This is a genomic window from Pseudomonas sp. v388 (assembly GCF_003935425.1).
GTDB lineage: Bacteria > Pseudomonadota > Gammaproteobacteria > Pseudomonadales > Pseudomonadaceae > Aquipseudomonas.
In genome coordinates, this window is record NZ_RHQN01000002.1 from 686018 (window position 1) to 743034 (window position 57017).

At 62.8% G+C, this 57017-nt stretch carries 51 protein-coding genes (2 of these 51 running past the window's edge); 13 read left to right on the top strand and 38 right to left on the bottom strand.

Features of this window, described 5'->3' with window-relative positions:
• From purD to pbpC, 11 genes are all read right to left on the bottom strand, one after another.
• A protein-coding gene (gene purD, locus EGJ27_RS07225; protein WP_125830040.1) for a phosphoribosylamine--glycine ligase crosses the window boundary here: on the bottom strand, positions 1-1148 show its 5' portion. 148 nt of this gene lie to the left of the window's left edge; only the first 1148 of its 1296 coding nucleotides appear in the window; its start codon is at positions 1146-1148; the stop codon falls past the left edge of the window.
• A gap of 201 nt (positions 1149-1349) precedes the next feature.
• A complete protein-coding gene (purH, locus tag EGJ27_RS07230; protein WP_125830041.1) occupies positions 1350-2954 on the bottom strand; it encodes a bifunctional phosphoribosylaminoimidazolecarboxamide formyltransferase/IMP cyclohydrolase in 1605 nt (534 codons plus the stop codon).
• A gap of 83 nt (positions 2955-3037) precedes the next feature.
• Positions 3038-3358, bottom strand: coding sequence for a DNA-binding transcriptional regulator Fis (fis, locus tag EGJ27_RS07235; protein WP_002555375.1), 321 nt, complete (start codon positions 3356-3358; stop codon positions 3038-3040).
• Complete coding sequence (gene dusB, locus EGJ27_RS07240) at positions 3355-4368, bottom strand: tRNA dihydrouridine synthase DusB (RefSeq protein ID WP_125830042.1); 1014 nt, start codon at positions 4366-4368, stop codon at positions 3355-3357. The genes fis and dusB overlap by 4 nt, the downstream gene beginning before the upstream one ends.
• 317 nt (positions 4369-4685) lie before the next feature.
• Complete coding sequence (locus tag EGJ27_RS07245) at positions 4686-6005, bottom strand: DUF3426 domain-containing protein (RefSeq protein WP_125830043.1); 1320 nt, start codon at positions 6003-6005, stop codon at positions 4686-4688.
• A 24-nt stretch (positions 6006-6029) separates the two neighbouring features.
• Complete coding sequence (gene prmA, locus EGJ27_RS07250) at positions 6030-6908, bottom strand: 50S ribosomal protein L11 methyltransferase (RefSeq protein ID WP_125830044.1); 879 nt, start codon at positions 6906-6908, stop codon at positions 6030-6032.
• 125 nt (positions 6909-7033) lie between these two features.
• A complete protein-coding gene (gene accC / locus EGJ27_RS07255; RefSeq protein WP_125830045.1) occupies positions 7034-8377 on the bottom strand; it encodes an acetyl-CoA carboxylase biotin carboxylase subunit in 1344 nt (447 codons plus the stop codon).
• A gap of 17 nt (positions 8378-8394) precedes the next feature.
• On the bottom strand, positions 8395-8850 hold the full coding sequence (accB, locus tag EGJ27_RS07260) for an acetyl-CoA carboxylase biotin carboxyl carrier protein (RefSeq protein WP_125830046.1): 456 nt from the start codon (positions 8848-8850) through the stop codon (positions 8395-8397).
• An 85-nt stretch (positions 8851-8935) separates the two neighbouring features.
• Positions 8936-9388: a type II 3-dehydroquinate dehydratase gene (aroQ, locus tag EGJ27_RS07265; RefSeq protein ID WP_125830047.1), complete on the bottom strand. Its 453-nt coding sequence runs from the start codon at positions 9386-9388 to the stop codon at positions 8936-8938.
• A 128-nt stretch (positions 9389-9516) separates the two neighbouring features.
• Positions 9517-11301 carry a protein-disulfide reductase DsbD gene (locus EGJ27_RS07270; protein ID WP_256672694.1) on the bottom strand — a complete coding sequence of 595 codons (1785 nt, stop codon included), beginning with the start codon at positions 11299-11301 and terminating at the stop codon, positions 9517-9519.
• Between the two features lie 527 nt (positions 11302-11828).
• Positions 11829-14198 (bottom strand): peptidoglycan glycosyltransferase PbpC, encoded by a 2370-nt coding sequence (gene pbpC, locus EGJ27_RS07275; RefSeq protein WP_125830049.1) that lies wholly within the window; start codon positions 14196-14198, stop codon positions 11829-11831.
• Between the two features lie 113 nt (positions 14199-14311).
• On the opposite strand from pbpC, the gene EGJ27_RS07280 reads away from it, so the two are divergent.
• Entirely contained in the window at positions 14312-14605 is a 294-nt protein-coding gene (locus tag EGJ27_RS07280) for a hypothetical protein (RefSeq protein ID WP_125830050.1), read from the top strand.
• 118 nt (positions 14606-14723) lie between these two features.
• Here EGJ27_RS07280 and EGJ27_RS07285 read toward each other — a convergent pair whose 3' ends face one another.
• Positions 14724-19673: an alpha-2-macroglobulin gene (locus tag EGJ27_RS07285; protein ID WP_125830051.1), complete on the bottom strand. Its 4950-nt coding sequence runs from the start codon at positions 19671-19673 to the stop codon at positions 14724-14726.
• A 191-nt stretch (positions 19674-19864) separates the two neighbouring features.
• On the opposite strand from EGJ27_RS07285, the gene EGJ27_RS07290 reads away from it, so the two are divergent.
• Complete coding sequence (locus EGJ27_RS07290; protein WP_125830052.1) at positions 19865-21205, top strand: MATE family efflux transporter; 1341 nt, start codon at positions 19865-19867, stop codon at positions 21203-21205.
• Here EGJ27_RS07290 and EGJ27_RS07295 read toward each other — a convergent pair.
• The 8 genes from EGJ27_RS07295 to EGJ27_RS07330 form a co-directional block, all read right to left on the bottom strand.
• Positions 21107-22585 carry a contractile injection system protein, VgrG/Pvc8 family gene (locus EGJ27_RS07295; protein WP_125830053.1) on the bottom strand — a complete coding sequence of 493 codons (1479 nt, stop codon included), beginning with the start codon at positions 22583-22585 and terminating at the stop codon, positions 21107-21109. The two genes, EGJ27_RS07290 and EGJ27_RS07295, sit on opposite strands and share 99 nt — an antisense overlap.
• Before the next feature lie 151 nt (positions 22586-22736).
• On the bottom strand, positions 22737-24650 hold the full coding sequence (speA, locus tag EGJ27_RS07300; RefSeq protein ID WP_125830054.1) for an arginine decarboxylase: 1914 nt from the start codon (positions 24648-24650) through the stop codon (positions 22737-22739).
• Positions 24651-24754: 104 nt separating this feature from the next.
• Positions 24755-25126 (bottom strand): translation initiation factor Sui1, encoded by a 372-nt coding sequence (locus EGJ27_RS07305; protein ID WP_125830055.1) that lies wholly within the window; start codon positions 25124-25126, stop codon positions 24755-24757.
• Between the two features lie 174 nt (positions 25127-25300).
• Entirely contained in the window at positions 25301-25846 is a 546-nt protein-coding gene (locus EGJ27_RS07310) for an NUDIX hydrolase (protein ID WP_125830056.1), read from the bottom strand.
• Positions 25846-26925, bottom strand: coding sequence for a DUF2333 family protein (locus EGJ27_RS07315; RefSeq protein ID WP_125830057.1), 1080 nt, complete (start codon positions 26923-26925; stop codon positions 25846-25848). The genes EGJ27_RS07310 and EGJ27_RS07315 overlap by 1 nt, the downstream gene beginning before the upstream one ends.
• 150 nt (positions 26926-27075) lie before the next feature.
• A complete protein-coding gene (locus EGJ27_RS07320; protein ID WP_125830058.1) occupies positions 27076-27573 on the bottom strand; it encodes a hypothetical protein in 498 nt (165 codons plus the stop codon).
• A gap of 2 nt (positions 27574-27575) precedes the next feature.
• Complete coding sequence (locus EGJ27_RS07325; RefSeq protein ID WP_125830059.1) at positions 27576-28076, bottom strand: Hcp family type VI secretion system effector; 501 nt, start codon at positions 28074-28076, stop codon at positions 27576-27578.
• Between the two features lie 412 nt (positions 28077-28488).
• The gene (locus EGJ27_RS07330; RefSeq protein WP_125830060.1) at positions 28489-28737 is read right to left on the bottom strand and encodes a hypothetical protein; all 249 of its coding nucleotides are present in this window, start codon (positions 28735-28737) and stop codon (positions 28489-28491) included.
• Positions 28738-29058: 321 nt separating this feature from the next.
• Here EGJ27_RS07330 and EGJ27_RS07335 point away from each other — a divergent pair, with 321 nt between their 5' ends.
• Positions 29059-30681, top strand: coding sequence for a PleD family two-component system response regulator (locus EGJ27_RS07335; protein ID WP_125830061.1), 1623 nt, complete (start codon positions 29059-29061; stop codon positions 30679-30681).
• 97 nt (positions 30682-30778) lie between these two features.
• Here EGJ27_RS07335 and EGJ27_RS07340 read toward each other — a convergent pair whose 3' ends face one another.
• The 6 genes from EGJ27_RS07340 to EGJ27_RS07365 all read right to left on the bottom strand — a co-directional run bounded on the left by EGJ27_RS07340 (position 30779) and on the right by EGJ27_RS07365 (position 35405).
• On the bottom strand, positions 30779-31342 hold the full coding sequence (locus EGJ27_RS07340; protein ID WP_125830062.1) for a DUF4136 domain-containing protein: 564 nt from the start codon (positions 31340-31342) through the stop codon (positions 30779-30781).
• An 18-nt stretch (positions 31343-31360) separates the two neighbouring features.
• Positions 31361-31999, bottom strand: a complete 639-nt coding sequence (locus tag EGJ27_RS07345; RefSeq protein ID WP_125830063.1) for a DUF4136 domain-containing protein — start codon at positions 31997-31999, stop codon at positions 31361-31363.
• Between the two features lie 30 nt (positions 32000-32029).
• Positions 32030-32779, bottom strand: a complete 750-nt coding sequence (locus EGJ27_RS07350) for a methyltransferase domain-containing protein (protein WP_125830064.1) — start codon at positions 32777-32779, stop codon at positions 32030-32032.
• Positions 32776-33081 (bottom strand): MazG-like family protein, encoded by a 306-nt coding sequence (locus tag EGJ27_RS07355; RefSeq protein ID WP_125830065.1) that lies wholly within the window; start codon positions 33079-33081, stop codon positions 32776-32778. The genes EGJ27_RS07350 and EGJ27_RS07355 overlap by 4 nt, the downstream gene beginning before the upstream one ends.
• A gap of 82 nt (positions 33082-33163) precedes the next feature.
• Positions 33164-34021, bottom strand: a complete 858-nt coding sequence (locus EGJ27_RS07360; protein ID WP_177522964.1) for a MaoC/PaaZ C-terminal domain-containing protein — start codon at positions 34019-34021, stop codon at positions 33164-33166.
• Between the two features lie 28 nt (positions 34022-34049).
• Positions 34050-35405 (bottom strand): 3-oxoacyl-ACP reductase, encoded by a 1356-nt coding sequence (locus EGJ27_RS07365; RefSeq protein ID WP_125830067.1) that lies wholly within the window; start codon positions 35403-35405, stop codon positions 34050-34052.
• Positions 35406-35514: 109 nt separating this feature from the next.
• Here EGJ27_RS07365 and EGJ27_RS07370 point away from each other — a divergent pair, with 109 nt between their 5' ends.
• The 3 genes from EGJ27_RS07370 (at position 35515) to EGJ27_RS07380 (ending at position 38659) form a co-directional block, all read left to right on the top strand.
• Positions 35515-36807, top strand: a complete 1293-nt coding sequence (locus tag EGJ27_RS07370) for an acetyl-CoA C-acetyltransferase (protein ID WP_125830068.1) — start codon at positions 35515-35517, stop codon at positions 36805-36807.
• A 92-nt stretch (positions 36808-36899) separates the two neighbouring features.
• Entirely contained in the window at positions 36900-37178 is a 279-nt protein-coding gene (locus EGJ27_RS07375; protein WP_125830069.1) for a hypothetical protein, read from the top strand.
• Positions 37179-37210: 32 nt separating this feature from the next.
• A complete protein-coding gene (locus EGJ27_RS07380; protein ID WP_125830070.1) occupies positions 37211-38659 on the top strand; it encodes a DUF726 domain-containing protein in 1449 nt (482 codons plus the stop codon).
• 7 nt (positions 38660-38666) lie between these two features.
• Here EGJ27_RS07380 and EGJ27_RS07385 read toward each other — a convergent pair whose 3' ends face one another.
• Entirely contained in the window at positions 38667-39695 is a 1029-nt protein-coding gene (locus EGJ27_RS07385; protein ID WP_125830071.1) for a bile acid:sodium symporter family protein, read from the bottom strand.
• A gap of 86 nt (positions 39696-39781) precedes the next feature.
• Between EGJ27_RS07385 and EGJ27_RS07390 the strand changes: the two genes are divergently transcribed.
• Positions 39782-40585 carry a helix-turn-helix transcriptional regulator gene (locus EGJ27_RS07390; protein ID WP_125830072.1) on the top strand — a complete coding sequence of 268 codons (804 nt, stop codon included), beginning with the start codon at positions 39782-39784 and terminating at the stop codon, positions 40583-40585.
• A gap of 179 nt (positions 40586-40764) precedes the next feature.
• Positions 40765-41661: a PA4780 family RIO1-like protein kinase gene (locus tag EGJ27_RS07395; protein WP_125830073.1), complete on the top strand. Its 897-nt coding sequence runs from the start codon at positions 40765-40767 to the stop codon at positions 41659-41661.
• An 84-nt stretch (positions 41662-41745) separates the two neighbouring features.
• On the opposite strand, the gene cueR is transcribed toward EGJ27_RS07395, so the two are convergent.
• The 3 genes from cueR to EGJ27_RS07410 all read right to left on the bottom strand — a co-directional run bounded on the left by cueR (position 41746) and on the right by EGJ27_RS07410 (position 44787).
• Positions 41746-42141 (bottom strand): Cu(I)-responsive transcriptional regulator, encoded by a 396-nt coding sequence (gene cueR / locus EGJ27_RS07400; protein WP_125830074.1) that lies wholly within the window; start codon positions 42139-42141, stop codon positions 41746-41748.
• Positions 42138-44336 carry a cation-translocating P-type ATPase gene (locus tag EGJ27_RS07405; protein WP_125830075.1) on the bottom strand — a complete coding sequence of 733 codons (2199 nt, stop codon included), beginning with the start codon at positions 44334-44336 and terminating at the stop codon, positions 42138-42140. Before EGJ27_RS07405 ends, cueR begins: the two co-directional genes overlap by 4 nt.
• A 70-nt stretch (positions 44337-44406) precedes the next feature.
• Positions 44407-44787, bottom strand: coding sequence for a hypothetical protein (locus EGJ27_RS07410; RefSeq protein ID WP_125830076.1), 381 nt, complete (start codon positions 44785-44787; stop codon positions 44407-44409).
• A gap of 158 nt (positions 44788-44945) precedes the next feature.
• Here EGJ27_RS07410 and EGJ27_RS07415 point away from each other — a divergent pair, with 158 nt between their 5' ends.
• Positions 44946-45143, top strand: a complete 198-nt coding sequence (locus tag EGJ27_RS07415; protein ID WP_125830077.1) for a heavy-metal-associated domain-containing protein — start codon at positions 44946-44948, stop codon at positions 45141-45143.
• Between the two features lie 102 nt (positions 45144-45245).
• Complete coding sequence (locus EGJ27_RS07420; RefSeq protein WP_125830078.1) at positions 45246-46439, top strand: multidrug effflux MFS transporter; 1194 nt, start codon at positions 45246-45248, stop codon at positions 46437-46439.
• A gap of 52 nt (positions 46440-46491) precedes the next feature.
• Here EGJ27_RS07420 and EGJ27_RS07425 read toward each other — a convergent pair whose 3' ends face one another.
• Positions 46492-47511: a zinc-binding alcohol dehydrogenase family protein gene (locus EGJ27_RS07425; protein ID WP_125830079.1), complete on the bottom strand. Its 1020-nt coding sequence runs from the start codon at positions 47509-47511 to the stop codon at positions 46492-46494.
• 116 nt (positions 47512-47627) lie between these two features.
• On the opposite strand from EGJ27_RS07425, the gene EGJ27_RS07430 reads away from it, so the two are divergent.
• Together EGJ27_RS07430 and EGJ27_RS07435 are read left to right on the top strand one after the other, a co-directional pair.
• Positions 47628-48539 (top strand): LysR family transcriptional regulator, encoded by a 912-nt coding sequence (locus tag EGJ27_RS07430; RefSeq protein ID WP_125830080.1) that lies wholly within the window; start codon positions 47628-47630, stop codon positions 48537-48539.
• A gap of 422 nt (positions 48540-48961) precedes the next feature.
• Positions 48962-49654 (top strand): helix-turn-helix transcriptional regulator, encoded by a 693-nt coding sequence (locus tag EGJ27_RS07435; RefSeq protein WP_125830081.1) that lies wholly within the window; start codon positions 48962-48964, stop codon positions 49652-49654.
• Between the two features lie 73 nt (positions 49655-49727).
• Here the strand turns inward: EGJ27_RS07435 and EGJ27_RS07440 are convergent, their stop codons facing one another.
• The 7 genes from EGJ27_RS07440 to EGJ27_RS07470 all read right to left on the bottom strand — a co-directional run bounded on the left by EGJ27_RS07440 (position 49728) and on the right by EGJ27_RS07470 (position 56760).
• On the bottom strand, positions 49728-50681 hold the full coding sequence (locus EGJ27_RS07440; RefSeq protein ID WP_125830082.1) for an adenosine deaminase: 954 nt from the start codon (positions 50679-50681) through the stop codon (positions 49728-49730).
• Between the two features lie 89 nt (positions 50682-50770).
• Positions 50771-51739, bottom strand: a complete 969-nt coding sequence (locus EGJ27_RS07445) for an isopenicillin N synthase family oxygenase (protein ID WP_125830083.1) — start codon at positions 51737-51739, stop codon at positions 50771-50773.
• Positions 51740-51816: 77 nt separating this feature from the next.
• Entirely contained in the window at positions 51817-52911 is a 1095-nt protein-coding gene (locus tag EGJ27_RS07450; protein WP_125830084.1) for a BMP family ABC transporter substrate-binding protein, read from the bottom strand.
• 177 nt (positions 52912-53088) lie between these two features.
• Positions 53089-53880 carry a Fe(3+) dicitrate ABC transporter ATP-binding protein FecE gene (gene fecE, locus EGJ27_RS07455; protein ID WP_125830085.1) on the bottom strand — a complete coding sequence of 264 codons (792 nt, stop codon included), beginning with the start codon at positions 53878-53880 and terminating at the stop codon, positions 53089-53091.
• Between the two features lie 4 nt (positions 53881-53884).
• Entirely contained in the window at positions 53885-54853 is a 969-nt protein-coding gene (locus tag EGJ27_RS07460) for an iron chelate uptake ABC transporter family permease subunit (RefSeq protein WP_125830086.1), read from the bottom strand.
• Positions 54850-55839 carry an iron-dicitrate ABC transporter permease FecC gene (fecC, locus tag EGJ27_RS07465; protein ID WP_177522965.1) on the bottom strand — a complete coding sequence of 330 codons (990 nt, stop codon included), beginning with the start codon at positions 55837-55839 and terminating at the stop codon, positions 54850-54852. The genes EGJ27_RS07460 and fecC overlap by 4 nt, the downstream gene beginning before the upstream one ends.
• A complete protein-coding gene (locus tag EGJ27_RS07470) occupies positions 55840-56760 on the bottom strand; it encodes a Fe(3+) dicitrate ABC transporter substrate-binding protein (RefSeq protein WP_125830087.1) in 921 nt (306 codons plus the stop codon).
• A gap of 236 nt (positions 56761-56996) precedes the next feature.
• On the opposite strand from EGJ27_RS07470, the gene EGJ27_RS07475 reads away from it, so the two are divergent.
• Positions 56997-57017: the 5' end (the start) of a calcium:proton antiporter gene (locus EGJ27_RS07475; protein ID WP_125830088.1), read on the top strand. The gene runs 1071 nt beyond the window's last position; the window shows 21 of its 1092 coding nt (coding positions 1-21); the start codon lies at positions 56997-56999; the stop codon falls past the right edge of the window.

Consider the following 57017-nt stretch of genomic DNA (forward strand, 5'->3'; position numbering starts at 1 on the left):
AGTACGCGCCCGCCGCTGGTCACGATCCGGCCATCCTGCAGTGCCGTGCCCGCATGGAAAACTTTGCCGTTGAGTTGTGCGGCGGCATCCAGACCGTCGATCGCTGCGCCTTTGGCGTAATCGCCCGGATAACCGCCGGCAGCCAGGACAATGCCCAGGCTTGGACGTGGATCCCACTGCGCTTCGATTTTGTCCAGCGCCTGAGCCAGTGCCGCTTCGACCAGCAGAACCAGACTCGATTGCAGACGCAGCATGACTGGCTGGGTTTCCGGGTCACCGAAGCGGCAGTTGAACTCGATAACCTTCGGGTTGCCAGCCTTGTCGATCATCAGACCGGCGTAGAGGAAGCCGGTATAGACATTGCCTTCTTCGGCCATGCCGCGAACGGTCGGCCAGATGACCAGATCCATGACGCGCTGATGGACTTCAGCGGTCACTACCGGAGCAGGGGAGTAGGCACCCATGCCGCCGGTGTTAGGGCCGCTGTCGCCGTCGCCGACGCGCTTGTGGTCCTGGCTGGTGGCCATGGGCAGCACGTTCTTGCCGTCGACCATCACGATGAAACTGGCTTCTTCACCGTCCAGGAATTCTTCGATGACCACACGCGAACCGGCGTCGCCGAAAGCGTTGCCGGCCAGCATGTCGCGCACGGCGTCCTCGGCTTCGGCCAGGGTCATGGCGACGATAACGCCTTTACCGGCAGCCAGGCCGTCGGCCTTGATGACGATTGGCGCGCCTTTTTCACGCAGATAGGCCAGTGCCGGCTCGATCTCGGTGAAGTTCTGGTAGTCCGCGGTCGGAATCTTGTGGCGAGCCAGGAAATCCTTGGTGAAAGCCTTGGAGCCTTCCAGCTGGGCGGCGCCCGCAGTCGGGCCGAAGCAGTCCAGGCCGCGGCTGCGGAACAGATCCACTACGCCGGCGACCAGCGGGACTTCCGGGCCGACGATGGTCAGCGACACGTTCTTTTCGGCGAAGTCCGCCAGTTGCTCAAGGGCCAGCACATCGATGTCGACGTTCTCGCACTTGGCTTCGGTGGCCGTGCCAGCGTTGCCCGGCGCGACGAAAACCTTCGCCACACGCGGGTCCTGAGCGACTTTCCAGGCCAGAGCGTGTTCACGACCGCCACTGCCGATAATCAAAACATTCATGTCAAAAACCTCGATGAAGCCAATTCGGTGAAGGGACGCGAAACTCAGCTTTTCAGTGGCAGCGCATCACGAGGTTGCAGTGGCGTAGGCGGATGCAAGGCGGATGGGACTGCCACGAGCGCAGTTGCCTTGCGGCAATGAGCATCGGGGAGTCCCATCCAACGCAGCAGACGCCTGCGGCAGTGCGACCGTTCTTATAACTTAGTGGCGGAAATGGCGCATGCCTGTGAACACCATCGCAATCCCGGCTTCATCGGCCGCTGCGATCACTTCGTTGTCGCGCATCGAGCCGCCCGGCTGGATCACTGCGGTGATGCCTGCCTTGGCCGCGTTGTCGATGCCGTCGCGGAACGGGAAGAATGCGTCGGACGCCATGACTGCGCCCTGCACCTGCAAACCGGCGTGTTCAGCCTTGATCGCGGCGATGCGTGCGGAGTTGACGCGGCTCATCTGGCCGGCACCGATGCCGACCGTCTGGCGGTTCTTGGCGTAGACGATGGCGTTGGACTTGACGTACTTGGCGACTTTCCAGGCGAAGATCAGGTCGTGGATTTCCTGCTCGCTCGGGGCGCGCTGAGTCACGACCTTGAGGTCGTCGGCGGTGATCATGCCGTTATCGCGGCTCTGCACCAGCAGGCCACCATTGACGCGCTTGTAGTCCCAGGCCGGCAGGCGCTCGCCCCACTGGCCACAGGTGAGCAGGCGCACATTGGCCTTGCTGGCAACGATGGCCTGAGCTTCGGCGCTAACGCTTGGGGCAATGATGACTTCCACGAACTGACGCTCGACGATGGCCTTGGCGGTCTCTGCATCCAGTTCACGGTTGAAGGCGATGATGCCGCCGAACGCGGACTCGGAATCCGTGGCATAGGCCAGGTCGTAAGCCTTGCGGATGCCGCCTTCGTCGTCCGGGCAAACCGAAACGCCGCACGGGTTGGCGTGCTTGACGATGACGCAGGCCGGCTTGACGAAGCTCTTCACGCATTCCAGCGCGGCGTCGGTGTCGGCCACGTTGTTGAACGACAGTTCCTTGCCCTGCAGCTGGGTCGCGGTGGCAATGCCGACTTCGGCAGGCTTGGCCTCAACGTAGAATGCCGCGCTCTGGTGCGGGTTCTCGCCGTAGCGCATTTCCTGAGCCTTGACGAACTGGGTGTTGAAGGTGCGCGGGAACTGGCTGCGGCCTTCGGTGCTCAGGGTCTCGGCGCTCTGGTCGATGCCGCCCAGGTAGTTGGCGATCATGCCGTCGTAGGCGGCGGTGTGCTCGAAGGCCTTGAGCATCAGGTCGAAGCGCTGTGCGTAGGTCAGGCCGCCGGCCTTGAGGCTTTCCAGCACCTGGCCGTAGTCACCGGCGTTGACGACGATGGCGACGTCCTTGTGGTTCTTGGCCGCGGAGCGAACCATGGTCGGGCCGCCGATATCGATGTTCTCGATGGCGGTCGGCAGGTCGCAACCCGGTTTGGAAACAGTGGCTTCGAAGGGGTACAGGTTGACTGCTACCAGGTCGATCGGCTTGATGCCGTGCTCGCTCATGATGGCGTCGTCGGTGCCGCGACGGCCCAGGATGCCGCCGTGGATCTTCGGATGCAGGGTCTTGACCCGGCCGTCCATCATCTCGGCAAAACCGGTGTAGTCGGCGACTTCCACGGCTGCGACGCCGTTATCCTTGAGCAGCTTGAACGTCCCGCCAGTGGAGAGGATCTCAACACCCAGCGCTTCAAGCTCGCGGGCGAATTCGAGGATGCCTGTCTTGTCGGAAACGCTGATCAAAGCGCGGCGGATCGGCAGGCGGGTAGTCTGGTCGGTCATCTCGATTTCCATCAAAAGCAAAAGGAATCAGCAAAAAAAAGCGACCGCTGTGCAAGGGGGGTCGCCTTTTCTGTGTTGAATGCTTAAAGCAGATCGTACTGTTTGAGTTTCTTGCGCAGGGTGCCGCGATTCAGGCCCAGCAGTTCCGAGGCCTTCGTCTGGTTGCCCTTGACGTAATTCATCACGCTTTCGAGGAGCGGAGCCTCGACTTCCGACAACACCAGGTTGTAGACGTCAGTGACGGACGCGCCTTCGAGGTGGGCGAAATAATTGTGCAGCGCCTTTTCAACGCTTCCGCGCAGGGTCTGGCCCTCCTCGCTCGGCGTGTTCAGGTGCTGTTTCAAATTGACGTTGTCGCTCACGGGCGTTGTTCCACTCACTAAAGTCTCGGTCATCATCGTCATGCGGCCACCTCGTTCTCATTCTGGTTATCCGGGCCCTTGCAGCCTTGGCTGAAGAACTCCCGGACGTTGGCGCACTGTGCTTCCGTATCTTCCAAACGATTGAAGTGGGCGCGAAACTCCCTGGCGCCCGGCAAGGTTGCGAGATACCAACCGACATGCTTGCGTGCGATGCGCACGCCCATCACATCTCCGTAGAACGCGTGAAGCGCTGCCAGGTGCTCAAGCAGGATGCGTTCCACTTCACTCAACTCCAGCGCCGGCAATGTTTCGCCGGTACGCAGGTAGTGTTCTATCTCGCGAAAAATCCATGGGCGCCCCTGGGCGGCCCGGCCAATCAATAACCCGTCGGCGCCGGTGGCCTGCAGCACGTACCGGGCTTTCTGGGGTGAATCTATGTCGCCGTTGGCAAACACCGGGATCGACACCGCCTGCTTGATGCCGGCGATGGTGTCGTACTCGGCTTCGCCGGTGTACAGATCGGCCCGGGTGCGGCCATGCACGGCCAGCGCCTGGATGCCGGCCTGCTCGGCAATCTTCGCCACGGTCAGGCCGTTGCGGTTGTCACGATCCCAGCCCGTGCGGATCTTCAAGGTGACCGGGACATCGACCGCGGCCACCACGGCCTGCAGGATATCGCTCACCAGCTGTTCGTCTTTCAGAAGCGCCGAGCCGGCCGCCTTGTTGCAGACCTTCTTGGCCGGGCAGCCCATGTTGATGTCGATGATCTGCGCGCCCAGCTCGACATTGGCCCGCGCCGCATCCGCCAGCATCTGCGGGTCACCACCGGCGATCTGCACCGAGCGCGGCTCGGGATCACCTTCGTGAATCATGCGCAGGCGCGATTTGCGGCTGTTCCAGAGACTCATGTCACTGGTGACCATTTCCGACACGACCAACCCTGCGCCCAACTGGCGGCACAGTTGACGGAACGGCTGGTCGGTGACGCCCGCCATGGGGGCGAGGATCAAGCCGTTCTGCAATGTATATGGGCCGATGCGTACCGCCGACATAGCTTTACCTATCGTGGGGCCGAATCATTCGCAGGCCATGTAAAAAACCGTTGCACACGGTCTGCAACGGTCCCGCCATCCGGTTGCTCTCGCAACTGTCAGACCGAACCGAGAGTTTGAAAAAGGGTTGGCATGATACCCGCTCTCGATGACTGGATAAAGGCTGAATTGGATAAAATCTGAACAGCTAGCTTCTTATGGCCAACGGTTGGGTTGATGCCCGGGTCTGCGCGTAACTTCCACGATCATGCCGACAAAAGCGTAGGAAAGCGCTGACGGACGAGGTCGACAGCCTGCCCAGTCGGGCGATTCACGGGTTATTCGGGGGAGCGAAAGTACAGGCTGTAATTCACGGCCTTCGCGCCAGGATCGAGGATATCCAGCGCAATATGGATTGGAGTTTGCGGCGGCATCTCTTCCTTGCCTGCCATTTCGCCGCTCAGGTACTCGCTCGGCTTGAAACGACGACTGGCAATCAGCTGACCGCCGGTATCGGCGAATCGCAACTCCAGAAGCGGAAAGGGCTGGGAAAAGGCCGCCCGGTTATAAATGATCGCGTCCACCACCAGCGCGCCCTGGAACTCGGGATGGCTGCGTACCACCAGATTGCTGCTCTTGAGCAGCGAGATGTCCACTTTGGACGGCACCTTGCAACCCAGCTGCGGGCACAGTTGCTGGAACCAGGGACGATATTGATCCTGGCGTGCCAGCTGGTCGAAGTGATACCAGATGTATTGGCTGGCCAGGCCGGCCAGTGCCAGCAGGATCAGCAGGCCCCAGGCCAGGCGACGGCCCCAGCGTGGCCTGGGTCGCTGCCAGTCCAGTTGCAGGGGATCGTCGTTGAGGTCCAGCAGTGCCTGCTCGCGCACGGCCGGCTCATTGCGCGCGCGTCGGCTGCGCGAATCCGGTTCGACCTCCGGCTCCTGATCGTCCAGATCGTCATCGTCGTCCCGAGCCGACCAGCGCTCGACTTTCTCGGTTTTCTCGCCGGCCGCGCTGATGCGTGGACCGAAGGCGGGAACCGCATGCTCATCGTCGTCGATATCGCGGCCGTTACCCAGCGAGGGTTCGGTGCGTACATCGTTGTCGTGTTCGTCGTGTTCATCCGTCTCGATCTGCGGCTCAGGGTCGGGAATGACCTCGGCCTGCAACTCGGGCAGTCGTTCCACTTCGTCGTTGCGCAGCGAATCGACCCAGCTGGCTTGCTCGGTCTGCGGCGTGTCGCGGCGAGCGGTCAGGCTGGTCTCGTCGCCCCGGACGATTGCCGGTGGCCGGGGGGCGTTATGCTGGCCGTCGCGCTTTTCCAGGCGGGCCAGTTCTTCGTCGAGGTTCAGGTTGTCGAGGTCGAGTTCGCTGACATGCCACGGGTCTTCGTCCACGGCGGGCGCAGGCGGGAGGGCTTCCCGGGTGGCGAGCGCGGGTGTGTCGTACACCGGCGCGACGGCTTGCGGCTCGGCGCGGGTCAGCACCACCTGCGGCTCTTCGTTCGAGCGTTGTTCAAGCAGTTGCCGGGCAGCGTTGAAGACCTGCAGGCAGGCGCCGCAGCGCACCACGCCGCGTGCCACGCTCAGTTGGGCGTGGCTGACTCTGAAACTGGTTTGGCAGTGCGGGCACTGCGTGACGAAGCTGTCGGTCATGCGGCTGTCCGGTTCATGCAGTGGTTAACGGCGACGGCCCGTGATGCGTACCCAGCCATCACGATTTGCAATCGGGTCAAGATCGAATGTAGCAGCATAGGCAGCGGCCACTTCCTCACCCTGTTCGGCGAGGATGCCGGACAGCGCCAGGCGACCGCCGGGCTTGACCAGCGAGGCCAGTTGCGGCGCCAGCGAGACCAGCGGGCCGGCCAGGATGTTGGCGACCAGTACGTCCGCCTGCTCTTGCGGCATGTCTTGCGGCAGATGCAGCGGGAAGCGCTCGGCAGCGATGTTATTGCGCCCGGCGTTGTCGCGCGAAGCCTCGAGTGCCTGCACGTCGATGTCGGTGCCCACGGCCTGTTCAGCGCCCAACAGCAGGGCGGCGATGGCGAGAATGCCCGATCCGCAGCCGAAATCCAGTACGTTGCAGCCTTTGAGATCCTGGCCGTCGAGCCATTCCAGGCACAGCGCGGTGGTCGGATGGGTGCCGGTGCCGAACGCCAGGCCCGGGTCCAGCAGCAGGTTCACGGCGTCGGGTTCAGGCGCGGCGTGCCAGCTGGGGACGATCCACAGGCGCTGGCCGAAGCGCATCGGCTGGAAATTGTCCATCCAGCTGCGTTCCCAGTCCTGGTCTTCGATGACTTCGGCGCTGTGTTCCGGCAGATCGGTGCCAGTCAGCAGGCGCAGGTGCGACAGCGCCAGACCGGCGTCGGTATCGGCTTCGAACAGGGCCAGCAGGTGGGTATGTGTCCACAATGGCGTGGTGTTGAGTTCCGGCTCGAAAATCGGCTGGTCCTCGGCGTCCATGAACGTCACGGAAACGGCGCCCACTTCGAGCAGCGCGTCTTCGTAGGTTTCGGCTTGTTCTGGGCTGATGGCGAGGCGGACTTGCAGCCAAGGCATGGCGGATTACCTTCGAGTCAAAATAGGGTGTGCAGCAGGGCCGCGAAAGCCGGCAAGTTTACTTCTATGCGCTGCAAACAACAAAGCCGCATCACTGCGGCTTTGTTGTTCTGAAACACGCTGACTTATTGATCGGCCAGTTTGTGTTCCAGGTAGTGGATGTTGACGCCGCCTTCGCAGAAGCCTTCATCACGGGTCAGATCACGGTGCAGCGGAATGTTGGTCTTGATCCCGTCGACCACGATTTCGTCCAGGGCGTTGCGCATGCGAGCCATGGCTTCATCGCGGGTCGCGCCCCAGGTGATCAGCTTGCCGATCAGGGAATCGTAGTTGGAAGGAACCTTGTAACCGCTGTACAGGTGCGAATCGACCCGCACGCCGTTGCCGCCCGGAGCATGGAAGTGCTTGACCAGACCTGGGCTGGGGATGAAGGTTTTCGGATCTTCGGCGTTGATCCGGCATTCCAGCGCGTGGCCGTTGAAGATCACGTCATCCTGAGTGAACGACAGCTTGTTGCCCGCGGCGATGCTCAGCATCTCCTTGACGATGTCGACACCGGTGATCATTTCCGAAACCGGGTGTTCAACCTGGACGCGGGTGTTCATCTCGATGAAGTAGAAGCGGCCGTTTTCATACAGGAACTCGAAAGTGCCCGCACCGCGGTAGCCGATATCGATACACGCCTTGACGCACGCTGCGAACACGTCCTTGCGGGCCTGTTCGTCGATGAACGGCGCCGGCGCTTCTTCCAGGACTTTCTGGTGACGACGTTGCAGCGAGCAATCGCGGTCGCCCAGGTGGATCGCCTGGCCCTGGCCGTCGGAAATGACCTGGACTTCCACGTGACGTGGGTTGGTCAGGTACTTTTCCAGGTAGACCATCGGGTTGCTGAACCAGGCGGCCGCTTCGGCACGAGTCTGGGCAGCCGCTTCGATCAGGTCTTCTTCGCGATGAACCACGCGCATGCCGCGACCACCACCGCCACCGGCGGCCTTGATGATCACCGGGTAGCCGACTTCACGGCCGATGCGCAATGCGGTTTCTTCGTCTTCCGGCAGCGGGCCGTCGGAACCCGGAACGGTCGGCACCTTGGCGCGCTTCATGGCGTCCTTGGCGGATACCTTGTCGCCCATCAGGCGAATGGTGTCCGCCTTGGGACCGATGAACGCGAAGCCCGATTTCTCGACCTGCTCGGCAAAGTCGGCGTTTTCCGCCAGGAAACCGTAGCCGGGGTGAATCGCCGTGGCGCCGGTCACTTCGGCAGCAGAGATGATCGCCGGAATGTTCAGGTACGACAGGTTGGCGGGTGCCGGACCGATGCAGACAGTTTCGTCGGCCAGGCCCAGGTGCATCAACTCGCGATCTGCCGTGGAGTGTACAGCGACGGTCTTGATGCCCAGTTCCTTACAGGCACGCAAGATGCGCAAGGCAATTTCGCCGCGGTTGGCGATCAGAACTTTTTCCAACATCGCAGGCTCTCCCCGGTTCAAACGATAGTGAACAGCGGCTGGTCAAATTCAACCGGCTGACCGTTTTCTACCAGGATGGATTCGATCACACCGCTGGCTTCGGCCTGGATGTGGTTCATCATTTTCATCGCTTCGACGATGCAGATGGTGTCGCCTTTCTTGACGGTCTGGCCGACTTCGACGAATGCAGGCGAAGTAGGTGCCGGGGTGCGGTAGAACGTACCGACCATTGGCGACTTGACCACGTGACCGTTCAGCTTGGGAGCCGATGGAGCCTCAGCGGCGGCGGCAACCGGTGCTGCTGCCGGAGCAGGAGCCGGAGCGGCAACCGGGGCCGGCGCGTAGTACGGCTGGGCAGGGGTCTTGCTGTGGCGGCTGATCCGTACGGATTCTTCGCCTTCACGAATTTCCAGCTCGTCGATGCCAGATTCTTCCAGCAGTTCGATCAGTTTCTTGACTTTGCGAATATCCATTAATCATCAACTCCCAAGGGGCTGTCAGGGGCATTTTCTTTGGCGGCCGGTTCAAGCCATATGGACCAGCGTCAGGCTGTGCCGGTCACGGCTTGGAGCTAACGGCCAGTTGTTCCAGGGCGGCCTCCAGGGCCAGTCGGTAACCGCTGGCGCCAAGGCCGCAGATCACTCCTACCGCAACGTCTGAGAAGTAGGAGTGATGGCGGAAAGGTTCGCGTTTGTGCACGTTCGATAAATGCACTTCGATGAATGGGATGCTCACTCCCAGCAGCGCGTCACGTATTGCCACGCTGGTGTGCGTAAATGCCGCCGGATTGATCAGGATGAAATCCACGCCTTCATCGCGGGCGGCGTGAATGCGATCGATCAATTCGTACTCGGCATTGCTTTGCAGGTACATCAGATGATGACCGGCTTCGCGAGCGCGTTTTTCCAGGTCCTGATTGATCTGCGCCAGGGTGATCGTGCCGTATACGCCGGGTTCCCGGGTGCCGAGCAGGTTCAGATTGGGGCCGTGGAGGACCAGGATAGTCGCCATCGAGTGTTCCTTTTATTATCCGCGAGCGTTAACGCCCGGCGACTATGCCGGAAGGTCGATGGACTGTCCAGTTAACTACAGTAGCCAGCACGATGAGCGATATTCGCGCAAAGTTTGTGACTCAGGGTCTAGATCTGGTCATTTGCGCCATTCAGACGCTCGACAAGCCCCTGAGCGTCGATCTCTCCCACGACCCTGACATGTTCCAGTTCGTTGCCCGCCTTGTCGAAGAACAACAGCGCCGGCGGGCCGAACAACTTGTAGCGATCCAGCAGCGCACGTTGCTCGGCGTTGCTGTCGGTCATGTCGAAACGAACCAGGCTGTACCCCGACAGGCGGTCGACGACTTGCGGGTCCGGCAGCACTTCGTGCTCGATCACCTTGCAGCTGATGCACCAGTCGGCGTACCAGTCGAGCAGCAACGGCTTACCTTCGCTGCTGGCCTGCGCCAGGACTCGGTCCAGTTCAGCAGAGGTACTGATGGTCTGCCATCGGGACGTGGCGGGAATAGCTACCGCGCCGCTGTTCACGGTTGTCGTCGGTCGACCCAGCGGTCGCATCGGATCGGTCTGACCGCTCAAAGCGCCATACCAGCATGCCAGAGCGTAGACCAACAAAAACAAGCCGATGAGCTGCGCCAGCTTTTGGCGAGGCGTTTTGTCGGTCAGTTCCAGCACGCCCATGAACAGCGCGACGCCGGCACTGAGCAGCCCCACCAGCAACAGAGTGATCGGCCCTGGCAGAACGCGGCTGAGCAGGCCGATGGCCAAGGCCAGCAGCAACACGCCGATGGCATTCTTGACGGTGACCAGCCATGGGCCGCTTTTCGGCAGCCACGTCGCGCCGCCGGAGGCGACCAGCAGCAGCGGCGCGCCCATGCCAAGGCCCAGGGCAAAGAGTTTCAGGGCGCCGCCGAGGGCATCGCCACTGGCACTGATGTACAGCAGCGCACCGGCCAGGGGTGCCGAAACGCAAGGTGACACCAGCAGGCTCGACACCACGCCCAATACTGCCGCGCCCCACAGCGAGCCGCCTTCGGTCTTGCCCGCAATCCGGTCCAGACGGTTGCTCACGGCCTGCGGCAGGCGCAACTCGAAGACGCCGAACATCGCCACGGCGAACAGTACAAAGAAGGCCGAGAACGGCACCAGCACCCAGGCTGATTGCAGACGCGCCTGCAGGTTGAGCCCGGCGCCGAATACGCCCATCAATGCGCCCAGCAGCGCGAAGCACACCGCCATCGGCAGCACGTAGGCCAGTGACAGGCTAAGCCCGCGCAGCCCGCCGACCTGCCCGCGCAGCACTACGCCGGAGAGGATCGGCAACATGGGCAGCACGCACGGCGTGAAGGTCAGCCCGACACCGGCGAGGAAAAACAGCGCCAGTTCTTTCCAGGTCCAGCCGGGCTTGGTGGTCGGCGCAGCGCTGGCGGGGGGCGCAGCTGTCACGTCGCCGATGTTCAGGCGTTCGGTTTCAGGTGGATAGCACAGACCTTTGTCTGCGCAGCCTTGATAAGTGACCGCCAGGGTGAACGGACGCTCGTCGCCGGCTTTGCGTGGCAGGTCAATGTCGAGAATGCCGTGATAGACCTCGACGTCGCCAAAGTACTCGTCGTGTTTTTTCTCACCGGCAGGTAACTGCGCTTCACCCAGGCCGATGTCGGCGGGCTCGGTGCGGAACTGGAAGCGATGGCGGTACAGGTAATAGCCTTCGGTGGCGACGAACCGCAGCCTGACCGATTGGGGCGTGGTTTCGATCAGGCTCAACTGGAACGCCTGGCGTACAGGCAGGAACTCCTTGCTGTTATCCAGCGACCCGCCGCCCAGTGTGGCGGCAGGGCGGTTCTCCAGCAGCCCGGCCCCGGTAGCAGGCAGGGCCAGGATCAACAGCATCAGGCATAACAAGCGGCGCATGGCGGCCTCGCATCTCGAAAGTCCGCGCATGATAACCAAGAGCGTCGCATCGTGCTGGATCGTGGACGGAACGAACGCGGCTTGATGTGTGAGGGGGAGTAACCGTTCAGGGGCAGTGTGCGTGCTTTCTTGTTTACAGTCGGGATTTCCAGCTCCTTGCCAAAATGGTTTCAACAACTCGGGCCATCGTGGGAGGTGTTCCTGCTTATGGTAGGCCCGAGCTTGCTCGCGATCTGGCGCGTAGCGGCAGCCACAGTTTTTGTAGCGCCTAGCGGCTCGTCTTCGCCAGCCCGCTGGTTGCTACAGGTCTGCGGCGTCCGTGGTTAGGGTGGGAGCGAGCTTGCTCGCGATCTGGCGCGTAGTGGCAGCAACAGTTTTAGTAGCTTCTGTCAGCTCGTCTTCGCCAGCCCGCTGGTTGCTACAGGTCTGCGGTGTTCGTGGTTACGGTGGGAGCGAGCTTGCTCGCGATCTGACGCGTAGCGGCAGCAACGGTTTTTGTAGCGTCTGTGGTTCGGCACAATTTCGCTTCACTCCACCACATTGAACTCCACTCGCGCGGTCTGGCCGCTTTCGTCGAGCACGCTCAGCTCAAAACGGCCCAGGCGGTTCAGGGTGTTGGTGAAGTCCTGTTGATTGTCGGTGTTCGCTACCTGAGCGCCATCGACGAACCACCAGCGTCGGCCACTGCCGCCCAGGGCCGACAGCTTGAGGCGCAGTGCCTGACGGCTCGCGCCGGGCAGGCGCAGGTTGTCGCCGTCGCGCACGCCGACGATGCTCAGCGGCGGTGCGAGATTGAGGCTTTGCGGCGGGCAACTCGCATCTACCGGCGGCAAGCGTGCTTCACGACGTTCGGCACGGGGCAGCCAGGGCTCCAGCGGCGCGGGCCACAGCGCGACGTCCCGAGGTTGCGCCTGCGGGCAACCGGCGCCGACCCGCAGACCTTCGGCATTGGTCCAGATTCGCTCCTGCAAACCCAGGCCCAGCGGCTGATCGGTGGCTTGCAAAGTGGGCGGCGTGGTGCCGTCCAGCGTCCAGGCGAATCGCTGACGGCGACAGTTGGGATCGCTCTTGCTCATGGGCTGCCCCAAAGGCCAGCAGATGGCGGCGACGCCAATGTTCATCGGCACCGGCTGGACGGGCACCGCAATACCGCGCTGGCTGTCGCGATTGACCAGAACATCGTGGACTTGAAGCATCAGCGGCGCCGCCGAGGCCAGGCCGAACTGACCCGGAACCGGCGTGCCGTCCGGCCGGCCGATCCACACACCCACCAGAAACCGCGGGCCGACGCCGATGGCCCAGGCATCGCGAAAGCCATAGCTGGTCCCGGTTTTCCAGGCCAGTTGCGGGCGCTGGACCAGCTCGGCGCGCGGATCGATGTCCGGCCGTGACTGGCCGCTGAGGATCCTGCGGATGATCCAGGCCGCACCCGGCGACATCATCCGCCGTTCGCGCAAACGATCATCCGGCTGCAGGCGTATGTCGGCACTGCGACCGCCGCGTGCGAATGCGCTGTAGCCGGCGACCAGTTGCTCCAGCCGACTGCCCGCGCCACCAAGAATCAGAGCCAGATTGGGTTCGGCCAGCGGCGGCAGGACCAGCGGCACGCCGCCATTGCGCAGTTCGGCAGCGAACCGCTTGGGTCCATAGACCTCCAGCAATTGCACTGCCGGCAGGTTGAGCGACATCGACAATGCGGAGCTGGCCGCCACCGGTCCGCCGAAGCCTGTGGAAAAATTGCCCGGTCGATAATCACCATAGCGGCGCGGCACATCCTGCAACAAGGATTCGGAATGAATCAGCCCGGCGTCCATCGCCAGTCCATAAAGAAACGGCTTGAGCGTCGAACCGGGCGAACGCAGCGCCGTCACCATGTCCACATGACCAAAACGCTTGGCGTCATTGATGTCCACCGAGCCGACATAGGCGCGTACGGCCATGGTCTCGGCTTCCACCACCAGAATCGCGGCCGAGGTACGTTCCGGCAGACGCGCACGCCAACCCAGAATCAGGTCTTCCATACGCCGTTGCAGGCTGGCGTCCAGCGTGGTGCGAATCAGCGGCGGGCTGTCCGGGCGATTCAGGCGTCGGGCCAGCAAAGGTGCCAGGCTCGGTTCCTGGCGAGGTGCGAGCAGCAGCGGTTCTTCCAGTGCTTCATCAATGCTCGCCGGTGGCCATACCTGAAACTCGGCCAGTCGCCGCAAGACTTTGTCCCGCGCCAGCTGCGCCCGTTGCGGGTGACGATCCGGGCGCAAACGGCTCGGTGCCTGCGGCAACACCGCCAGCAACGCCGCTTCCGAGCGGGTCAGGTTCTGCGGCGACTTGCCCAGATACGCCCAGCTTGCCGCCGCGACGCCTTGCAGCGTGCCGCCAAACGGGGCGCGATTGAGGTAGATGCCGAGAATCTGGTCCTTGGACAAGTGCCATTCCAGCTGCACAGTGCGCCACAGCTGGCGCATCTTTCCCGGCAGGGTTCGGGCGTGAGGATCGAGCAAGCGCGCCACCTGCATCGACAAGGTGCTGCCGCCCGATACCACTCGATCATCGCTGAGGTTCTGCCAGGTCGCCCGGACCAGAGCCAGCGGGTTGACGCCGGGGTGGCTGTAGAACCAGCGATCCTCATAGGTCAGCAAGGCTTCGAGGTAATACGGTGACACCTGGCCGGTGCTGATCGGGTAACGCCACACGCCGTTGGCATCGGCGAAACGCCACAGCGGCGTGCCGTCTTCAGCCAGTACCACGCGAGCCAGATCGTCCTTGGGCAGCGGCAGCGGCCAGATACGGTCGGCCAGCCACAGCAGAGCCACGGCGGCCAGAGTCGCGAACACGCTCCCGCGTACCAGCTTGAATAAGCGCGAGCCTGCTGCCGGTTGCCAGCGTTCACGAATGAGCTGCATGGGAAATACAGGTTTCAATACAAAGAGCCTTTATGATCCACGGAACCAGACATACTCCGCGATAGCCAAAGCGAGCAGTTCAATTTCTCAAAGATCCCGATAAGGACGTACATATGCAGGTAGAAGGCTTTTTCGAATGGCTGGGACAGGCAATCGGGGCGGTGATCCGCTTTATCGTCGATGGCCTGGCATGGTTGTTCAACGGGTTTACCAATGCCGGCGGCAATTTCGTCGAAGGCTTGTCCCGCACACTGGGAATGGATACGTCGCTGGTCAGCATCGTGGCGCTGGTCATCGGGCTGCTGCTGTTGTACTCGGCGATTCGCGCCTTCATGCGAGCCTCGATCATCATGGGGATCATCTGGCTGGCGCTGGGGCTGTGGATGCTGAGCTGGATCATTCACTAGGCTTGGTACGACAGGTATCTGCGCCCGGTGATGCCGCATTGAAAGCAGGCTCGGAATGACCTCCGCCAGGCAGTCTTGCCGTTCGTGCCCGCGAACAGGCGGGCACGAACGATAGACCTTACTTGCCTTTCACGACCATCTGCGCCGGGGCATCGCCCAAGGCTTGCCAGTTCGGGCGGTACATCGATTCAACCTGCGGCGGCGGAACGCGGTAGGTGCCTGGTGTCACGGCGCGAGCCAGGTACAGCAGGTGCACGGTGTTGCCGCCGCTGATATCCAGCGCCGCCACGTAACGATCCCCGCGATATTCCTGATGCTTGATGCCGGCATTTTCCATCGACTCGCGGATGGTCTTGACCGACTCGCTGGCGTCTTCCAGGCTGGCGGCGCTTTGTGCCAGATTCTGGTTTTCCAGCTCCAGGCCCGCCGGCAGCAAATCCACCACCAGCGCATCCGGCACCCGTTGCCGCGCGGCAACTTCCAGATGCACCAGCACCAGTTGCCCGGTTTTCAGTGCGCCGACATTCAGCGGCGCGCCGCTCAAGGTCAGGTACTCACGACGGATGCTCAGGTTGTCACCGCCTGCCGGCGGTGCCTGGGTCGGGTAGCCAGACAGGGTCAACTGTTGATACAGCGTCTCGCCGCTTTCGTTGTGTACGGACAGCGCAGAGGCAAGTGATGGCCCTTCCAGCTTGATGCCAGGCTGTTTGTTGCTCAGGTCCAGGCTTTCATTACCGCTGTACAGCTTCGCAGCCCAGTCCTTCTCCGGCTTGTTCAGCAGGTTGCGACCGGCCAGGAACAGCGAGTTGCTTTCCTGAGTCGACAGATAACGGTTGGCAGCGACTTCGTCGGCCAGCGTGAAAAGGCGGTCATCGCGCTTGTCGCGAGCCATGTCGTTCTCTTCCAGCAAAGCCAGGATCAACGCCTGATCGCGCAGCGGGCTGCCGTAGTCGGCCAGCCACTCGTTCTTGCGTCCGGCGGCGAGGCCCGCAGTCAAGGCCAGATCGGCACGTGGCTTGTCACCCATTTTTTCCAGGGCCACGGCCAGTTGCACCAGCGGCAGGCCGGAGCGTGCGTCGGTGCGGCGATCGAACAGGCTGCGCAGGGCAGCGAGCGGCGCCTGTTGACTGCGCGACAACACCAGACCGGCATAGGCCTGCACGGCAAAGCGCGTGTGCTCGGCGTTCTGGCTGTAGTCGACCTGGATCTGGCCGCCATCCTGCAAGTAGCGCAGCAGGCGTTCGTTGGCTTTCTTCAGTGAGTCGGGCGGTACCGAGAAGCCCTGGTCGCGAGCGCGCAACAGGAAGTCGGTGACGTACGCGGTCAGCCAGTATTCCTCTTCACTGTCAGAACCCCACAGGCCGAAGCTGCCGTTGTAGCGCTGCATGCCCAGCAGCCGTTCGATACCGATTTCCACCTTGCGCCGGCGCTCGGCATCCGGCTCGCCGTCGATGCCCAAACGCTTGAGGGTCGCGGCGTCGGCGTACAGCGATGGGTACAGGCCGCTGGCGGTCTGCTCCAGGCAACCGTAAGGGTAGGCTTTAAGGGCGCGAATCTGTTCGCCGATGTTCAGCGGCGGACGGCTCGACAGCGATAACAACGCCTGGCGTCCGGCGGGCTCGAAGGCTTCGAGGGCACCTTCCGGCAGGCTCCACGGCTGATCGGTGAGCGTGGTGCGGTAATGGCGTAGCTGTGCCGGGAAGGCCGGACGCACGCCGACGGTCCATTCGCGGGAGAACGGCGGCAGGCTCTCGCCCGGCAGGTCCAGGCCGTTGACCAGCACCTTGATCTTGCCTTGACCCAGGCCGCCCATGGCCGCGACCGGCACCTTCAAGGTAACCCGCTGGCCTTGCTTGAGTTGCAGGGTCTTGAGTTGGTCGCCGCCGGGAACACTGAGCTGGCCTTCGGCGCTGACCGTAACGTCCAGTTTCTGTGCCTTGCCTGACAGGTTCGACACATCCAGCGCGACGCTGGTCTGGTCGCCACCGGCCAGGAAGCGCGGCGTTGACAGCTCGGCAATGATCGGCGCGGCAACCACGGTCTTGGCTTCGGCCATGCCGTAGCGGTCTTCGGTCCAGACCTGCGCCATGATGCGCAGCTCGCCATTGAAGTCCGGGATGTCGACGCTGACTTCACCTTCGCCCTTGTCGTTCAGGGTCACCGGCGCGCTTTGCAGGGCCACGATGGTGACGCTGGTGTCCGGCCGCTTGCCGCCTTTCGCCAGCGCATCGCCGCCGAATGCCATGGTCGCCAGTCGACCCTGGCCGGCTTCGATCAACTGGCCGTAGATGTCCAGTTGGTCGGCGCCATATTGCTTGCGGCCGAACAGGCCGGCAAACGGATCGGGCGTGGCGTACGAAGTGATGTTCAGAATGCCGACGTCCACCGCCGACACCAGCACGCGGGCCTGCTTCGGCACACTGCCATCCGCGTTCTTCGCAGCGACCTTGAGCTTGAGCGGCTGCTTGGGACGCATCTTTTCCGGCGCGGTAACGCTCAATGCCAGCTTGCGTTGCGAACGATCCAGCGGCAGGTGCAGCACGCCGACAGCCCGCTTGGGCGTGATATTGGCCTTGCGTTCGCCCGGACGAATCACCAGCGCGGTGACGTACAGGTCATGGCGCGTCCATTTCTTGTCCAGTGGAATGTCGTAAGCCTTGCCTTCGGCCGGGACGTCGATTTCCTGCCACCACAGCGGACCTTCGCTGGATTCCACCAGCAGATAGCCTTTGCCGGCGGCCGGCGGGGTGACGGTGACCTTGGCGGTTTCGCCATCGCCGTAAGCGGGTTTGTCCAGGGCGAGCTTGACCTGATCGGGGCGCACGGCGCCGCCTTCGGTGTTGTCCTGCCAGCGGTATCCGGCCCAGAAACGCAGGCTGCTGACCATGCCGGTGGACGGGTCTTCCACTTCGACGCGGTATGGACCCCACTCGACCGGGAAGCTGATCCTGGCGGTGGCATCCTTGTTGATGCTGACCGTTTCTTCGCTCAGGTTGAGGAATTTCTCGTTGAAGTGGTAGCTCCAGCCGTCGCTGGACGAGTAGTTCCAGTAGTAGTCGCGACGCTCACGAATCAGGCGGACCTTGACGTTCTCGGCGGCCAGCTTGTGTCCGGCGCTGTCGGCCATGACGATCTCGAATTCGGCAGGGCCGTCGCCATCGGTCTGGGCCTCGCCATTGTTCGCTTCGTCGCCGTACTCGTTATCGGAGGTGCTGGTGCCGAACAGCGGACGCACGCCCGGCAGTTGTTCAGCGGGCCAGATCGGCTGCACCAGACGGCGGGTGATCGGCCGGCCACCGGACTCTTGCAGGCTGGCTTGCAGAATCAGTTGCAGTGGCGATCTGGCGGCTGTCCAGGTGCTTTCGACGCTCAGGACCGCTTCGCCGTTGGCGTCCAGCGTGCTCGGTTCCAGTTCCAGATCGTGCTTGAGGTCTTCCTCGGTGATCGAACCGAACTGATAGCCGGGCAGGGCGGGAACCGCCTCGCGCAGCGGGCGCACGTAGATCTGGCCGGTCAGGTTGTTGCCCGAGGCCGGTGCGCCATAGAGGTAGCGGCCAGTGATGTCGAATTGCGGATTGTCACTCGGTGCGACCGGTGTATCGCTGCCCTTGAGTTCCAGCGCCAGGCGTTCGGGCAGGAAATCCTCGACCTTGAATTCATACAGTTGCGGTTTGCCGTCGCCCAGGTCGAACACCAGTTGCCAGCGACCGGTGGGCGCTTCGTCTGCCATTTGCAGTTGATACTGGTAGAAACCCTGGCTGTCGGCTTCCCAGACAAACTTGCGGCTGACCTGATCATCGGGGCGCCGCACTTCGACGGTGATCGGTTGCGGCTTGACGTGGTTGCCGTCGGCATCGCGCAGCAGGCCGTTGAGCAGCACGGTTTCACCCGGCCGATACAGGTCGCGAGGGCCGAAGATGAAGAACTGCAGCGGGTGCGCCTGCGGGCCTGAAATGTCGAACTCCGCCAGATCCAGCGCCGAGCCGTTGAGGCGCAGCATGCTGGTCTGTTCGTCCTTGTGGGCCAGCACTACCGCAGCCTTGGCCGGGAGCGGCAGCTGGGTATGGCCGTCGCTTTCAGTCTTGCCTTGGGCAACGACCTTGCCCTCGTTGTCATAGACCTCGACATTGACGCCGCTCAGTGCCTTGCCGCCGTCCAGCGCCTGAGTGAACACGTCCAGGCGATTGCTGTAGCGGTGCACTGACAGACCGATATCGCTCAAGGTGAACAGGGTCGCCGGTTGCGAGTAGCTGTAGGTGCCCGAAGCGCGCATTACCGCGAGATAGACACCCGGCTCCTGCAATGCCTTGATTCCGGCAATGGGCAGCAGCAGGGTTTCACGGGTGTTGCGTGCGGGTTTGAGGTCAAAGCGGCCGCCGTAGACCAGATCCGCCATCGGCAGCAGCTCTTCGGAGCCGTAGCTGGACATCGAGGTGGAGCCTTCCCATTGGCTCAGGAAGTTGGGCAGGGCGTCGGCCTTGATGCGGAAGAACTCCACGTCCACCTTGTCGACGTTCAGCGCAATCACCGGCAGGCCTTCGGCCAGGCGGGTCGGCAGCAGGCTGCCACGGCTGGCGAAACCGACGGTGGGCTGCAGGTCGCGGGTTTCCAGGCGGCTGATGTATTCGGCGGCGAGCCTGGCTTTGTTGACGCCCGCCAGGCCCGCGTCAACGGTCAGCACCAGCTTGCGCTGGGGTTCCAGGTGGCGCAGGCGCAGTTCCATGAGGTTGTCGGACAGCTCCCAGGCGCCGTCGACCTTGCCGTTCTTGCTGTCGACCAGATGCAGCTTCTCGCCGAACTTCTGCTCCGGGTCCAGCGGCACGGAAAAGCTCACCGACAGTGTGCTGGCGCCCTCGACCTGGATTTCGGACACGTCGATGACGCTCAGGTCGCGGCCGGCATAGCGCTTGCCGAGCGCTGCCAGGTCGACAGCGGGCTTGGGCTTGCTTTCGGTCGCCGCGGGTTGAGCGGCCGCCGCAGGAGCAGGCGCTGGTTTATCGGAGGAAGAAGAATCGCAGGCACTGAGCAGCGCAAGCGCGCAAGCCAGAACCAGTCCTTTGTTAAGCATGGGGCACTCATCGACAGCAGTTGAGAGGCGGTGACTATATAGCAGTCACCGTTACATACAGAGACAAATTCGGCGATTTGACCTCAGGTTTGTGACTGCGTTCTCAGCTGCGATGTAGGAAGTTTTTGAACGTGTCGTAGCCTTATTTTCCGCGCCTCGGCGCTACAATGCGCGCCTTGCCGGGAGTCCTCATGTCCAAGCTGTTAACCGATTGGCGTCATCGCCCCACCCACGGTCGCGTCTGGGCGCTGGCCGCGCCCATGATTCTGTCCAATATCTCGGTGCCGCTGGTCGCGCTGGTCGACAGCGCCGTGATCGGCCATCTGCCTCATGCCCATCAGTTGGGCGCGGTTGCGGTGGGCGCGACGCTCTATACCTTCCTGGCCTGGGCGATGGGTTTTCTGCGCATGGGCACCACCGGTTTCGCAGCCCAGGCGGCGGGGCGCAATGACGGCGCAGCGTTGCGTCAGATCCTGCTGCAGGGCCTGTTGCTGGCGTTCGGCCTGGCGATGCTGCTGGCGTTGGTGGCGCTGCCGTTCAGTCACCTGGCGCTGGCAATGATGCAGCCATCGGCCGATCTGCAACAGATGACCCTGGATTTCTTCCACACCCGCCTGTTCGGCCTGCCGGCGGCACTGGCCGGTTATACGCTGGTGGGATGGTTTCTCGGTACGCAGAATGCCCGGGCGCCACTGGCGATCCTGCTGACCACCAACCTGGTGAATATCGCTCTGAACCTGTGGTTCGTATTGGGCCTGGATTGGGGTGTAGTGGGTTCGGCGCGGGCGTCGGTACTGGCCGAATGGACCGGCATGCTGCTGGGGCTGTTCCTGACCAGCAAAGCCTTGCGCGCCTGGCCGGGGCAGATTGCCTGGGCAGCCTTGAAGTTCTGGCGCAGCTGGCGGCCTTTGCTGGCGGTCAATCGGGATATTTTCCTGCGTACCCTGGCGCTGCAATCGGTCATGTTCCTGATCACGGTGCAGGGCGCTCGGCTGGGCGACGCGACGGTGGCTGCCAATGCGCTGCTGCTCAACGGGCTGCTGCTGACCTCCCACGCGCTGGATGGGCTGGCCCATGCGGTCGAGGCGCTGTGCGGCCACGCCATCGGTGCGCGTGACCGCACGACCCTGCGTCGTTCACTGGTGGTGGCGGGCGGCTGGTCGTTGATCGCCAGCGTGGCGTTTGCCTTGCTGTTCCTGATCGGTGGGCACCTGTTCATCGCCCTGCAGACCGACATACCCGAGGTGCGCGAGACCGCAGGCATTTACCTGCCATATCTGGCGATGATGCCGCTGCTGGCGGTATGGAGTTACCTGCTCGACGGCCTGTTCATCGGTGCGACCCGCGCCCGTGAGATGCGCAATGCCATGCTGGTGAGTGTGGCGGTGATCGCACCGGTCGCCTTCCTGGCCAGCAGTCAGGGCAACCACGCGTTATGGCTGACCTTCCTGGTGTTCACTCTGGTGCGTGGCTTGAGCCTGGGAACCGTCGCCTGGCGCCTGAGCCGCAACGATGGCTGGTTCGCGCGCTGACTCCGGCTGGCTGGCAAAGGTCACCCGCGGGCTGATCAGCGTCAGGCCACGCGCGTCGAGGCGAATCCGGCTGGCACCAACCTGCACGGTCAGTTCGCTGTCGGCGTGCAGGTCCAGCGTCGGCCCGCCGTCGAGACGCAGGCTGCGCTTCTCGCCCAGCAGCATCTGCCAGTCCAGCTGCATGCACACGCTGTCGGGTTCCACGGCTTGCCGTGGTTGGGAGGACGTCGGTCGGTGCGGCGGGGTATCCAGCCCGGCGACGATCAGCGGGCGGTCCATGTCGCCGCCGAGGAAACCGACCGCCACCGCCATGCCGCCGCGCACCGGCAGGTCCAGTCCCGGCGCCAGCGGTAGCCAGCAATCGCCGTAGCGCGCGCCCAGACCCTCACCGTCCTTGTCGAACTGCACGCGGACGCGACGATAGCGGTCGCGCTCGGCTTCTTCACCAGGCGCCCCCAAGACCCAGGCGCGGCGCAGGTCCGGCGGGCTGCGCCGTGACGGCGCCTGGGAGGCGACAAAGCCCACCTCCCACGGAATGGCCTGAAACCGGTTGGAATAGGCATCGTGGCGCACGGCGTGTTCGCCGCTGGCGGGCGCGTGGTGTTCAACTTTCGTGACGAGCCACATGTGGTTCCACTCCGCGACCGGGTGCTCGATCAGCGGCAGCAATTGCCCGGCCCTGACGAACGGCAGGGTGCTGGCGCCTTCGGCCTGTTCGCCGGCGCGACTGCCGGGCGTGTCGTCACCGCTGGTAGCAACCGCGAAGTGGGTGACGCCGGCGCGCTGCGGTATCCGCCGCCAGGGCGCGGCCGGGCTGCGGGCGAAACCGCGCAGGCCGTCGCCGATGATCATCTCGTGCTCTTCCCGCGAGTGGCAGAAGTGGTAGTGCAGGCCTTCTTCGTGGCACAGACGCTGGATCAGTTGCAGATCGGTTTCCTGGTATTGGGTACACAGCTCGCGCACGCGGCAGTCGCTCTTGAGTTCGAAGCGGTAGTCGCGCACACCGTGTTCTTCAAGGATCCGGGCGATGATCTGCGGCGCCGTCAGCTGCTGGAAATGGCGCGACTGGCAGCGCTGGTCAAGACACGCCAGGCGCGGCCCGACCTGCAATCGGTAACAGGCCGGCCCGGCCCGATAGTGGCTGCGGGTAATGGAGTGGATCTGCCCGTGAAACCCCACGCCGCTGCCCTTGAAACTGAGGAAAACCGATTTGTACATCAGGCTTGCCGGGTCTACGGCTGCGCCCTGGTGGGTGATTTCAAGCTCGAACGTATAGGGCTGGCTGATCGCTTCCGTGCCGCGCAACCACAGGACGGCGAAGTGACGGCGCAGCCGGGCGATCTCCAAACGAAAGAACGGCACGCTGGCTGGATCGTACATGGCGGTGATTCTCTACCGGGAATGCGGTCGGGGATTCTGGCCGAGAAGACCGGCGGGGTAGAGAGCCAATGGCGGAAAAGGAAGTTGCCTACAGACGGAAGTGACCGTTCCCACGCAGGACGCGTGAGAACGATCAGGTACTACGAGGGTGTCAGGACGACAGATAGGACGAGCGGGTCAAGCCCAGGCGCAAGGCGTCGAGGTAGTAAGTGCGTTCGCGCGGGGTGATCTTGGCGCTGGCGACCTTGTCCCGGTAATGGGTCATCAGTTCTTCCGGCGACAAGTGCACGTAGCGCAGCATGTCTTCGATGGTGTCGTGAGTCTCGATACCGGCGTGGTACACGCTGCCGTCCGGATTCTGATAGATGTTCACCGAGTCGGTGTCACCGAACAGGTTGTGCATGTCGCCGAGGATTTCCTGATAGGCGCCGACCAGGAAGATACCCAGCAGGTAGTCCTCGCCAGGATTCAGGCCGTGAACCGGCAGGCTGGTCTCGATGCTCTGCTCGTCGACGTACTGCTTGATCTTGCCGTCCGAATCGCAGGTCAGGTCTTGCAGCACGGCACGACGCAACGGTTCTTCGCCCAGGCGATGCAGCGGCAGGATCGGCAACACCTGGCCGATGGCCCAGGTGTCGGGCAGGCTCTGGAATACCGAGAAGTTGCAGATGTACTTGTCGGCCAGCTTGTCGTTGAGTTCGTCCAGCACCTGGCGATGGGAACGCTGGCGCGCCTTCAACGAGTTGTGCAGGCGACGGCACACAGCGAAATAGCACTGCTCGCCGAGCGCTTTCTGCGCCAGGGTAATCTTGCCGTCAGCATACTGGGCGGCGATGTCGCTCATGTAGTGCGTGGCGCGCCAGTAGGTTTCGGTAACCATCTCGATGTCGGTCGGGCCGAGCAGGTCCACCAGCCATTGCAGGGTTTCCGGCAGGCTTTCCTTGTCGGCGATTTCCGGTACTTCGTCGTTGTGCTTCTCGACGTCGGTGACCTGCACCACCAGCATGGCGTGGTGCGCGGTCAGCGAGCGGCCGCTCTCCGAGAAAATGTGCGGATGCGGCAGGCCCTGCGCATTGCAGAATTCCTTGAGCATGCCGACCACGACACCGGCGTAATCGTCCATGTCGTAGTTGATCGAGCTGGCGTTGCGCGAATGCGTGCCGTCGTAGTCGACACCCAGGCCGCCGCCGACGTCGATGTGATCCACCGGCAGGCCGAGGTTGCGCAGTTCGCCGTAGTAGCGGATCGCTTCCTTGAAACCGTGCTGGTAGTCCGCCAGGTTGGCGATCTGCGAACCCATGTGGAAGTGCAGCAAACGGATGCCCTGATCCAGCCCGGCCTTGCGGAAGCGCTCGACCACCGACAGCAGTTGCGCGGCGGACAGCCCGAACTTGGATTTCTCGCCACCGGTGTCGGCCCATTTGCTCGACGCCAGCGACGACAGCCGAACCCGCAGGCCGACCTGAGGCGCGACCTTCAGCTCGGCGGCTTCCTCGATCACCAGCTCGACCTCGGATTCCTTCTCGATCACGATGAACACGTTGTGGCCCAGCTTCTGGCCCATCAAGGCCAGGCGGATGAACTCACGGTCCTTGTAACCGTTGCACACGATGGTGCCGCCTTTCGGCGCCAGCGCCAGCACGGCCATCAGTTCGGGCTTGGAACCGGCTTCAAGGCCGATGGACACGTTCTGGGTGGCGATGATGTTTTCCACCACCGCTTCCTGCTGGTTGACCTTGATCGGATACAGCGCCGTGTACTGGCTCTGGTATTCCAGGCGCGCAATATTGGCGTCGAACGCGCCGGTCAGCTGACGCACGCGGTCCTGCAGGATGTCAGGGAAGCGCACCAGAAGCGGCAGCGACAGGCCGCTTTTGCGCAGTTGGTCGACCTGCTCGTACAAATCGATGGGCGAGCTGCCCGGACCGTTGGGGCGTACTTCAACGCGACCGGCTTCGTTGATCGCAAAATAACCGGCGCCCCAGTGGCGAATGCCATAAACACTGCGGCTGTCGGCCACTGTCCATTGGCTGCCGTCGTCTTTGCGTGTGCGTCGTACGGACATCGAAGTCCCCTTTAAAAAGTCATGTGGCGCCAACCGGAATGCAGCTGGACGCAGTGTAGAGATTGGAAATGACGATTTCGTTCGCCATCGGCCATGACGCTGTGTCAGCCGCCGGACTTCTTGGCCTTGAAACCTTTCTTGACCAGTTCGGCCAGCAACAGCTCGACGTGGTCGCCCTGAATTTCGATGACGCCGTCTTTCAACGAGCCGCCGGTGCCGCAGCGTTGCTTGAGCGCCTTGGCCAGATCCTTGAGGGCCTCTTCGGCCAGCGGTACGCCGGTGATGGTGGTCACCGTCTTGCCGCCACGGCCCTTGCTTTCGCGACGCACGCGCGCGATTCCGTCACCTTCGGGAATGACGGTCTGCTTGCAGGTGCAGGCATCGACAGGTTGACGGCAATCGGGGCAGTGGCGTCCGGCGTCGGTGGAAAATACCAGGCCGCCCAGGGCGGCGAAGGAAGCGGCTTTTTTAGCCACGGGAAATCCTCTTGTTGAGGACTGAAGATGGGCCTGGCTCAGCATTGAGCCACGACCGCGAAGCCCCACTCTGGCAGGGGCAGCGCTATGGGAGCGGCAAGGCCGACCCAGTTTGAAAAGGTCGCGCAGTGTAACGACAAATAGTCTGATTGCTAAGGGGCTGAATGCGCCAATTTACTCAACATTTGCGACGTGCTCCATGTAGCGTTTCAACGCCGCCAGCGAGTCGGGGCAATAAGGCGTTTGCTGGGTATGACGCAGCACCTCGGTCAAGGGCATGAAGCGTGCCTCCAGTACTTCTTCGGGCTGCAAGCGCAACGGGCCATCGGATACCGCCGAGAACACCGCACACCAGACCCGGTTGCCCGGTTCGTCGAAGAAAAACCGTTCGTGGGCCTGTAATTCGACGCCACCAACGCCCAGTTCTTCTTCCAGCTCGCGGGCAGCGGACTCGGCGTAGCTTTCTTCGGCCTGGACCATGCCGCCGGCCGCCACATCCCAATAGCCGGGATAGATCGCTTTGCTGAGCGTGCGGCGATGCACGCACAGTTCCCCGGCACCGTTGAACAGCAGGATGTAGGTGGCGCGCCCGATCAGGTCACGTTCGCGCAGCTCGGCTCTGGGCAGCGACCCGCGCAGGTTGTCCTGCTCGTCGACCCAGGCGATCCGTTCGGCGTCCGAGGCGGCGCGGTGCGCAGCCTCGTTCGAGGAAGCAGACATCAGCCTTGGGACAGCAACTGACGGAGGTCGATGACCGCCGCGTTGGCGCGCGAGATGTAGTTGGCCATGACCAGCGAGTGGTTGGCAAAGATGCCGAAGGCGCTGCCGTTCAGGACCATCGGGCTCCACAGGCCTTCCTGGGAAGCTTCCAGCTCACGAATGATCTGCCGCACGCTGACCGTGGCGTTTTTCTTTGCCAGCACATCGGCAAAGTCGACTTCGATGGCGCGCAGCAGATGCGACAGCGCCCAGGCCTGACCACGCGCTTCATAGAAGACGTTGTCCACCTGCAGCCATGGCGTTTCGACGATTTCCTCGTCGACCTGCGGCACTTCGCCCGGCTTGACCGACTCGATGGCTTCGGTTTTCAGGGTGCTGTTGAGCTTGACCCGACCGACGCTGGCCGACAGGCGCTGGGACAAAGACCCCAGACGAGTGCCTACGTCGCCCAGCCAGTTGTTGAGGTTGTCGGCGCGCGCATAAAACAGCGCACCTTTCTGATTCGGATCAGACAGGCGCGCCTGATAACGACTCAAGGCATTGATGCCGTCGGTGTACTGCGATTCGCTGGAAGGCAGCACCCAACTGCGGTTGTCGAAGTTGAACAGCGGCTCGGCACGCGCCAGATCGCCGTCTTCCGCCGATTGCGACTGCGAACGGGCAAAGTCCTTGCGCAGCGCACGGCTCAGGTCGCGCACCTGCACCAGCACGCCGTATTCCCAGCTCGGGATGTTGTCCAGCCAGATGCCCGGCGGCATGCGGTCGTTGGACAGGTAACCGCCACGTTTTTCCAGCAAGGTGCGGGTGACGCTCTTGAGCGTCTCGACCGTGGTGTAGCCGATCACGATCTGCTTGCCTTCCCGTTCGGCCGCGGCCTGGGCATTCTGCTGCACCGGAAACAGCGCAGGCTCCTTGCTCCAGTACCAGCCGATCACCAGCGTGACGAGCAGGTAGATCAGGATCAGAGACCCCAACGCACGGCTGTAGAAAAGATTGCCCAGATAACCGCGTCTCTTGCCCGACGAAGTGTCAGCGGTGCGATTACCCGCGCTGCCTGCACGGTTCTTCCAATCCAGCATGGTAGAGGTCCTTTCGGTCTTGGGTTGAATGCTTCACGTGGCGTTCGACAGCAACCTTACCGCAATGTGCGGTTTGGCGGGCAGATTGGGGCTGCTTTTCTGGAAGGGCACGGACCGCCCGTGGTGCCCGCAAGGCAGGTGTTCCGCAGGTCAGTCGGCGAGGTGAATCTGCAGCATCGCAATCGACTGCGGAGGTGGCGCGGGAGACAGATAGGCAACGCCCAGGCTGTCGGTCTTGCGCACGCTGCTTTCCTGGCCCATGACAAAGCGCACCTTGCGGTTCGCCAGCGGCTCGCCGGTTATGCTGTCTTGAACGAGGGCCACGAACTTCTCGACAGTCTTCTCGGGCAACGGCTTTCTGCTCAACGCTCTCACCCGTTGCGCGGTTTTCTGTTCCTGCGCGGCCTTGTCGAATCGCCCCCAGTCAAAGTGGTAGGCCTGGTCCTTGACCAGCAGCCATTCGCCTTTCTCAAGCTGCACCATGACGTCCTCGTCACGGCTGCTCATCAGATCGCCGCGCAGATTGTCCATCCCGTCGAGCGGGACGCCGGTGTTCAACGAGTCGCCGACCAACGCCTGCGCCTCAAGCGCCGGGTAGGCGTGATCACGTTCGTGGATGGAGGCATAACGGCTCGGAATCAGCTTCATGGTCAGTCTTCACCCTGCCAGGTATCCAGTCCCATGGTGCGACCGGCTTCGTGCTTCCAGATGATGTGTTTGTAGGCCAGGTGGACTCGTTCGAACTGGGTGTAATGCGTGGCGGCGGGGTTGTCGCAGTGAGGCATGATCAGATCGATGCCGGTAATGAGCGCTTCGCTCAGGTCTATGGTGTAGAACAGCTGCGGCGTGCCGGTCAAGGTGGTTCGATACCACTCCAGCCGGCAGGTCTTGAGCAGCTCACCGGCGCACAGCGCGTTATTGAGCAGCGGCGAACTCTTGTCCAGCGGCTTGGTGATGACGAGCGGTTTGTGCATACGGCGTGCATGGCCCACACCGCCCGGCACGACAATGGAATGATTGACCGCCTGGACGAGAATCTTGTCTTTGTGCCGGGCCTGCCAGGCGGTACCGAGAGAATCCTCGCCAAGCGCGTCTGCGCTGATAAGACCTTGTTCCATTCCTTCGACAGTGAGAAAGACCGGGGTTGGCACGTGTGTACTCCAGAAAATTTTCGCCGACCTTAACAGTCGAACACTGCGCTGGAGCGGCAGTTTAAAAATCCAGAATGAGCTGACTTGAAGCGAGGTGAAATGGCGCTTCTTTATCGGACATTTCCTACTTTTGAGTGGAGTCAGCGCTTGCGGGCAGATGATGCTTGAAGTTAGTTGCAGCGGTTGGTGCATGGAGCGGGAGGGTCTGGCTGTCGAGGTACAAAAGAGTCGGCGTGACGCGGCACCCATGGTGCCGCTAGATCCAACGAAATGAGGTAGCGCTCCTCATGAGGGCGTTTTCAGCAGGGGAGCGCATCCGTGAACCCTGCCGCGTACACCTCGAAGTCTCATTTGACACCGTGTGCGATATCGGGAATCGACGCTTCCACCGCCTGACACTGGCCGGTGAGAGTCACCATCTGTGGATGGCCTTGTTACGTTCGATGGGGTTTGCAATCAGTTGCCCGCCAGGGGCGACGATGTCTTGCGCTTCTTTCTGGAAGACTCGCCACAGGCCATCACAGGTGAGCACGGGCACTGTGGTGACTTTCGTGTCGACGTCGTAGAGGCGTTCCACCCGGCATTCGCAATCGCCCGCTGCGCGAACGCTGCGGCCGAGGATTTGGTTATCACATTCGGGGTCTTTGAAGCATTGGCTCATGCGGCGACTCCTGATGGCGTGGCGGGAAATTAGCAGTCCCGACCGGCCATGTTTCGTCTTCGCAAAAAATCAGAATGCGCTTACGGCGAGCCGACCCCTGGTCGCGCGTGAAAGTTTGCTTTGCCTACTGTCACAGATGAAAAATCCTACTCAGTAGTTACTGGTCGGGCTTGTCGCGCCGATGACCATTTTTGGCGCGTTAGCGTATGTTCAGGGATGAACGCCACTCGTTTGCTGTCAATTATATGACTTACGGCACTCTACTGGCCTCGATGAAGATGCTAGCATAGTGCCGCTATGCGACCTCACAGTAGTCAGGATATGACCCAGCCCGAAGACCCCCATCGCGACCGTCTCAAGCTGCACTTTGCCCAGCGGGTCATTCATCAGGCACGCCAGATCCTGGAAACCTGGCAGCGTCTGCAGAAGTCCGAGTGGTCGGGCGCGGACATGGCCGAACTCAAGGATTCCACGCTTAAGCTGATGCGCTTCGCAGAGCGTTTCGAGCAGGTCGAGCACTTTTCCCTGGCGCGGGAACTGGATGAGGTGCTGGAGAGCGTCGAAGCCAACCGCGGGCGCCTGACCAGCGATGTGATCACCGAACTCAGCCGGTTGATGCAGCGCCTGTCGCGAACCGGGCTGCGCCAGGGCGACAAGCTGGAACAGACGTCCTTGCCGCCGTTGCGCAAGCCGGTCTATGTCGTGTTGCAGGATCACGAGCGGGCCGAGCGGTTGGCCAAGCAGCTGGAGTTTTTCGGTCTGTCCGCGATTTCACTGACCAGCGTCGCCGAGTTCCAGGCCGCAATGCTGCAGCGTCACCCGGCGGCGATCATCATGGACGTGGACTTCTCCGCGCCGGGCCAGGGCTTGACGCTCGCAACGCAGGTCCAGGAAGGTCTTGAGCAAAAACTGCCGCTGCTGTTCTTCAGCCTGAACGAGACCGATACACCCATGCGCCTGGCTGCGGTGCGAGCCGGCGGGGAAGCGTTTCTGACGGGTGCGCTGGAAGCGTCGAGCCTGCTGGAAAAGATCGAAGAACTTACCTGCGTGGCGCAGTACGAGCCTTACAAAGTGCTGGTCATCGATGATTCACGCGCCCAGGCCGCTCACACCGAGCGTGCGCTCAACGCGGCCGGGATCGTCACGCGAATCCTGCTCGATCCGATTCGGGCGATGTCCGAGTTGGCGGAGTTCCAGCCCGATCTGATCATTCTCGACATGTACATGCCCGGCTGTACCGGCACTGAACTGGCGAAACTCATTCGCCACAATGATCGGTATGTGAGCGTACCGATCATCTATCTGTCCGCCGAGGACAACCAGGACAAACAACTCGATGCAATGAGCGAGGGCGGGGATGACTTCCTGACCAAGCCGATCAAGGCCCGGCATCTGGTAACCACGGTACGCAACCGCGCGGCCCGGGCCAGGAGCCTGAAGTCGCGCATGGTTCGCGACAGCCTGACCGGCCTCTACAACCACACCCATATCCTGCAACTGCTGGAGGACTGCAGTTTTCGCGCGCGGCGCGAGAGCAAGCCGTTGTGCTTTGCGATGCTGGATATCGACCACTTCAAAAAGGTCAACGACAGCCATGGTCATCCAATGGGAGACCGGGTGATCAAGAGCCTGGCGCTTTTCTTGAAGCAGCGTCTGCGCAAGACCGATTTCATCGGGCGTTATGGGGGTGAAGAGTTTGCCATCGTAATGCCGGACACCGATATCCAGCGTGCCCACAGCGTGCTCGAAGAGATCCGCCACCGGTTTGCCGAGATCCAGTACCCGGCCCAGCCTGCCGATCTGTTTTGCACCTTCAGCGCCGGCGTGGTTGCGCTCGGACCCGATGACGACAGCCTGAGCCTGGCTTCCCAGGCCGACAGCATCCTGTACCGTGCCAAGCGCGAGGGACGTAATCAGGTGCATTCGTCAGTAACAGACCTGTAAATCAGCTTGGCGAAGGCGGGCTGATAGGTACTGGCAACATTGTTGCTGCCGCTGCGCGCCAGATCGCGAGCAAGCTCGCTCCTACCGGGGGGGTGTTTTACCGTGGTGGATACTGCTCCAGGATTTTCGCCACGACGGTGCGCACGACGGTTTCGCGCTCGGCGGGGCTGGCCGGGCTGTCGCTGAGGATGCGTTCGGTACTGCCGCGCCATACCAGCTTGCCGTCCTTGCTGTCGAACAGGTCGATCTGCAGGGTCGACACCTTGTAATCCACATTGCGTGTTTCAGTGGTCATCGGCGCCCCCCAATAGCCGTAGCCGCCCCAAGGACCCCAGCCGCCACCGTAATTGGAACTGACCATCTGTTGGCGATTTTCGACGATCAGCCACGCCTGGACCTTCAAGTTGCCCTGGCCGCCCGCAGGCGCCTGGCGCAGCCCGCGCTGTTCGAGCTGATCGGTGATGGCCTGGCGGATGCGCTGTTCGGTCAGGTCACCCTTGAAGCGCGGGTCGTCAGGCTGATACTGCACCGCCGGCTCTTTCCAGCTCCAGCTGCGATAGCCGCCGAAATCCCGCTGGGCGTCGAAGTCGCGGTCGACTCGGTAACTCTGGCAAGCACTCAGCAGCACGGCAAATGACAACACAACCAGATGGCGGAACATGGCAGTTCTCCGGAAACGTCAGGAAGGTGGGTACTCGTTCAGCGCCTGTTGCACGGCCTGGCGCAACGCCTTGCCGCGATCGGATTGCTTGTTGCCGCTGCTCGATGCATCGGCGCTGGCGCTCCATACCGGTTGCCCGGTGCGGGCGTCGAACAGGCTGATCTGCACGACCATCACCTGGACCTGATAGGTGCGCACCACCGGCACGCTGACATAACCGCCTTGTCCGTACCCGCGATGACCAGAGTAGCGCCCGTAGCCGACCGAGCCGCCGTAGTACGGATCGTAATAATCATCATAATCGCGCACCTGACGCAACCGGGTTTCCTGCCGGGTTGCGGCACTGACATAGATATCCGCCGTTTGACCACTGCGCGCCGGCCGCAGGCCGCGCTGGTCCAGGCCATTGCTCACCGCTTCGGCTACCTGCGCCGAATCCATCCACGCTGTGCCGGGCGGCAGCTGGTCGTTGAGCCAGGCCCAGTTGCGATAGCGGCCGTAATCACGCGGCGGTGCAGGGTAGGCGCTCATGTCCAGGGTATTGGCGGCCTGTGGTGGTGCAGGTGGCAAGGGCCTGGAGTCCGCGACATACGGGTTGTCGCTCTGGCAGGCGCTCAACGTGAAGACGAGGGCGAGCGAGGCAAGGCAGCGTTTCATGGTGTTCTCCTGTAAACACCCGCTTGGATGTCACACCGGACGGCAGATCCAGTGCAGGTAACGACCCAGACCGGCAAAGGCCGGGTGGCGACGATGGGCCAGCTCCATTTCCACCAGACCATCGAGTTCGGCTCGCGCCTGGAACTCGACCGGCATGTAGTCGTGGAACACCCTGACGCCACTCTGGGTTTCGACCTGCCACATGCCTTCAAGTTGCGTCGCCAGTTCCCGTGGGTCGAGTGGCTGCTGCGGCGTCAGGCTCTGCTTCTCGCCCGCCATGTCGTTCTTGCGCATCTTGCGGAAATGACCCTTGAGCAGGTTGCGATAGATCAGCGCATCACGGTTGTAAAACGCCAGCGACAACCAACCATCATCGTGAGTCAGGCTGCGTAATACCGGCAGGATGGTGTACGGCTCGGCGAGCCATTCCAGCACGGCGTGGCACAGCACCAGATCATAGGTTTCACTCAGTAGGCCCGGCAATGCCTGCCACGGCGCATGAATGAAGGTCGCCTCTCGGCCCGCTTCGGCGAAGCGCTGCCTGGCGCCTTCGAGCATCGGTTCGGCCGGTTCGGCCAGGGTGACGTGATGGCCTTGCTCAGCCAGCCACAGCGACATGTGGCCCAATCCCGCGCCGATATCCAGCACCCGCAACGAACGCCGGGGGAGTGCTTCGCTCAGGTCGGCCTTCAGGACGGCCAGGCGGATCGCGCCTTTGGCGCCGCCATAGATCTTTTCTGCAAAACGGGTCGCCAACTGGTCGAAATGACGGTCGCTCACTTGGCGAATCTCCGCTCGCTGTCGGCCAGCTTGCTGCGCACCACTTCGTCCATATCCAGGCCCAGCTCGCTGCACAGCAGCAAGAGATAAAGCACGATGTCGCCCACTTCCTGGCCGGCGTGGGCCAGTTTTTCCGGTGGCAGCTCGCGGGACTGGTCTTCGCGCAGCCACTGGAAAATCTCCACCAGTTCGGCCATCTCGACGCTGGCGGCCATGGCCAGGTTTTTCGGGCTGTGGAACTGCTGCCAGTCGTTTTGATCGCGGATGCGGTGCAGGCGTTGGGTCAATTCGTCGAGGTTCATCATGCTCTCCTGAAGGCGCATAGCTTCAGGGGGATCGAGCTGCCAGGCAAGCGGGTTTTCCACCCGCACCCTGGATGCGTATTTATTCCTGAGCCGGCTTCCAGCTGCCGGTCATGTGTACGATGCCCGGTTCGCCTTCCACCTGCAGCTGGCCGTGGGAACCGGCGGCACTGGCCGACAGCACCAGATCGCCCGGCAGACGCACCGGCTTGTGAAACTCCACGCTGATCTCGACGTTGGACGCCGGCAGGTGATCGTCGAGAGTTGCCAGGGTATGCGCCTTGAGCCACATGCCGTGGGCGATGGCCTTGGGAAAGCCGAACAACCGGGCGCTGGGTGCGCTCAGGTGGATCGGGTTGTAGTCGCCCGAAACCCTGGCGTACTGCCGTCCGATATGCGCCGGAGCGCTCCAGCGCGCCAGTTCGCTGACCGGCAGCCGGGCGGGCTGCGCTTCATCGAGGACCGGGCCATCCAGCTTCACGCCCTTGCACAGCATGGTGCTTTCTTCTTCCCAGAGCAGGCCCAGTCCGTCCTCGACCTGCGTAACAAGCGTGAAAGTCGCTCCCTTGGCATGGGCCTGCAACGCGGTGGCCTGCACGCCGATATACAGCTGCGTGATACCACCGAGCGGCCGGTGAATGCGAATCCGGTTGGCAACGTGGATCAGCCCCAGCAACGGAAAGGGGAATTCCCTGGCGGTCATCAGCTGCATTTGCAGCGGGAAAGCCAGGACGTGGGGAAAGGTCGGCGGCAGCAGGCTGGATTCCTCGAACCCGCAGGTCTTGCGGTAGGCGGCCAGCTTGTCGGTATCCACCGACAGCCAGCTGCGCAGACCGAGGTCGGGCAGTCGGGTGCCGGTCACTTTGCGGCGCAGCGCCGCCTGGATGAACAGATTGGGCAATGGCTGCAGGGAATCGAGGTAGCGCCAGTGAGCAGTCATGATGTGTCTCCTTCGACTCGATCCGGGGTCACGCTCCGATCACGCTTTGGCCACAGACGCGCAACACTTGGCCTGTGATCGCGCCGCTGCCCGGCTGGCTGAACCAGGCAACCGCCTCGGCGACGTCCTGCGGCAGACCGCCCTGGCCCAACGAACTCATGCGGCGACCCGCTTCGCGCAAGGTGAAGGGCATCTTGGCGGTCATGCCTGTTTCGATGAACCCCGGCGCAACGGCGTTGATGCTCATGCCCCGTGGCTGCAAGGCAGGCGCCAGGGCACGGGCGAAACCGATCAGGCCCGCCTTGCTGGTGGTGTAGTTGGTCTGGCCGCGGTTGCCGGCCAGGCCGCTGATGGACGCCATCAGTACGATCCGCGCGTTGTCGCGCAGCGCGCCGTTGTCCAGCAGCGCCTGGGTCAGCACCTGGGGCGCATTGAGGTTGACCGACAGCACCGAATCCCAGAAATCCTCGGGCATGTTGGCCAGGGTTTTGTCGCGGGTAATACCGGCGTTATGCACCAGGATGTCGATGCCGTCGGGCAGATGTTCCAGCAGTTGGGTCGCGGCGTCCTCGGCGCAGATATCCAGCGTCAGTGCCCGGCCGCCGAGGCGTGCGGCCAGTGCTTCCAGATCGGCCCTGGACTGAGGCACATCCAGCAGCACGACTTCGGCGCCGTCGCGGGTGAGTGTCTCGGCAATCGCCGCACCAATGCCGCGCGCAGCGCCGGTAACCAGTGCTTTCTGTCCGGCCAGCGGCCGAGTCCAGTCCTGGACCTGAGCGGGGTAGGCCGTCAGGCGCAGGACTTGCCCGGTGATGAACGCGCTTTTGGGCGACAGCATGAAACGCAGCGCGCCTTCGAGCTGGTTCTGGGCGCCGTCGTCCACCTGCAGCAATTGCACCGTGCCACCGTTGCGCATTTCCTTGGCCAGCGAGCGGCTGAACCCTTCGACCGCCTGCTGGGTGCTGGCGGCCAGCGGGTCATCGAGGCTGGCCGGGGCATGGCCGAGAATTACCACATGGGCGCTGTTTTCCAGGTTGCGTAACAGCGGCTGGAAGAAGTCGCGCAATTGCTTGAGCTGGTCGGTCCGCAGCAGCGGGCTGGCATCGAAGACTACCGCCTTGAGTTTCGGCCCTTGATTGGCGACCCAGACGGTAGCGCCGGGCATATCGCTGCCGAAGCTGTAGAGCGAGTCGGTCAGACGCTGGGCGAACAGGCGGACCTGATCGGCCAGTGGCCCGGCGCTGATCAGCAGCGTGCCTTCGATCGGTCGCAGACGTCCGGCCTGCCACCGTTCGAGGTGCGCAGGGGCCGGCAGACCGACGGTTTTCACCAGGCGACGTCCCATGTCGGAGTTGGCGAAATTGATATAGCGATCTGACGGCATGGAACACTCTCCTGGGGTTCGGGTTCAAAGGAGTGGACCACATCGAAGCGACGTTTGTTCTTGCGCGGCTACGCTGTTCATCCAGCCACTTGAAAAAAGGGAGTTTTCCATGTCTGAGCCTTCCACCCACAGGCCACGACGGGTCGCCATTGTCGGCGGCAACCGCATTCCGTTTGCCCGCTCCAATGGCCCTTACGCCACCGCCAGCAATCAGGAAATGCTCACCGCCGCCCTTGAAGGGCTGATCGAACGGTTCAATCTGCATGGGCTGCGCCTGGGCGAAGTGGCGGCCGGCGCTGTGCTCAAGCATTCCCGCGATTTCAACCTGACCCGTGAATGCGTGCTCGGTTCGCGGCTCAGCGCGCAGACTCCGGCCTACGATATCCAGCAGGCGTGCGGCACCGGCCTGGAAGCGGCGCTGCTGGTGGCCAACAAGATCGCGCTGGGGCAAATCGAGTGCGGCGTCGCAGGCGGCGTCGATACCACTTCCGACGCTCCGATCGGGGTCAACGAAGACCTGCGCAACATTCTGTTGCAGACCAATCGCAGCAAGACCACGGCCGACAAGCTCAAAGTGCTGACGCAACTGCGTCCGCACCACCTGAAGCCGGAGCTGCCACGTAATGGTGAGCCGCGCACCGGCCTGTCCATGGGCCAGCACTGCGAATTGATGGCACAGCGGTGGAGCATCCCTCGCGAGGAACAGGATCGGCTGGCGCTGGAAAGCCACCAGAAAATGGCAGCGTCTTACGCTGAGGGCTGGCATAACGACCTGATGACGCCTTACCTGAACCTGACCCGCGACAACAACCTGCGCCCGGACCTGACCCTGGAAAAGCTCGCCGGTCTCAGGCCGGCGTTCGAGCGCAGCGCCAAGGGCACGCTGACCGCCGGCAATTCCACGCCGTTGACCGATGGCGCGTCGGTGGTGTTGCTGGCCAGTGAAGCGTGGGCGAAAGAGCGCGGGCTGCCGGTGCTGGCGTACTGGCGGGATGGTGAAGCGGCAGCGGTGGATTTCGTGCGCGGCGAAGAAGGTCTGCTGATGGCGCCGGTCTACGCGGTGCCACGCCTGCTGGCGCGCAACGGCCTGACGTTGCAGGATTTCGACTATTACGAAATCCACGAAGCCTTTGCCGCTCAGGTGCTGTGTACGCTCAAGGCCTGGGAAGACGCCGATTACTGCAAAAGCCGCCTGGGTCTTGCGGCACCGCTGGGGTCGATCGACCGCTCGCGGATCAACGTCAAGGGCAGCTCGCTGGCAGCCGGACATCCGTTCGCAGCAACAGGCGGGCGCATCGTCGCCAATCTGGCCAAACTGCTGGACGCCGCAGGGCAGGGACGCGGATTGATTTCCATCTGTGCGGCGGGTGGCCAGGGTGTGACGGCGATCCTGGAGCGCTGAGCCGATAGCCATGCAGCCTCGCCTGGGGGCATAATCGACCGCTTGCGGGGCCTTGGCGCCTCGCCTTCGCTGGTTTGACAAGCAGGTGAAACATGGGGCTCATCATTGGCGCGGCGGTACTTCTGACCCTGATGGGCGCCCTGCTTTATCTGGTCGACAAAGGCGCCAGGAGCCGCTGGCTTCGGCCGTACATCGGACTGGCGCTGATCGGCCTGCTGATCGCCGGCATGGGCCTGTTGGTCGGCCTGGTCTCCGATGAAATCGAGGGTTATTTCCTGTTTGTCGCCAAGACCGTGATCGCCATCACGGGCGTCTTGCTGTGCCTGCGCCTGATTCGGCTGGTCGCCAAACGATACATCGTCAGGCAGTGACAGGCCGCCTGACACAGGCGAGACAGGACATTGTGGACAATCATTTCAAGTTTCTGACCCTGCCCAAGACTTCGGGCAGCGTCGCCAATATCTTCATTCACGGCTATTCGGCGGGGCACGATCTGGATGACCGGCGCATGCTGGCCAACAGCATTCCGGCCACCCTGCGTCAGAGCGTGAACATCCTTGCCTTCTGGCCGTCGAGCCATTTCGCGCATCTGGACAACAGCTCGCGCAGCCTCTTGATGGCCGCCGTCCGCTTTCATCCGCTGGCTGGCGCCGCCGCACTGGCCGGCGACCGGGCGTACCACTTCGCCCGAATCCGGGTCCGGGCCGAAGCCATGGGCCAGGTATTGCTGGAGCAACTGGATCGTTACCTGTTCGAGCATCATCCCGATGTGAAACGGGTCAACCTGATCGGCCATTCTTTAGGCGGCCGCCTGCTCATCAGCGCGCTCAAGGGGCTTGAGCGACCGCTTGAGCATGGCCTGGTAATCGAAGATGTGTTGCTGATGGGCGCTGCGGTGCGAGTCGAAGCGGCCCAGGCACGGGTGCTCAAGCGGCGTATCGCCGGGCGGCTGATCAACGCTTACTCCACCGAGGACCATGTGCTATTGCTCAACCTGGGCGAGCGAAGCCTCGGACGAGGCCCGGTCGATCATTTCGAAAACGTCTGCATGTCGCGTTACCGGCATCATCATTACTGGAAGCGCCTGCAGGAAGTGCTGATCGCCACGGCTTTCAGCGGTTGCAGCGTCCAGAAAGACAGCCCGGTAACGTTGGTGACGCCTTCCGATCCTGTCCTGCAGGACATGTACCTGCACGGCGTACTGGAGCGCTCGCCGCCGTATCTGCTGGACGCCGCGATCAAGCATTTGCGCAGCAGCCGCTGGACCAGCCTCAAGGGCAGTGAGGCCGACCTGACCTACGCGTTCGTGCGGGAATTCCAGCTGGTCGCCGGGAACTGCCTGGTCAACGCCGCCCGCCGTCGCGGAATTTCCTACACCCGCGTGCTGGGCATGCTGGCGCGGCAGTACGAACTGGGCGACGCATTGCATAACTGCGCGACCGTCGTCGAAGTCGAGGAATTGCTGCTCAAGTCTTTCTTCCGCCACGCGTTCCCGGCCGGGCACCCGCTGGTCGAAATGCCGCGAACGAGTGTTCGGGCCATGCCGTGGGAAGTCTATGCGGCGCACATCGACGCGCTGGCTGAACGCCTGACCGTGGCGGCACTGTTCAAACAGGCGGACGCCGACGCGGCTTCCGGGGATGTGGTCCGCGACTCGGCCACGGATCTGGTGGTGGCCGATCGCAACCCCGGCGCGCTGAGGAACCTGCTCGGTGCGATCCGCCAGGCTCCGGTGCAGCGCCTGCTGACACGCTTCAGTACGGCGGTCAGGCCCGGTTACTCGGCGCTGATTCCCACGGTTGCGATTATCTTTTACGCCCGGGTCATGCTGGACGACGACGGGCTGATGTAGCGCGGCATCAGGCCGCCCGCGCTTCTTCCAGTGCCGCGTCCGACAACTGCTGCTTGTGTCGGTTGGCGTAGTTCTCCGCGATTACCGAACACACGATCAACTGCATCGGGTGGTAGATCATGATCGGCAACAGGATCAGGCCCAGGCCCGGATTGCTGCCGAAGATCAGTGCCGCCATTGGAGCGCCGGCCGCGAGAGACTTCTTGGTGGCGCAGAACACGGCCGCGACCTTGTCGCCATGATCGAATTTCAGCAGGCGTGCCGTCGAAGTGGTCATCAGCAGGATTACCGCCAGCAGCACCGCAGTGCCGACGAAAGCCGTCACCAGCACGCTGGTGCCCTGGTTTTCCCAGAGGCCGGACAGCATCGAGTTGCAGAACGCTGCATAGACCAGCAGCAGGATTACCACCTTGTCGATGAGGTTGGTGTACTTCTTGTGGCGTGAGAAGAACTTGCCCAGCAACGGACGCATCAACTGGCCCAGGATCAGTGGCAGCAGCAGGATCGCGCACAGCTTGAGCAGGGTCGAACCCAGGTCGATGCCGCCGGCGCCGGTGCCCAGCAGCAGGCTGACCAGCCACGGCGTGATGAAGATGCCCAGTACGCTGGACAGGCTGGCATTGAGGATTGCCGCCGGAACATTGCCGCCGGCCGTGCCGGTGAGGGCCACGGAGGACGAAATGGTCGACGGCAGTGCGCAGAGGTAGAAGAAGCCGAGCATCAGCAGCGCCGGCGCATGGGAGCCGAGCGTCAGGTCGCAGATCAGCCAGATCACCGGGAACACGATGAACGTGAACGCCTGGATCATCAGGTGCAGGCGCCAGTTCTTCAGGCCGTTGACGACCTGTTCACTGGACAGGTTCACGCCGTGCAGGAAGAACACCACGAATACGCCGATGTTGACGACGTACTCGGCATGCATGCCGCCGCCGGTTGCGCCGAAGTGGGGAAAGAAATAGGCCAGCACCGTGGCCAGGACCATGCCGCACAGGAACCAGTCGGTGACGACGCGCTTGAGATGTTTGAATACTTGCATGGGTGGCCCGCAGATACTTTTGTCAGAATGAATGAGCGCAGGCTACCCTGTTGTTCAACAGCCGTCTTGCGACACAAGGCCATAACATGCCGACTAACGGACAAATTCCCGCCCATGACCCGGCGGCCGAGCGGCATATTCCGGTGCTGTCGGACCTGCCGCGCCCGCTCTACGCCCGGGCCGAGAGCCTGCGCGCGGGGTCATGGACGCCGTTGCACCGACATGAATGGGTGCAGTTTTCCTATGCGATCAGCGGCGTGCTGGGTGTGCATACCGCCGAGGGCAGTTTTTTCGCACCGCCGCAGTGGGGCGTCTGGATTCCTGCCGGTGTCGAACACGAAGTGGTTAGCTCCATGCGCGCCGAAATGCGCAGCCTGTATGTGCGCACCCAGGACTCCAGCTGGGCGCCCACTCGCTGTCGGGTGCTGGAAGTCACGCCGCTGGCCCGGGAGCTGATCAAGAGTTTCTGCCTGCTGCCCGCAACCTATCCGGAAACCGACAGCCAGGAGGCGCGGCTGGTGCAGGTGCTGCTGGACCAGCTGGCGCAGTTGCCCGAGGTCGGTTTCTCTCTGCCGTTGCCTCGTCATCCGAGATTGCTGGGGTTGTGCAACGAGCTGATCGAAGACCCCAGCCAGATGATCACGCTGCATGACTGGGCGGCCCGTATGGGAACATCCGAGAAAACCCTGATGCGCTTGTTCCAGCGCGAAACCGGCCTGAGTTTTCGGGGCTGGCGCCAGCGGGCGCGGTTGCTGTCTTCGCTCAGTGCGCTGGAAGAGGGTGACAGCGTGACCAACACGGCACTGGCCTGCGGTTACGATTCGACCTCCGCATTCATCGCCGCCTTCAAAGGACTGTTCGGCTACACGCCGGGAGAATTGTTCAAGTAGTTTCTGCCCGCGCACGGCACGAAAGGTGCTTGAAACCGGGGGCTTGCGAGCTTCTTGACATACAAACCTGTCAACAGGGCGGACGCTACCCCTACTCGCTGGCGGTGTATTGCCGTATAACGGCAACAATCGCGTATCCGGCAACCGTACTGGCAAGAAAGGACCCTCAATAAAAGCTGATGAAAACTCCTAAACGCATTGAACCCCTGATCGAAGACGGTCTGGTCGACGAGGTGCTGCGCCCGCTCATGAGTGGTAAAGAGGCAGCTGTTTATGTGGTGCGCTGCGGCAATGAGCTGCGGTGCGCCAAGGTTTACAAGGAGGCGAACAAACGCAGTTTCCGTCAGGCGGCCGAGTACCAGGAAGGCCGCAAAGTGCGCAACAGCCGCCAGGCTCGCGCCATGGCCAAGGGTTCCAAGTTCGGCCGCAAGGAGACCGAAGACGCCTGGCAGAATGCCGAGGTCGCTGCGCTGTTCCGGCTGGCCGGTGCGGGTGTCCGGGTTCCCAAGCCCTACGACTTTCTCGACGGCGTCCTGCTCATGGAACTGGTCGCCGATGAATATGGCGATGCGGCTCCACGCCTGAACGATGTGGTGCTGGAACCGGATCAGGCACGCGAGTACCACGCGTTCCTGATCGAACAGATCGTGCTGATGCTGTGCGCCGGTCTGGTGCATGGCGACTTGTCCGAGTTCAACGTGCTGCTGGCGCCTAGTGGCCCGGTCATCATCGATCTGCCGCAAGCGGTGGACGCTGCCGGCAACAACCACGCGTTCAGCATGCTGGAGCGTGACGTCGGCAACATGGCCGGTTACTTCGGACGCTTCGCGCCGGAACTGCGGACCACCAAGTACGCCAAGGAAATGTGGTCGTATTACCAGGCCGGTACCTTGTCACCGTCAACGGTGCTGACCGGTGAGTTCGATGATCCGGAGGAAGAAGCCGACGTGGGTGGCGTATTGCGCGAGATCGAAGCCGCACGCCTGGACGAAGCCCGCCGTCAGGCCGCCCGCGCCGCCGACGACGCCCCGCCGAGCAAAACCGCCGAAGAACCGCCGCCGCCGTGGATGCAGTAACGGTCTGTCCCTGACTCGTGGGAGCGGACCGGGCGGCGCTCCTGCTCAGGTCAGCAACAACCCCGGATTCCGGTTCCATTCAGGTCAGCAACACCCCGACGCCAGGTCCTTGAGGATCGGGCAATCGGGGCGGTCGTCGCCCTGGCAGTGCTGCACCAGGTCTTGCAGGGTGTCACGCAGGCCGGCCAGTTCTTCGATCTTGCGATTCAACTCGGCGATATGCTGCCGCGCCAGAGCCTTCACGTCGGCGCTGGCACGCTGCCGGTCTTGCCACAGCGTCAGCAGCCTGCCCACTTCCTCCAGGGAAAACCCCAGATCCCGCGAGCGTTTGATGAACGCCAGCGTGTGCAGGTCCTGTTCGCTGTAGAGCCGGTAGCCGCTGTCGCTACGATGGGCCGCCGTCAGCAAACCAATGGATTCGTAGTAGCGGATCATCTTGGCGCTCAGGCCACTGTTTTTGGCTGCCTGGCCGATATTCATGGCGTTTTCTCCAGGTTTTTCGGTTTCCAGGTCTTGAGCAGCAGGGCATTGCTCACCACGCTGACGCTGGACAGCGCCATGGCCGCGCCGGCCAGCACCGGGTTGAGATAACCCAGCGCCGCCAGGGGAATGCCGATCAGGTTGAAGACAAACGCCCAGAACAGATTCTGGCGGATCTTGGCGTAAGTCTTGCGGCTGATCTCCAGCGCCGCCGGGACCAATCGCGGGTCGCCGCGCATCAACGTGATACCCGCTGCCTGCATCGCAACATCGGTGCCGCCGCCCATGGCGATGCCGATATCGGCTGCCGCCAGGGCCGGCGCATCGTTGATGCCGTCGCCGACCATCGCTACGACCCGGTCGGCCTTCAGCCGCTCCACGGTCTCGGCTTTCTGCGCCGGTAACACCTCGGCGTAGACCTCGTGAATCCCCAGCGTCTGCGCCACGGCCCGGGCGCTGCCCTGGTTGTCTCCGGTCAGCAGCGAGCAACTGATACCGCGCGACGTCAGTTGGCGCACGGCGCTGTCGGCGTCTGGCTTGAGCGTATCGCCGAATGCGAAAACGCCGATCACCGCAGGCTCGGGTGCCGTTTCGATCAACCATGACAAGGTCCGGCCTTCCGCTTCCCAGGCCTGGGCCGATTCGCCCAGCTCGCCCATGGACAACCCGCTTTCCTCCAGCAGCCTGCGGTTGCCCAGCACCAGTTGATGACCCTGCACCGTGCCGGCCACGCCGCGCCCGCTCAGCGCGCGACTGTCTTGGGCATGATCCAGCGGCAGTTGCCATTCCCGGCACACGTCCAGCACCGCTTTGGCCAGCGGGTGCTCGCTGCCGCGCTGCAAGGCTGCGGCGCGTTGCAGCAGTTGTTCTTCATTGCCTTGGGCGGCGGCCATGTGGGTGATGCGCGGTGTGCCGCTGGTCAGCGTACCGGTCTTGTCGAACACCACGACGTCGACTTCATGGGCGCGTTCCAATGCCTCGGCGTCCTTGATCAGAATCCCGTAACGCGCCGCCACCCCGGTTCCAGCCATGATCGCAGTCGGCGTCGCCAGGCCCAGGGCGCAGGGGCAGGCGATGACCAGCACCGCCACGGCATTGATGATGGCGGCTTCCAGCGCCGCGCCGGCCAGCATCCAGCCGGTGAGGGTGAGCAAGGCGATGACCAGCACCACCGGGACGAACACCTGGCTGACGTTATCCACCAGCTTCTGAATCGGCGCCTTGCCGGCCTGGGCGTCTTCCACCAGACGAATGATCCGTGCCAATACGGTCTCGGCGCCCAAGGCTGTGGTTTGCACCAGCAAGCGACCTTCACCGTTGATAGCACCGCCGGTGACCTTGTCGCCGGGCTGCTTGGCGGCTGGCAGGCTTTCCCCGCTGATCAGCGCTTCATCGGCATGGCTGCGACCTTCGATCACCACGCCGTCGACGGGAAAGCGTTCGCCGGGTTTGACCAGTACCACGTCATCGATGCGCAACTCGCTGATGGCGACTTCCTGTTCAGCGCCATCGATGACACGCAACGCCCGTTCAGGGCGCAACGCTTCCAGGGCTCGGATGGCGCTGGCGGTCTGGCGCTTGGCACGGCTTTCCAGGTATTTGCCCAGCAACACCAGCGCGATGACCACTGCCGACGCTTCGAAATACAGGTGCGGCGTGCTGCCGGGTTCGGCGTTCAGCCATTGATAGACGCTCAAGCCGTAGCCTGCGCTGGTGCCGATGGCGACCAGCAGGTCCATGTTCCCGGCGCCGGCGCGGACGGCCTTCCAGGCCGCGACATAAAAGCGCGCGCCGAGGATGAACTGCACGGGTGTTGCCAGCGCCAACTGCGCCCAGGCCGGGAGCATCCAGTGCACGCCCAGCGGGCTCAGGATCATGGGCAGAATCAGCGGCAGCGCCAGGGCGATGGCCAGCAGCAAGGCCCAGCGCTCGCGGCGCAGGTGGTGAAGTTTGCGGTCGGCTTCCAGCGTTTCATTCTGGAACAGCGTGGCGCCGTAACCGGCGTGGGTGACGGCAGCGATCAGGGTGTCGGGATCGGTCTGGGGCTCGGCCAGCACATGGGCGCGCTCGCTGGCCAGATTGACGGTCACGTTGCTGACGCCCGGCACTTTGGCCAGTGCCCGTTCAACCCGGCCTGCGCAACTGGCGCAGGTCATGCCGCTGATCGGCAGGTCGAAGGCGATAGGGTCTTGCATCTTGTTCACTCCTTGAAGGCTTGATGCCGGCAAGGATCAACCTTGCCACAAGGGCAAGGTCAAGCGTGAATCAATAGTTGAGTTCGGCCTTCTTCAGGTACATGCCGTTGAGGCTGGTGGCGATGCGGTATTTGACGATATCCCCGGCGCGCAGGCTGATGCGCGTGCTGCTTTGCGCTTCCATGCCCGGCTCGCAACCGACCACATTGCCCGGCAGCCTGCGCAAGCGCACCGACACGTCGCCGGCCGGCAGGTTGAAGGAAACCGAATCCTCCTGGAACAGGCGCCCGGCCAGTTGGTCTTGAATGTAGATGCCGATTTCGCAGGAGGTCGCCACTTCGAGGCGTTCCCGGGAAATGATCAGGATGCCGTAGTCCTGGTCGGCCTGAACATTGGGGGTAGCCGCCAAAATACCGAGAATGCCGAAGAGGCTCAATGCTGACCAGCGCATCGCTGATACTCCTGTTGAATACGTCAATGGGCCAAGCTTGGCCCACTGCAACGGCGAACGCCAGCCCGGCAGAAGAAGCAGAAACTTGACCTTGCCATGGTGGGAAGGTTGAAGATGGCGGTCCTTACCCATACACCCAGGCTGGAAAGGAGAACTCCATGCAGCTATTCAGCGTAAAAGGCATGACCTGCACGCACTGTGTTCGCGCCGTGACTCAAGCGATCAAGGGCGACGATCCGACAGCGGATGTCAGTGTCGACCTCAGCAGTGCCCGCGTGCAGGTCGACAGTTCGTTGTCGGCAGAACGGATCATCGAGCTGATCGGCGAGGAAGGTTACCAGGCCAATCTTGCCTGACTTGGAAAGGCTGAAAAGTTTTGAATTAATTTCCCGGTTCGTCCTATCCGGCAGGGCAAGCGGTTAAACTCCTGCGCTGCCCTGCCTGTACATGGACGCCTGATGAATCTGCGAACAATCCTTATCCTCGGCGCGCTCAGCGCCTTCGGCCCGCTGGCCATCGATTTCTACCTGCCCGGTTTCCCGGCCATGGCTACCTACTTTGGCACGGATGAGAAACACATCCAGCTGACGTTGGCGGCGTATTTCCTCGGCCTGTCGCTCGGTCAACTGGCTTATGGGCCGGTGGCGGACCGTTTCGGTCGGCGGGTTCCGCTGCTGGTCGGCGTCAGCCTGTTCACCCTGGCCTCGCTGGCCTGCGCCTTTGCACCGAACCTGGAATGGCTGATCGGCGCGCGCTTCGTGCAGGCGCTGGGCGGTTGCGCGGGCATGGTGCTGGCGCGAGCCATCGTCAGTGACAAATGCAATGCGGTCGAGTCGGCCAAAGTGTTCTCGCAACTGATGCTGGTGATGGGCCTGGCGCCGATCCTCGCCCCGATGCTCGGCGGTCTGCTGGTCAACACGGCGGGCTGGCAGGCGATATTCCTGTGCCTGACCGTGTTCAGCGCCGCGTGCCTGGCGGCGGTCGCCATCGGCCTGCCGGAAAGCATGCCCGCCGAACACCCGCGTCAGCCCCTCAGTGGCGCGCTGCGACAGTACGCCAACCTGTTCAAGGACCATGTGTTCATCGGCCACGCGCTGACTGGCGGAATCGCGATGGCCGGGATGTTCTCCTACATTGCCGGTTCGCCTTTTGTGTTCATCAAGCTGTACGGCGTACCGGCCGAGCACTACGGCTGGTTGTTCGGCACCAACGCGGCCGGTTTCATTCTGGTGGCGCAGATCAATGCACGCCTGCTGCGCAAGGTCGGCCCGGCGTTTCTGCTGTCCCGTGCGATCTGGGTCTATCTGGCAGCCGGCCTGACCGTATTGGGCGTCAGCCTGATGCGTACCGAGCAATTGTGGCCGTTGCTGGTGCCGCTGTTCGTGTGCCTGGCGAGCCTGGGTTGCATCATTCCCAATGCGTCGGCCTGCGCCATGAACGGCCAGGGTCGACGCGCAGGCAGCGCTTCGGCGTTGATGGGGTTCTTGCAGTTCAGCGTCGCCGCAGGAGCGGCAAGCATGGTCGGCGTGCTGCACGACGGCACGTCCACGCCGATGACGATGGTCATCAGCTTGTGCGGCGTGCTGGCGGTGAGTGCGATGGTCTACACGCGGCGCCTGCAGCGGGCACGTGACGCGCTGGTCAGCGCCTGATAATGCGGCACTCCGGACATCGCGCGATGCGGTGTCCGGAGAGTATGTCCGATCAGCCCTGGAAACCTTCCAGAACAATCTTGCCCTTGGCCTTGCCGCTTTCCAGCAGTTCGTGAGCGCGACGCAGGTTCTGGGCATTGATGGTGCCGAAGTGTTCGCCGAAGGTGGTTTTCAGCGTGCCGGCATCGATCAGCTCGGCCACCCGATTGAGCAGGTTGTGTTGCTCGATCATGTCCTCGGTCTCGAACATCGAGCGGGTGTACATGAACTCCCAGTGCAGCGACAGGCTCTTGCGCTTGAGCTTTGACACGTCCAGCGCCTTGGGATCATCGATCAACGCCAGTTTGCCTTGCGGCTTGAGCGCTTCCACCAGTTGATCCAGATGCTGCTCGGTCTGGGTCAGGCTGGCGACGTGGGTGACGTGGTCCAGGCCGACGCGCTTGAGTTCTTCGCTCAGCGGCTTGCTGTGGTCCAGCACGTCGTGGGCGCCGAGGTCGCGGACCCAGCTTTCGGTTTCCGGCCGTGAAGCGGTGCCGATGACTTTCAAAGAGGTCAGTTGACGCGCCAGTTGAGTCAGGATCGAACCCACGCCACCGGCAGCGCCGACGATCAGCAGGCTGTCCTGCTTTTCATTCTGGCCCTGGGCGACTTGCAGACGCTCGAACAGCAATTCCCAGGCGGTGATCGCCGTCAATGGGAGTGCGGCGGCGTGGGCGAAGCTGAGGGTCTTGGGCATGTGGCCGACGATGCGCTCGTCCACGACATGCAATTCGCTGTTGGCACCAGGGCGGGTCAGCGAGCCGGCGTAGAACACCTTGTCTCCCGGCTGGAACAGCGTCACTTCGCTGCCCACCGCCTTGACCACACCGGCCACGTCCCAACCCAGCACCTTGGCGGCGCCGTCTTCGGGCTGGACGTTGTGGCGGATCTTGGTGTCGACCGGGTTGACCGAAATGGCCTTGACCTCGACCAACAGATCGCGCGGCCCGGCAACGGGCTCCGGCAGCTCGATGTCCTGCAAGGACTGGGCATCAGTGATGGGCAGCGACTGGTAGTAGGCAATGGCTTTCATGGCATGGTCCTGGATGATGATTGGAATGGGCAGATGATTAGCTATTTCCAGCGCAGATAAAACCCGCTAAAAGAGCAGGCTCTTTCAATATTTCTTTGATAATGCGGGTGGTACTCATGCTGCGCTTCGATGACCTGCAACTGTTCGTGCGTGCCGCCGATCTGGGCAGCCTGTCCGCGGCTGCGCGGGTCATGGACCTGTCGGCGGCGGTCGCCAGCGCGGCCCTCAAGCGGATCGAACAGCAATTGGGCGCACGCCTGCTGGCGCGTTCGACCCGCAGCCTGCGGCTCACTGCCGAAGGTGAAGGCTTTCTCGAATACGCCCGCGCTGCGCTGTCCAGCCTCGAAGAAGGGCGTCGTCTGTTGGCGAGTAGTCAGGACCGCTGCGAAGGCGTGTTGCAGTTGTCCGCGCCTTCTGATCTGGGGCGCAATGTGCTGTTGCCCTGGCTGGACGAGTTTCAACTGCGCCATCCGCAGCTCACTGTTCGCCTGCTGCTGGGTGATCGGATCGCCGATCTGTTTCGCCAGCCGGTGGACGTGGCGTTGCGCTACGGGGAGCCGGAAGATTCGAGCCTGGTGGCGCTGCCGGTGGCTCCCGGCAATCGGCGGGTGCTGTGCGCCGCGCCCGCTTACCTGAGCCGGCACGGTGAGCCGCGCCAACTCGAACAATTGGCGCAGCATAACTGCCTGCTGTTCATGCTCGGCGACCGGGTTCACGACCACTGGACCTTCCATGACGGCCGCCGTGAAGTGGGCCTCACCGTCGGCGGCAACCGCTTCAGTGACGATGCCGACGTGGTACGCCGCTGGGCCGTGGCCGGCGAGGGCGTGGCGTACAAGTCGGCGCTGGATGTCGCCGCCGATATCCGCGCTGGCCGCCTGAAAGTTTTGATGCCAGAGCTTCAGGGCGAACTGGCCCCCTTGAACTTGTTGTGCGCCCATCGCGCGCAACTGAGCAAACCGATCAATCTATTGCTTGAGATGCTTCGGCAGCGCTGCGAACAGCACTCGTTAGTTGAGCGTGTTTAATCGTTTATTGGCTACGAAGTTTGAAGAATTGGCCTACGGAAACTTCGGAAAGTGCAAATAAAAGAGCGAGGAAACAAGACAGGTTGCAGGTTGCCGATGCGCTGTTTCAACGTCTCTGTGCGCGGTGTTACGCGGCCTTTCAGGCTGAAATATCTGAGCTGATCGTGAAAATCCGCGAGATAGAGCCATTCCTGAGTATTGCCATGTTATGTCCGCTCAAGCGCCTTTGAGCAGCGTCGAGTCGACTTATGCATATTTGTCGGCCGAGACGCTGCGCACAGGAACTTTTACCTGATCGGCTGGCAAGGCGTAGAGTTTATACTTGGCATTTCAGGTTGGATCCACGTTCAACTTGCCGGAGCGTGATGGGGCCAATTGAGTAAGTCATCGCGCGGATGTATGTATCAACAGGGAGTGAATACATGGAATATGCACCTTGCATCAGCCAGATTGCGGCATTGTTGGCCGACCCCAAGCGGAGCGCAATGATATGGGCGTTGATGGACGGTACTGCTCGACCTGCCGATGAGTTGGCGCTGCTGGCAGGACTCTCGACGTCTTCCGCGGGCGCCCACCTGGCACGTCTGGCCAGCGGCGGACTGTTGAAACAGGAGGCGCGTGGTCGCAAGCGTTTCTTCCGCCTCGCAGCTCCGGAAGTGGGCGCGGCCGTGGAGGCGCTGGCCAATGCCTCGTTGGTCAGCGCCGACCAGATCAGCCGCAGCGTCGCGCAGCCCATGCCGCCGTTGCCGCTGCGCCGGGCGCGTATCTGCGCCGATCACCTGGGCGGTGAAATGGCCGCCGAGCTCTATCAGCGGCTGCTCGGCGCGGGGTGGATCGAGCAGCAGGAACAGCGCATCGAAGTCACCAGCAAGGGCATGCTCAAGTTCGCCGAACGCGGCATCTACGTTCCGGCGCTGGCGCAACGCAAGCGCGAAACCGTGTGTACCTGCCCGGAATGGAGCGAGCGCAGTCCGCATCTGGGCGGCGCACTGGGAGCGGGATTGTTGCAGCTGTTCATTCAGATGGGCTGGCTGCGCACCACCGAGGAATCCAGCACCTTGCAGGTGTCGTCCAGCGGGCAGCGCGAGATCAGCAAGATCGCCGCAGCAGCGTAAGGGCGGCCGGCGGGCGCCTGCGGTCGGGAAGCCCAGGCCGCAGACGCCCGCCATCGAGCGGCGAAGCGTCAGGTCAAGGCTTGACCAGACGAGCATCCAGGCTGTTCTGGGCCAGGCGTTGCGCCTGATCCTGGGTCATACCCAGATGGGTGTACAGCGCGTGGAAATTCTCGGTGACGTAGCCACCGAAATACGCCGGGTCATCCGAATTCACCGTCACCTTCACGCCGCGTTCCAGCATGTCGAGAATGTTGTGCTGCGACATGTCGTCGAAGACGCACAGCTTGGTGTTGGACAGCGGGCAGACCGTCAGCGGAATCTGCTCGTCAATGATCCGCTGCATCAGGCGCTCGTCTTCGATGGCGCGCACGCCGTGGTCGATACGCTGGATTTTCAGCAGGTCCAGGGCTTCCCAGATGTATTCGGGCGGGCCTTCTTCACCGGCATGGGCGACGGTCAGGAAGCCTTCGTTGCGCGCGCGGTCGAATACGCGCTGGAACTTGCTCGGTGGATGGCCCATCTCGGAGCTGTCCAGGCCGACGGCCACGAATGCATCGCGAAACGGCAGTGCCTGGTCGAGGGTCTTCTCGGCTTCTTCCTCGCTCAAGTGGCGCAGGAAACTGAGGATCAAGCCACTGCTGACGCCCAGCTTCGACTGGCCATCCTTCAACGCAGCCGTGATGCCGCTGAGGACCACTTCGAAGGCAATGCCGCGATCGGTGTGGGTCTGTGGATCGTAGAACGGTTCGGTGTGGATGACGTTCTGTTCTTTGCAGCGCAACAGGTACGCCCAGGTCAGGTCGTAGAAGTCCTGCTCGGTGCGCAGCACGTCGGCGCCGCGGTAGTACAGGTCGAGGAATTCTTGAAGGTTGTTGAAGGCGTAAGCCTTGCGCAGGGTCTCGACGTCATTCCACGGCAGAGCGACTTTATTGCGCTCGGCCAGCGCGAACAGCAGCTCAGGTTCCAGGGAGCCTTCGAGGTGCAAGTGCAGTTCTGCCTTGGGCAGGGCGTTCAACCAGTCGTACATGTTCGTTTCTCATCAGGTGCAGATCGCCAGCATTGTACAGATGCCCGCCCGGCAGCAGGGTAAAACCTGACCGGGCGTTCAGTTCTCGCTCAGGCCGTCGCGTCCTGCTCGCGACGATAGGCGTAGGTGTCGGCGAAGCGCGACAGCAGAAATTCTGCACAGGTGGTCACCGGATAGCGCGCCGGCTGGCTGTCGCTCTGGCAGCCCGGCAGGCATTCGATGCGGGTGTCCGGGTGCGGCTCGGCGAAGAACGGCATCGAGTAGCGATCCACACCCAGCGGGCTGATGACCCGGTGCGGCGTGGACACGTAACGATCGTTGCTCCAGCGCGCCATCATGTCGCCGAGGTTGACCACGAAGGTGCCGTCGATGGGCGGCGCGTCGATCCATTGCCCACGCACGTCGCGAACCTGAAGCCCACCGGCTGCGTCCTGGTACAGCAGCGTCACGCAACCATAGTCGGTATGTGCGCCTGCGCCCTGTTGATCGCTTGAGGTCGCGGTGTGGCGCGGCGGGTAGTGAATCATCCGCAAGACGCTGACCGGGTCCTTGAAGCGCTGATCGAAGAAATCAGGCTCGATGCCCAACGCCAGGGTCATGGCTCGCAACAGCGTTTGCGCCAACGCCTGCATGTCGAGGTAATGCTGCTCCATCAGGCTTTCCCAGCCGGGCATGTCCGGATGCCGATTCGGTCCGCGCAACGGCTTGCCCGCCAGCACCTCCGGATGATCGGCCGGCATGTGCAGGCCCATGTCGAAGGTTTCCTTCAGGTCGCTGGGCAGGTTGGGGTCCAGTTGTTCGGTGGCGATGGCGCCATAGCCGCGGTGGTGGGTACTGCGGGTGATGTCGATCTTCAGCTTCTCGTCCATGGGCTGGGCGAAGAACGATTTCGCCAGCGCCTGAACCTGCTCGATCCGCTGCGCGCTGATCGGGTGGCCTTTGATGTAGAAAAAGCCCCATTCGCGGCAGGCCTTGTCGATGCGCGTGGCGATGTCCCGCCGCGCCGATGCGTCGGTGCCGTAGAGTGGCGTGATATCGATGATGGGAAGCTGGTTCATCAACCTTTCCTGATAACCGTGGGAAGTGAAGGGTCGTGCTCGTCAGAAAGTCCTCTCCGGGCACGACCGACGGCCAGTTACTTGGGCAGCTCGGCGCTGATGCCTTCGACGTAATAGTTCATCGAGGCCAGCTCGGCCTGGGTGGCCACGGCACCTGCCGGGATTTTCACGTTGCCGGCCTGATCCTTGATCGGGCCGGTAAACGGGTGGAATTCGCCGCTCTCGATGCTGGCCATGATCTTCTGTGCCTCGGCCTTCACATCGGCGGGCACCACATCGCTGATCGGCAATTGGACCGTGCCTTCTTTCAGGCCCCCCCAGTAATCCTGCGGTTTCCAGGTGTTGTTCAACACGCCTTCGGCGGCCTGGATGTAATGCGGCCCCCAGTTGTTGACGATGGATGTCAGCACTGCCTTGGGACCGAAGTGCGCCATGTCCGATGCGTAACCCACCGCGTAGACACCGCGACGCTCGGCGGTCTGGATCGGCGCCGGGCTGTCGGTGTGCTGGAATACCACGTCCACACCCTGATCGATCAGCGCGTTGGCCGCGTCGGCTTCCTTGCCTGGATCGAACCACGAGTTGACCCACACCACCTTGATCTCGGTGCCGGGGTTGTACTTGTTCAAGGCCAGCTGGATGGCGTCGATGTCGCGCAGCACTTCCGGGATCGGGAACGAAGCGACGTAACCGATCTTCTTGGTCTTGGTCATCTTCGCGGCAATGTAGCCACCCACATAGCGACCTTCATAGGTCCGCGCCAGGTAAGTGCCCATGTTCTTGTCCTGCTTGTAGCCGGTGGCGTGCTCGAACTTGACCTTGGGAAACTGCTTGGCGACTTTCAACGTTGGGTTCATGTAGCCGAACGAGGTGCTGAAGATCAGGTCATAGCCGCCCTTGGCCATGTTGCGGATGACCCGCTCGGCGTCCGCGCCTTCCGGTACGTTTTCCACGAAGCTGCTGCTGACCTTGTCGCCCAGCGCCGCGACCATCGCCTTGCGGCCTTGCTCGTGCTGATAGGTCCAGCCGTGGTCGCCGATGGGGCCGATGTAGACAAAGCCCACTTTCAGCGGGTCGGCGGCCAACGCGTGCAGACTGGAAGTCAGCCCGACGACAGCGGCCATGGCGCACAGCAGTTTCTTCAGCGGACGACGTGGAAGGGTGGAATGCATCGGGTCAGGCTCCTTGCGGTCTTGTTGGCGTCCGGCAATGGGTGATCCATCGGGCGGGTTCAAGCCAACAATGCAAAAAATTGACCAACAGGACAGCTTATGGCGCTTCCGTGGCTGGCGCGCCTGAAGGCATCCAGCCGATGCAGCGCGACGGTGCAGCTGCGAGTGCAGACGCCGCTAACTGGTGCAGCGCGTGCTGCGTTCGACGATGCACATCGGCGTGCCGGCCACCGGTTCGCGCAGGATCTGCACCTGCACATCGAACACCCGGCACACCAGTTCGGCATCCAGCACATCGCCGGGCGCACCGCTGGCGACCAGGCGACCGGCCTGCATCACGGCCAGATGATCGGCGTAGCGGCAAGCCTGGTTGATGTCATGCAGAACAGTCACTACGGTCTTGCCTTCGGCACTGAGCTGGCGCATCAGGTCCAGCAGCTCGACCTGATGGCTGATGTCCAGGTACGTGGTCGGCTCGTCGAGCAGCACGATGGCCGCGTCCTGGGCGAGGATCATCGCCAGCCAGGCGCGCTGCCGTTGCCCGCCGGACAGATCGGACAGCGGGCGTTCGGCCAGGGTGTCCAGTTCCATGCGTTGCAGGGCCTGATCGACACAGGTTCGGTCCGCACCGCTCAAGCGTCCCCACAGGCTGTTGTGCGGGCTGCGACCGTAGGCGACCAACTGGCGCACAGTCACGCCTTCCGGAATCGGCAACACCTGCGGCAGAAACGCGACCTTGCATGCCAGTTCACGGGCCGAGAGCCGGGCGTAAGGCTTTTCGTCCAGCGTCAGGCTGCCGGCCTGAGGGATGAGAATGCGTGCGAAGGTCTTGAGCAGGGTCGACTTGCCGCAGCCGTTGGGGCCGATCAGCGCGGTGACTTTGCCGGGCGGCGGGCTGAACGAAAGGTCTTGCACGATGCGGGTTGCGCCGTAGCCGATGTCGAGGTGCCGTGCCTGAAGAATGCTCATGGGTTCAACCTTTGAATCGGGCCAGCAGCCACAGGAAATACGGCGCGCCGATCACCGCCGTGAGGATGCCGGCGGGGATTTCGCTCGGTGCGATCAGCGTGCGGCCCAGCGTATCGGCAAGGACCAGCAGCAGCGCGCCCACCAGCATCGAGGCCGGGAGCAGATATTGATGATGTCCGCCCACCAGACGGCGGGCCATGTGCGGCGCGACCAGCCCGACAAAACCCACCGGCCCGATGATCCCGACCCCCAGGCTGGTCAGCAGCACGGCGCAGGTCATCGCCAGCCACCGCACGCGCACAAGGCCGGTGCCCAGCGTCTGCGCGGCTTCGTCGCCCAGGCCGATCAGGTTCAACGGTTTGGCCAGCAGCAGTCCGGCCGGAATCAACAGTACGAAAGGCAGCATCAGCAGCACATGGTGCCAGTTACGGCTCCACAAGCTGCCGGTCAGCGCAAGCAATGCGGTATTGATATCCAGCGGGTTGGACAGGATCAGGAACTCGGTGATGCTCGACAGCGTGACTGCAATCGCCACGCCCGACAGCGCGAAACGCACCCCGGAAAACTGCACGCCGCTGTTGTACAACGCCAGCAGCAAGGCACCCGCCGCACCGCCCAGGCACGCCACCAACGGCAACCACACCACCGGCAGTTGCGGCAGGCCAATGATGGCGAGGGTCAACGCAAGCCCTGCGCCCTGAGTGACGCCGAGAATTTCTGGCGAGGCCAGCGGATTGCGAATCACGCCCTGGACGATGGCTCCCGCCAGGCCGAACGCGGCACCGGTCACGATGGCGATCAGGCCGCGGGGCAGGCGGTGATTCCAGACGTCGAAGTCCTTGCTGTCGTGGGCGATCAAATGATCGAGCACCGCGCCCGGTGTCAGCCACACGGTGCCGGCACTCAGGCTCAGCCATATCGCGAGCAACAACAGCCCAAGCAGGATCAGCAATCTTGGTCCGGCCCGGCTCATAGCGCACGCCTGGCAAGAAACAGGAAGAACGGCGCGCCGATCAACGCAGTAACGACGCCGGCCGGGGTTTCCACCGGGAACGCCACGGCGCGGCTGATCAGGTCTGCCGCCAGCACGATGGCCGCGCCCAGCCCGGCGCTGACCGGGATCAACCAGCGGTAATCGTTGCCCAGCCATTGCCGGGCGATATTGGGTGCAATCAGACCGACGAAACCGATTGGCCCTACTGCGCAAACGCTGGCACCGACCAGCAGCAGGCTGACGACGAATACCAGCAGCCTTAGCGGGCCGATTCGCACGCCCAGGGAACGGGCGGCGTCTTCGCCGAGGTTGACCAGGTTCAGGCGTGGCGCGCAGGCCATGGCAAGAACGACGCCGATCAAGGTGCAAGGCCATAACAGCTGCAACTGGCTGGCGCCGACATTGGCGAGCGATCCGGCCAGCCAGTTGAGCACACTCTGTGCCTGGGCTTCGACGAGGATAACGGTCAGCCGGGTCAGCGCCGCACACAGGGCTGCCACCGCGACGCCCGCCAGCACCAGCCGACCTTGCGCGGCGACCGGCGACCATGCACCGCCGAGGCTGAATACCGTGATCCAGGCGAGCGCGCCACCCAGACAGGTCATCAGCAGCGCGCCGCCGGGGAAAGGCAACGCAACCAGCCCGGTGGAAAACAGCGCCAGGCCCAGCGCTGCGCCGGCAGTCACCCCAAACAGGGAAGGGGACGCCAGCCGGTTGCGGGTAATGCCTTGCATCAAGGCGCCGGCCACGCCGAGGCAGGCGCCGACCAGTGCCGCACACAGCGCACGAGGGACGCGCAATTGCGCTACCACATAAGCGATGTTGCTACCGCCCCGGCCTTGGGCGACCAGTCCGTTCCACGCGTCGCTGCGGGTGATGTCGAACGGCGACAAGGCAAACAGCGATACCCAGAACAATCCCAGGCATGTCGCGGCGATTACGCCGGCCAACAACCAGCGGCGCATTTACGGGTTCAGCACGGCCTTGCCGCCTTTAAGGACGGCAAGGGCATCTTCGGCGATCTGTTCGGAGGCCATGATTCCGCGATTGCGCGCCCAGCTGTCACCGTCGACTTCCGCGACCTGCTTGTTGCGCACCGCACCAAGTACCTGCCACAGCGGCTGTTTGCTCCAGCTGTCCACCAGGCTTGGACGGCGGTAGTGACCGACCAGCAACCAGGCCGGGTCCAGCGCCAGCAATTGTTCGAGGCTGACGAATTCGGTAGGCGCAGCGTTCTTGCGCACTTGCGGAGTCTGTAAACCGATGGCCTGCAAGACACTGCCCGCGTAAGAGTGCGGACCGTGTACCGAGAAGCTGTCTTCCCGGGCCACGCCGAACAGCACTTTCGCACCGGTCGGAATCTGCGTGGCGATCTGCTGGAGATGGGCCTTGTTCTCCGCGATTCTTGCCTGCATCTGCGGGCCTTTGCCTAGCGCGGTGCCGATCAGCTCGGCGGATTTCAGGCTGCCCTGATAATCCTCGCCGCGGGACGGCAACATCAAGGTGGGCGCCAGGCTGGACAGGTCGTTGTACAGCGCCTGATGGCGACCGAGATCGGCGATGATCAGGTCGGGCTTGAGGCGGGCGATCACTTCAATGTTGGGTTGCGAACGCAGGCCTACCGATTGCCACTCGCCGATGGCCTTGCGGGCCCGGGGCAGAACGCGGTTGGCATCGCCGTCGTCCGCAGCGCCCACCGGCGTGACACCCACCGAGGCCAGGCTGTCGAGAAACGAGAACTCCAGCACCACGACGCGCTTGGGAGTGTCCGGCAGGTGAACCTTGTGTTGGCCGTCGTCGATGTCGATGGGGGCTGCCTGAAGCGCGCCGACCGAGAGCGTCAACACAGTGCCGGCCAGCAGTTGCAGAAGTCGTGATTTGCGCATGACTGATTTACCCCTTTCCTTGCAGCGAACCGTCGCGCCAGACAGGCCGCGAATAAAAACGGCGGGCACTATTTCACATCGGGCCGGCAGGATCAAAAGTCATTTGCAGCTGGGTGCGGTTCTCATCCCGGCAGTTCGTTGAAACCTTTTGTGACAACCCGCACTCTCAACCACTTCATTGACTAATGCCTGTGAAGGCGTCGCGCGACGATCCGTCGCACTGGCTCGGGAGTGAAATGGGCTCACTGTTAAAGCAA

Coding starts and splice junctions, on each gene's coding strand:
- purH (WP_125830041.1), bottom strand. CDS start 2,954: ATGACCGACCAGACTACCCGCCTGCCGATCCGCCGCGCTTTGATCAGC.
- fis (WP_002555375.1), bottom strand. CDS start 3,358: ATGACGATGATGACCGAGACTTTAGTGAGTGGAACAACGCCCGTGAGC.
- dusB (WP_125830042.1), bottom strand. CDS start 4,368: ATGTCGGCGGTACGCATCGGCCCATATACATTGCAGAACGGCTTGATC.
- EGJ27_RS07245 (WP_125830043.1), bottom strand. CDS start 6,005: ATGACCGACAGCTTCGTCACGCAGTGCCCGCACTGCCAAACCAGTTTC.
- prmA (WP_125830044.1), bottom strand. CDS start 6,908: ATGCCTTGGCTGCAAGTCCGCCTCGCCATCAGCCCAGAACAAGCCGAA.
- accC (WP_125830045.1), bottom strand. CDS start 8,377: ATGTTGGAAAAAGTTCTGATCGCCAACCGCGGCGAAATTGCCTTGCGC.
- accB (WP_125830046.1), bottom strand. CDS start 8,850: ATGGATATTCGCAAAGTCAAGAAACTGATCGAACTGCTGGAAGAATCT.
- aroQ (WP_125830047.1), bottom strand. CDS start 9,388: ATGGCGACTATCCTGGTCCTCCACGGCCCCAATCTGAACCTGCTCGGC.
- EGJ27_RS07270 (WP_256672694.1), bottom strand. CDS start 11,301: ATGCGCCGCTTGTTATGCCTGATGCTGTTGATCCTGGCCCTGCCTGCT.
- pbpC (WP_125830049.1), bottom strand. CDS start 14,198: ATGCAGCTCATTCGTGAACGCTGGCAACCGGCAGCAGGCTCGCGCTTA.
- EGJ27_RS07280 (WP_125830050.1), top strand. CDS start 14,312: ATGCAGGTAGAAGGCTTTTTCGAATGGCTGGGACAGGCAATCGGGGCG.
- EGJ27_RS07285 (WP_125830051.1), bottom strand. CDS start 19,673: ATGCTTAACAAAGGACTGGTTCTGGCTTGCGCGCTTGCGCTGCTCAGT.
- EGJ27_RS07290 (WP_125830052.1), top strand. CDS start 19,865: ATGTCCAAGCTGTTAACCGATTGGCGTCATCGCCCCACCCACGGTCGC.
- EGJ27_RS07295 (WP_125830053.1), bottom strand. CDS start 22,585: ATGTACGATCCAGCCAGCGTGCCGTTCTTTCGTTTGGAGATCGCCCGG.
- speA (WP_125830054.1), bottom strand. CDS start 24,650: ATGTCCGTACGACGCACACGCAAAGACGACGGCAGCCAATGGACAGTG.
- EGJ27_RS07310 (WP_125830056.1), bottom strand. CDS start 25,846: ATGTCTGCTTCCTCGAACGAGGCTGCGCACCGCGCCGCCTCGGACGCC.
- EGJ27_RS07315 (WP_125830057.1), bottom strand. CDS start 26,925: ATGCTGGATTGGAAGAACCGTGCAGGCAGCGCGGGTAATCGCACCGCT.
- EGJ27_RS07320 (WP_125830058.1), bottom strand. CDS start 27,573: ATGAAGCTGATTCCGAGCCGTTATGCCTCCATCCACGAACGTGATCAC.
- EGJ27_RS07330 (WP_125830060.1), bottom strand. CDS start 28,737: ATGAGCCAATGCTTCAAAGACCCCGAATGTGATAACCAAATCCTCGGC.
- EGJ27_RS07335 (WP_125830061.1), top strand. CDS start 29,059: ATGACCCAGCCCGAAGACCCCCATCGCGACCGTCTCAAGCTGCACTTT.
- EGJ27_RS07340 (WP_125830062.1), bottom strand. CDS start 31,342: ATGTTCCGCCATCTGGTTGTGTTGTCATTTGCCGTGCTGCTGAGTGCT.
- EGJ27_RS07345 (WP_125830063.1), bottom strand. CDS start 31,999: ATGAAACGCTGCCTTGCCTCGCTCGCCCTCGTCTTCACGTTGAGCGCC.
- EGJ27_RS07355 (WP_125830065.1), bottom strand. CDS start 33,081: ATGAACCTCGACGAATTGACCCAACGCCTGCACCGCATCCGCGATCAA.
- EGJ27_RS07360 (WP_177522964.1), bottom strand. CDS start 34,021: ATGACTGCTCACTGGCGCTACCTCGATTCCCTGCAGCCATTGCCCAAT.
- EGJ27_RS07365 (WP_125830067.1), bottom strand. CDS start 35,405: ATGCCGTCAGATCGCTATATCAATTTCGCCAACTCCGACATGGGACGT.
- EGJ27_RS07370 (WP_125830068.1), top strand. CDS start 35,515: ATGTCTGAGCCTTCCACCCACAGGCCACGACGGGTCGCCATTGTCGGC.
- EGJ27_RS07375 (WP_125830069.1), top strand. CDS start 36,900: ATGGGGCTCATCATTGGCGCGGCGGTACTTCTGACCCTGATGGGCGCC.
- EGJ27_RS07385 (WP_125830071.1), bottom strand. CDS start 39,695: ATGCAAGTATTCAAACATCTCAAGCGCGTCGTCACCGACTGGTTCCTG.
- EGJ27_RS07390 (WP_125830072.1), top strand. CDS start 39,782: ATGCCGACTAACGGACAAATTCCCGCCCATGACCCGGCGGCCGAGCGG.
- EGJ27_RS07395 (WP_125830073.1), top strand. CDS start 40,765: ATGAAAACTCCTAAACGCATTGAACCCCTGATCGAAGACGGTCTGGTC.
- cueR (WP_125830074.1), bottom strand. CDS start 42,141: ATGAATATCGGCCAGGCAGCCAAAAACAGTGGCCTGAGCGCCAAGATG.
- EGJ27_RS07405 (WP_125830075.1), bottom strand. CDS start 44,336: ATGCAAGACCCTATCGCCTTCGACCTGCCGATCAGCGGCATGACCTGC.
- EGJ27_RS07410 (WP_125830076.1), bottom strand. CDS start 44,787: ATGCGCTGGTCAGCATTGAGCCTCTTCGGCATTCTCGGTATTTTGGCG.
- EGJ27_RS07415 (WP_125830077.1), top strand. CDS start 44,946: ATGCAGCTATTCAGCGTAAAAGGCATGACCTGCACGCACTGTGTTCGC.
- EGJ27_RS07420 (WP_125830078.1), top strand. CDS start 45,246: ATGAATCTGCGAACAATCCTTATCCTCGGCGCGCTCAGCGCCTTCGGC.
- EGJ27_RS07425 (WP_125830079.1), bottom strand. CDS start 47,511: ATGAAAGCCATTGCCTACTACCAGTCGCTGCCCATCACTGATGCCCAG.
- EGJ27_RS07430 (WP_125830080.1), top strand. CDS start 47,628: ATGCTGCGCTTCGATGACCTGCAACTGTTCGTGCGTGCCGCCGATCTG.
- EGJ27_RS07435 (WP_125830081.1), top strand. CDS start 48,962: ATGGAATATGCACCTTGCATCAGCCAGATTGCGGCATTGTTGGCCGAC.
- EGJ27_RS07440 (WP_125830082.1), bottom strand. CDS start 50,681: ATGTACGACTGGTTGAACGCCCTGCCCAAGGCAGAACTGCACTTGCAC.
- EGJ27_RS07445 (WP_125830083.1), bottom strand. CDS start 51,739: ATGAACCAGCTTCCCATCATCGATATCACGCCACTCTACGGCACCGAC.
- EGJ27_RS07450 (WP_125830084.1), bottom strand. CDS start 52,911: ATGCATTCCACCCTTCCACGTCGTCCGCTGAAGAAACTGCTGTGCGCC.
- fecE (WP_125830085.1), bottom strand. CDS start 53,880: ATGAGCATTCTTCAGGCACGGCACCTCGACATCGGCTACGGCGCAACC.
- EGJ27_RS07460 (WP_125830086.1), bottom strand. CDS start 54,853: ATGAGCCGGGCCGGACCAAGATTGCTGATCCTGCTTGGGCTGTTGTTG.
- fecC (WP_177522965.1), bottom strand. CDS start 55,839: ATGCGCCGCTGGTTGTTGGCCGGCGTAATCGCCGCGACATGCCTGGGA.
- EGJ27_RS07470 (WP_125830087.1), bottom strand. CDS start 56,760: ATGCGCAAATCACGACTTCTGCAACTGCTGGCCGGCACTGTGTTGACG.